The organism is Ktedonospora formicarum (genome assembly GCF_016587355.1).
Classification (GTDB): domain Bacteria; phylum Chloroflexota; class Ktedonobacteria; order Ktedonobacterales; family Ktedonobacteraceae; genus Ktedonobacter; species Ktedonobacter formicarum.
In genome coordinates, this window is record NZ_BNJF01000011.1 from 1 (window position 1) to 57,671 (window position 57,671).

The 57,671-nt window shown below is 53.2% G+C and carries 54 protein-coding genes and 3 pseudogenes; 23 read left to right on the forward strand and 34 right to left on the reverse strand.

The genetic code is table 11. The features are described from left to right. The 7 genes and pseudogenes from K3T82_RS45555 to K3T82_RS45580 all read right to left on the reverse strand — a co-directional run. Positions 1 to 464: hypothetical protein (locus tag K3T82_RS45555; protein WP_220200096.1), on the reverse strand; the 464-nt coding region annotated here is incomplete at its 3' end. Beyond that, positions 461 to 814 (reverse strand): hypothetical protein, encoded by a 354-nt coding sequence (locus K3T82_RS45560; RefSeq protein WP_220200097.1) that lies wholly within the window; start codon positions 812 to 814, stop codon positions 461 to 463. The genes K3T82_RS45560 and K3T82_RS45555, both read right to left, overlap by 4 nt. Before the next feature lie 27 nt (positions 815 to 841). Next, entirely contained in the window at positions 842 to 1,027 is a 186-nt protein-coding gene (locus K3T82_RS48795) for a hypothetical protein (RefSeq protein ID WP_236031941.1), read from the reverse strand. A gap of 59 nt (positions 1,028 to 1,086) precedes the next feature. Next, positions 1,087 to 1,326 (reverse strand): annotated as a pseudogene (locus K3T82_RS50755) (protelomerase family protein); the annotation flags it as partial. Continuing rightward, a complete protein-coding gene (locus K3T82_RS45570) occupies positions 1,278 to 1,766 on the reverse strand; it encodes a protelomerase family protein (protein ID WP_220200098.1) in 489 nt (162 codons plus the stop codon). The gene K3T82_RS45570 and the pseudogene K3T82_RS50755, both read right to left, overlap by 49 nt. Positions 1,767 to 2,138: 372 nt before the next feature. Then, positions 2,139 to 3,038, reverse strand: coding sequence for an AAA family ATPase (locus tag K3T82_RS45575; protein WP_220200099.1), 900 nt, complete (start codon positions 3,036 to 3,038; stop codon positions 2,139 to 2,141). Further along, positions 3,031 to 4,500, reverse strand: a complete 1,470-nt coding sequence (locus K3T82_RS45580; RefSeq protein WP_220200100.1) for a Mu transposase C-terminal domain-containing protein — start codon at positions 4,498 to 4,500, stop codon at positions 3,031 to 3,033. Before K3T82_RS45580 ends, K3T82_RS45575 begins: the two co-directional genes overlap by 8 nt. A 668-nt stretch (positions 4,501 to 5,168) precedes the next feature. Between K3T82_RS45580 and K3T82_RS45585 the strand changes: the two genes are divergently transcribed. Beyond that, entirely contained in the window at positions 5,169 to 6,575 is a 1,407-nt protein-coding gene (locus K3T82_RS45585; RefSeq protein WP_220200101.1) for a hypothetical protein, read from the forward strand. Positions 6,576 to 7,173: 598 nt separating this feature from the next. Here the strand turns inward: K3T82_RS45585 and K3T82_RS45590 are convergent. Together K3T82_RS45590 and K3T82_RS45595 are read right to left on the reverse strand one after the other, a co-directional pair. After that, complete coding sequence (locus K3T82_RS45590; protein WP_220200102.1) at positions 7,174 to 7,353, reverse strand: hypothetical protein; 180 nt, start codon at positions 7,351 to 7,353, stop codon at positions 7,174 to 7,176. 414 nt (positions 7,354 to 7,767) lie between these two features. Next, complete coding sequence (locus K3T82_RS45595; RefSeq protein ID WP_236031942.1) at positions 7,768 to 8,469, reverse strand: pentapeptide repeat-containing protein; 702 nt, start codon at positions 8,467 to 8,469, stop codon at positions 7,768 to 7,770. A gap of 775 nt (positions 8,470 to 9,244) precedes the next feature. Between K3T82_RS45595 and K3T82_RS45600 the strand changes: the two genes are divergently transcribed. Then, entirely contained in the window at positions 9,245 to 10,363 is a 1,119-nt protein-coding gene (locus tag K3T82_RS45600) for an integrase core domain-containing protein (RefSeq protein ID WP_220200104.1), read from the forward strand. A 330-nt stretch (positions 10,364 to 10,693) separates the two neighbouring features. Here the strand turns inward: K3T82_RS45600 and K3T82_RS45605 are convergent, their stop codons facing one another. Continuing rightward, entirely contained in the window at positions 10,694 to 10,942 is a 249-nt protein-coding gene (locus K3T82_RS45605) for a hypothetical protein (protein WP_220200105.1), read from the reverse strand. A gap of 3 nt (positions 10,943 to 10,945) precedes the next feature. On the opposite strand from K3T82_RS45605, the gene K3T82_RS45610 reads away from it, so the two are divergent. The 3 genes from K3T82_RS45610 (at position 10,946) to K3T82_RS45620 (ending at position 13,292) form a co-directional block, all read left to right on the forward strand. Continuing rightward, positions 10,946 to 11,164 (forward strand): hypothetical protein, encoded by a 219-nt coding sequence (locus tag K3T82_RS45610; protein WP_220200106.1) that lies wholly within the window; start codon positions 10,946 to 10,948, stop codon positions 11,162 to 11,164. A 221-nt stretch (positions 11,165 to 11,385) separates the two neighbouring features. Next, positions 11,386 to 11,760, forward strand: a complete 375-nt coding sequence (locus tag K3T82_RS45615) for a nuclear transport factor 2 family protein (RefSeq protein ID WP_220200107.1) — start codon at positions 11,386 to 11,388, stop codon at positions 11,758 to 11,760. A 503-nt stretch (positions 11,761 to 12,263) separates the two neighbouring features. Beyond that, positions 12,264 to 13,292, forward strand: coding sequence for an RNA polymerase subunit sigma-70 (locus K3T82_RS45620; protein ID WP_220200108.1), 1,029 nt, complete (start codon positions 12,264 to 12,266; stop codon positions 13,290 to 13,292). Positions 13,293 to 13,382: 90 nt separating this feature from the next. On the opposite strand, the gene K3T82_RS45625 is transcribed toward K3T82_RS45620, so the two are convergent. Continuing rightward, a complete protein-coding gene (locus K3T82_RS45625; protein ID WP_220200109.1) occupies positions 13,383 to 13,925 on the reverse strand; it encodes a dihydrofolate reductase family protein in 543 nt (180 codons plus the stop codon). Between the two features lie 746 nt (positions 13,926 to 14,671). Here K3T82_RS45625 and K3T82_RS45630 point away from each other — a divergent pair. Both K3T82_RS45630 and K3T82_RS45635 read left to right on the forward strand, forming a co-directional pair. After that, entirely contained in the window at positions 14,672 to 15,802 is a 1,131-nt protein-coding gene (locus tag K3T82_RS45630) for an IS701 family transposase (RefSeq protein WP_220200110.1), read from the forward strand. A gap of 23 nt (positions 15,803 to 15,825) precedes the next feature. Beyond that, a complete protein-coding gene (locus K3T82_RS45635; protein WP_220200111.1) occupies positions 15,826 to 16,287 on the forward strand; it encodes a transposase in 462 nt (153 codons plus the stop codon). Between the two features lie 54 nt (positions 16,288 to 16,341). Here the strand turns inward: K3T82_RS45635 and K3T82_RS45640 are convergent, their stop codons facing one another. Then, on the reverse strand, positions 16,342 to 17,511 hold the full coding sequence (locus K3T82_RS45640) for a hypothetical protein (protein WP_220200112.1): 1,170 nt from the start codon (positions 17,509 to 17,511) through the stop codon (positions 16,342 to 16,344). 199 nt (positions 17,512 to 17,710) lie between these two features. Between K3T82_RS45640 and K3T82_RS45645 the strand changes: the two genes are divergently transcribed. After that, positions 17,711 to 18,061, forward strand: coding sequence for a hypothetical protein (locus K3T82_RS45645; RefSeq protein ID WP_220200113.1), 351 nt, complete (start codon positions 17,711 to 17,713; stop codon positions 18,059 to 18,061). 101 nt (positions 18,062 to 18,162) lie between these two features. Here K3T82_RS45645 and K3T82_RS45650 read toward each other — a convergent pair whose 3' ends face one another. The 4 genes from K3T82_RS45650 to K3T82_RS45665 all read right to left on the reverse strand — a co-directional run bounded on the left by K3T82_RS45650 (position 18,163) and on the right by K3T82_RS45665 (position 21,476). Then, positions 18,163 to 19,125, reverse strand: a complete 963-nt coding sequence (locus K3T82_RS45650) for a leucine-rich repeat domain-containing protein (protein WP_220200114.1) — start codon at positions 19,123 to 19,125, stop codon at positions 18,163 to 18,165. Positions 19,126 to 19,213: 88 nt separating this feature from the next. Further along, positions 19,214 to 20,149, reverse strand: a complete 936-nt coding sequence (locus K3T82_RS45655) for a hypothetical protein (protein ID WP_220200115.1) — start codon at positions 20,147 to 20,149, stop codon at positions 19,214 to 19,216. Positions 20,150 to 20,475: 326 nt separating this feature from the next. Then, positions 20,476 to 20,907, reverse strand: a complete 432-nt coding sequence (locus K3T82_RS45660; RefSeq protein ID WP_220200116.1) for a YxiJ-like family protein — start codon at positions 20,905 to 20,907, stop codon at positions 20,476 to 20,478. 119 nt (positions 20,908 to 21,026) lie between these two features. Further along, positions 21,027 to 21,476 (reverse strand): DIP1984 family protein, encoded by a 450-nt coding sequence (locus K3T82_RS45665; RefSeq protein WP_220200117.1) that lies wholly within the window; start codon positions 21,474 to 21,476, stop codon positions 21,027 to 21,029. A gap of 386 nt (positions 21,477 to 21,862) precedes the next feature. Between K3T82_RS45665 and K3T82_RS45670 the strand changes: the two genes are divergently transcribed. Together K3T82_RS45670 and K3T82_RS45675 are read left to right on the forward strand one after the other, a co-directional pair. Continuing rightward, positions 21,863 to 22,150: a hypothetical protein gene (locus K3T82_RS45670; protein WP_220200118.1), complete on the forward strand. Its 288-nt coding sequence runs from the start codon at positions 21,863 to 21,865 to the stop codon at positions 22,148 to 22,150. A gap of 283 nt (positions 22,151 to 22,433) precedes the next feature. Next, positions 22,434 to 23,033, forward strand: coding sequence for a hypothetical protein (locus K3T82_RS45675; protein ID WP_220200119.1), 600 nt, complete (start codon positions 22,434 to 22,436; stop codon positions 23,031 to 23,033). Positions 23,034 to 23,320: 287 nt separating this feature from the next. Here K3T82_RS45675 and K3T82_RS45680 read toward each other — a convergent pair whose 3' ends face one another. Then, the gene (locus tag K3T82_RS45680) at positions 23,321 to 23,704 is read right to left on the reverse strand and encodes a hypothetical protein (RefSeq protein ID WP_220200120.1); all 384 of its coding nucleotides are present in this window, start codon (positions 23,702 to 23,704) and stop codon (positions 23,321 to 23,323) included. 162 nt (positions 23,705 to 23,866) lie between these two features. On the opposite strand from K3T82_RS45680, the gene K3T82_RS45685 reads away from it, so the two are divergent. The 3 genes from K3T82_RS45685 (at position 23,867) to K3T82_RS45695 (ending at position 25,097) form a co-directional block, all read left to right on the forward strand. Next, positions 23,867 to 24,235 (forward strand): hypothetical protein, encoded by a 369-nt coding sequence (locus tag K3T82_RS45685; RefSeq protein ID WP_220200121.1) that lies wholly within the window; start codon positions 23,867 to 23,869, stop codon positions 24,233 to 24,235. 32 nt (positions 24,236 to 24,267) lie between these two features. Beyond that, entirely contained in the window at positions 24,268 to 24,576 is a 309-nt protein-coding gene (locus K3T82_RS45690) for a transposase (protein ID WP_236031943.1), read from the forward strand. 122 nt (positions 24,577 to 24,698) lie between these two features. After that, positions 24,699 to 25,097 carry a hypothetical protein gene (locus tag K3T82_RS45695; protein WP_220200123.1) on the forward strand — a complete coding sequence of 133 codons (399 nt, stop codon included), beginning with the start codon at positions 24,699 to 24,701 and terminating at the stop codon, positions 25,095 to 25,097. Here K3T82_RS45695 and K3T82_RS45700 read toward each other — a convergent pair. From K3T82_RS45700 to K3T82_RS45715, 4 genes and pseudogenes are all read right to left on the reverse strand, one after another. After that, a complete protein-coding gene (locus K3T82_RS45700; RefSeq protein ID WP_220200124.1) occupies positions 25,094 to 25,330 on the reverse strand; it encodes a hypothetical protein in 237 nt (78 codons plus the stop codon). The two genes, K3T82_RS45695 and K3T82_RS45700, sit on opposite strands and share 4 nt — an antisense overlap. Before the next feature lie 1,007 nt (positions 25,331 to 26,337). Then, positions 26,338 to 27,519, reverse strand: coding sequence for an alkaline phosphatase family protein (locus K3T82_RS45705; RefSeq protein ID WP_338001106.1), 1,182 nt, complete (start codon positions 27,517 to 27,519; stop codon positions 26,338 to 26,340). Positions 27,520 to 27,740: 221 nt separating this feature from the next. Beyond that, positions 27,741 to 27,953, reverse strand: a pseudogene (locus K3T82_RS50760) (alkaline phosphatase family protein); the annotation flags it as partial. 347 nt (positions 27,954 to 28,300) lie between these two features. Then, positions 28,301 to 28,438, reverse strand: coding sequence for a hypothetical protein (locus tag K3T82_RS45715; protein WP_220200126.1), 138 nt, complete (start codon positions 28,436 to 28,438; stop codon positions 28,301 to 28,303). Positions 28,439 to 29,308: 870 nt separating this feature from the next. On the opposite strand from K3T82_RS45715, the gene K3T82_RS45720 reads away from it, so the two are divergent. Then, positions 29,309 to 31,033, forward strand: coding sequence for a DUF6585 family protein (locus tag K3T82_RS45720; RefSeq protein ID WP_220200127.1), 1,725 nt, complete (start codon positions 29,309 to 29,311; stop codon positions 31,031 to 31,033). Between the two features lie 76 nt (positions 31,034 to 31,109). Here the strand turns inward: K3T82_RS45720 and K3T82_RS45725 are convergent, their stop codons facing one another. The 4 genes from K3T82_RS45725 to K3T82_RS45740 all read right to left on the reverse strand — a co-directional run bounded on the left by K3T82_RS45725 (position 31,110) and on the right by K3T82_RS45740 (position 33,944). Next, a complete protein-coding gene (locus tag K3T82_RS45725; RefSeq protein WP_220200128.1) occupies positions 31,110 to 31,463 on the reverse strand; it encodes a hypothetical protein in 354 nt (117 codons plus the stop codon). Between the two features lie 126 nt (positions 31,464 to 31,589). After that, positions 31,590 to 32,213 carry a hypothetical protein gene (locus K3T82_RS45730; RefSeq protein ID WP_220200129.1) on the reverse strand — a complete coding sequence of 208 codons (624 nt, stop codon included), beginning with the start codon at positions 32,211 to 32,213 and terminating at the stop codon, positions 31,590 to 31,592. A gap of 449 nt (positions 32,214 to 32,662) precedes the next feature. Continuing rightward, positions 32,663 to 32,830 (reverse strand): hypothetical protein, encoded by a 168-nt coding sequence (locus tag K3T82_RS45735; RefSeq protein ID WP_220200130.1) that lies wholly within the window; start codon positions 32,828 to 32,830, stop codon positions 32,663 to 32,665. Between the two features lie 670 nt (positions 32,831 to 33,500). Continuing rightward, positions 33,501 to 33,944, reverse strand: a complete 444-nt coding sequence (locus tag K3T82_RS45740; RefSeq protein WP_220200131.1) for a pentapeptide repeat-containing protein — start codon at positions 33,942 to 33,944, stop codon at positions 33,501 to 33,503. 1,290 nt (positions 33,945 to 35,234) lie between these two features. Between K3T82_RS45740 and K3T82_RS45745 the strand changes: the two genes are divergently transcribed. Further along, complete coding sequence (locus K3T82_RS45745; RefSeq protein ID WP_220200132.1) at positions 35,235 to 37,046, forward strand: integrase core domain-containing protein; 1,812 nt, start codon at positions 35,235 to 35,237, stop codon at positions 37,044 to 37,046. A 1,084-nt stretch (positions 37,047 to 38,130) separates the two neighbouring features. Here the strand turns inward: K3T82_RS45745 and K3T82_RS45750 are convergent. Beyond that, a complete protein-coding gene (locus K3T82_RS45750) occupies positions 38,131 to 38,499 on the reverse strand; it encodes a hypothetical protein (protein ID WP_220200133.1) in 369 nt (122 codons plus the stop codon). 319 nt (positions 38,500 to 38,818) lie between these two features. On the opposite strand from K3T82_RS45750, the gene K3T82_RS45755 reads away from it, so the two are divergent. Continuing rightward, positions 38,819 to 39,937: an integrase core domain-containing protein gene (locus tag K3T82_RS45755; RefSeq protein ID WP_220200134.1), complete on the forward strand. Its 1,119-nt coding sequence runs from the start codon at positions 38,819 to 38,821 to the stop codon at positions 39,935 to 39,937. 189 nt (positions 39,938 to 40,126) lie between these two features. On the opposite strand, the gene K3T82_RS45760 is transcribed toward K3T82_RS45755, so the two are convergent. From K3T82_RS45760 to K3T82_RS45775, 4 genes are all read right to left on the reverse strand, one after another. Beyond that, the gene (locus K3T82_RS45760; RefSeq protein WP_220200291.1) at positions 40,127 to 40,819 is read right to left on the reverse strand and encodes an IS6 family transposase; all 693 of its coding nucleotides are present in this window, start codon (positions 40,817 to 40,819) and stop codon (positions 40,127 to 40,129) included. A gap of 369 nt (positions 40,820 to 41,188) precedes the next feature. After that, complete coding sequence (locus K3T82_RS45765) at positions 41,189 to 42,172, reverse strand: quinone oxidoreductase family protein (protein WP_220200135.1); 984 nt, start codon at positions 42,170 to 42,172, stop codon at positions 41,189 to 41,191. Positions 42,173 to 42,242: 70 nt separating this feature from the next. Then, entirely contained in the window at positions 42,243 to 42,491 is a 249-nt protein-coding gene (locus K3T82_RS45770; RefSeq protein ID WP_220200136.1) for a muconolactone Delta-isomerase family protein, read from the reverse strand. Positions 42,492 to 42,586: 95 nt separating this feature from the next. Then, positions 42,587 to 43,435, reverse strand: a complete 849-nt coding sequence (locus tag K3T82_RS45775) for an MBL fold metallo-hydrolase (protein WP_220200137.1) — start codon at positions 43,433 to 43,435, stop codon at positions 42,587 to 42,589. Between the two features lie 250 nt (positions 43,436 to 43,685). Between K3T82_RS45775 and K3T82_RS50765 the strand changes: the two genes are divergently transcribed. Further along, the gene (locus K3T82_RS50765) at positions 43,686 to 43,841 is read left to right on the forward strand and encodes a LysR family transcriptional regulator (protein WP_220200138.1); all 156 of its coding nucleotides are present in this window, start codon (positions 43,686 to 43,688) and stop codon (positions 43,839 to 43,841) included. Here K3T82_RS50765 and K3T82_RS48800 read toward each other — a convergent pair. The 3 genes from K3T82_RS48800 to K3T82_RS45795 all read right to left on the reverse strand — a co-directional run bounded on the left by K3T82_RS48800 (position 43,770) and on the right by K3T82_RS45795 (position 47,016). Next, positions 43,770 to 44,054, reverse strand: coding sequence for a hypothetical protein (locus tag K3T82_RS48800; protein WP_236031944.1), 285 nt, complete (start codon positions 44,052 to 44,054; stop codon positions 43,770 to 43,772). The genes K3T82_RS50765 and K3T82_RS48800 overlap by 72 nt on opposite strands. A 620-nt stretch (positions 44,055 to 44,674) precedes the next feature. Next, complete coding sequence (locus tag K3T82_RS45790) at positions 44,675 to 45,334, reverse strand: hypothetical protein (protein ID WP_220200140.1); 660 nt, start codon at positions 45,332 to 45,334, stop codon at positions 44,675 to 44,677. Then, the gene (locus tag K3T82_RS45795; RefSeq protein WP_220200141.1) at positions 45,331 to 47,016 is read right to left on the reverse strand and encodes a GMC oxidoreductase; all 1,686 of its coding nucleotides are present in this window, start codon (positions 47,014 to 47,016) and stop codon (positions 45,331 to 45,333) included. Before K3T82_RS45795 ends, K3T82_RS45790 begins: the two co-directional genes overlap by 4 nt. Positions 47,017 to 47,497: 481 nt before the next feature. Here K3T82_RS45795 and K3T82_RS45800 point away from each other — a divergent pair, with 481 nt between their 5' ends. Both K3T82_RS45800 and K3T82_RS45805 read left to right on the forward strand, forming a co-directional pair. Then, entirely contained in the window at positions 47,498 to 48,409 is a 912-nt protein-coding gene (locus K3T82_RS45800; RefSeq protein ID WP_220200142.1) for a LysR family transcriptional regulator, read from the forward strand. A gap of 280 nt (positions 48,410 to 48,689) precedes the next feature. Then, positions 48,690 to 50,432 (forward strand): ISL3 family transposase, encoded by a 1,743-nt coding sequence (locus K3T82_RS45805; protein ID WP_220200143.1) that lies wholly within the window; start codon positions 48,690 to 48,692, stop codon positions 50,430 to 50,432. 418 nt (positions 50,433 to 50,850) lie between these two features. Here the strand turns inward: K3T82_RS45805 and pdxR are convergent, their stop codons facing one another. Continuing rightward, complete coding sequence (gene pdxR / locus K3T82_RS45810; protein ID WP_220200144.1) at positions 50,851 to 52,356, reverse strand: MocR-like pyridoxine biosynthesis transcription factor PdxR; 1,506 nt, start codon at positions 52,354 to 52,356, stop codon at positions 50,851 to 50,853. 170 nt (positions 52,357 to 52,526) lie between these two features. Between pdxR and K3T82_RS45815 the strand changes: the two genes are divergently transcribed. The 4 genes and pseudogenes from K3T82_RS45815 to K3T82_RS45835 all read left to right on the forward strand — a co-directional run bounded on the left by K3T82_RS45815 (position 52,527) and on the right by K3T82_RS45835 (position 56,296). Next, on the forward strand, positions 52,527 to 53,489 hold the full coding sequence (locus K3T82_RS45815; protein WP_220200145.1) for an aldo/keto reductase: 963 nt from the start codon (positions 52,527 to 52,529) through the stop codon (positions 53,487 to 53,489). 232 nt (positions 53,490 to 53,721) lie between these two features. Further along, a complete protein-coding gene (locus K3T82_RS45820; protein ID WP_220200146.1) occupies positions 53,722 to 54,666 on the forward strand; it encodes an NADP-dependent oxidoreductase in 945 nt (314 codons plus the stop codon). Beyond that, entirely contained in the window at positions 54,663 to 55,187 is a 525-nt protein-coding gene (locus tag K3T82_RS45825; RefSeq protein ID WP_236031945.1) for a hypothetical protein, read from the forward strand. Before K3T82_RS45820 ends, K3T82_RS45825 begins: the two co-directional genes overlap by 4 nt. After that, a pseudogene (locus K3T82_RS45835) lies at positions 55,126 to 56,296 on the forward strand (IS3 family transposase). The gene K3T82_RS45825 and the pseudogene K3T82_RS45835 overlap by 62 nt, the downstream one beginning before the upstream one ends. Positions 56,297 to 57,671 lie beyond the last annotated feature (1,375 nt).

Below are 57,671 nucleotides of genomic sequence, written 5' to 3' on the forward strand. Positions count from 1 at the left end.
ACCTTTTCCATCTTCCGATTATATCGAGATTCAATGCCCAGTTGCTGATGGTGAGCCTCAATCTGTTCCTCATGCTCCTGAAGATACGCATTGATGACTTCGTGGCGGATCGCTTTGAGCTGATACACCAGCCCAGCATTGATATACCAGCGATCACGGGGCTGTGCCCGCTCATTATGGCGCATGATGGAGAGCACCACACGACGAACTCGCTCCTGCGCGGCTTCTGGCGTACGGACATGCTCCAATTGCGAGAAGCGCAAACTCTGAAAATCGGTTTGCTGATAGGTTTTCGCCCGTTTCTGCGCCCCTTCTTTATAGCTCTCCTGTTTCTTCTGACTCTTCTTGAGGTCTTCCTCAAAAAGCTTGAGAGGCTCCTGATGACCTTCCTCTACAGCCTTCTCAAAGAGCGCATCGACCTGGGAGAGCGACACGCCCCAGCGCTGCTGCAGGTGGCTACTCACCGCCACATCCTGCTTTTCGCCCTCATACACGCTATCAGAGCCCGAAGCGTCTCTAAAGGAGTCGTCGCCTGCAATGGTTCGGAGAGCGGTTTCAGAAGCGCGTCCATCTGCTGATACCAGCTCGACTCATCCAGAAGTTTCTCAACGAGTTCATGCTGGTGAGCCAAGCCACGATCCTCCATCTGATCATCAAACCGGGTCTTCTGATGGGGAAGGCAATTGAGGATCGAACGCTTCTTGGCTTCACTGGGTGCTGCTCTCCCAAGAATTCTTTTCCCGCCTCGAACTTCGTCGTGCAGAGGGCCGTTGCGTTGGTTCTTCCATCTTCTCCCACTCCTTTCGAAATTCATCCAGCACCTCAACACCCGCTTTGGTGCCTAACCAGATTCCGCGGCGACCATCCAGGTTCCCATGGCATCCCCAATCACATAATCCATATAATGCAGGGTACTATCCAGGTTCGCTCGCTTCTTCTCATCCCGCTCGCGAAAATACCAATAGTGGCCCAGGATATGCGCCATATACTGGATGTCAAAGACCGTTGGCGGGCAATGATAGAGCACACACAAACGCCCATAAATGGAGCGCGACAGGTGCGTATACAGATTCTGCTCAGGATCCTCTTGGGGATCAGGGCGCTCAGATGCTGATCCGCCATTTGCCGCATCACAGGACCATAGCGCTGACTGACTGCATCATTACTCATCTGTGAACAATCCAGCACCTGGCGCAAGCGCGTTACGGCAGAGAGCACCAGGTCCGCTGGGGCGAGCGTGGGGATCTCATAGGCCTCGAGATCGTACTCCTTGGTCTTTAACTGCCCTTTAAACCAGAGCGTATACCCCGTCTTCGGCGAGAAGATCCTGTTTTGAGCACTTCCGTGATCCGCCTCCCCGTATTGATCGTCACGCCCAGCGCCAGGTTATACCACTCCTCACGGCGCAGCAGGTCCTCAGAAAGATGCACGATCGCATCGGGATTGTCAATCCGTTGCTGCTCACGCAACCGACGGGCAAAGCGCTCCTCACTATCGCTATTGATCCGCTGCCATTCCGCCAACGAGAAGTTCAGATACTTGAGCGCAAGGTGCTCGTCCTGCTTCGTCTTCGGATTCTTCCAGCGATTGGCAGTGGTCAACAGGAGATGCTCCCGAATCGCATTGCGCGCATGCCGCAACGGTTCCTGCAACGAGCTTTCCTCGACCATCGTCGGACGTGCCCGCCAGTCCGCGATCTCAGCCCGACAGAGTTGGGCAATCGTCTCTTCGTCGGCCACCCCTAAGGGCCGCAACTGCTCCAGCAAGCCGCCTGCCCAAAGAGCCGCTCATGTTGCCACCGTGTCAATTCACCCATCGCGCGCTATTCACTCCTCTCATCTCGTCATCCTTATTACCTATTGTACACCATCCTTTGGTACACGTCAAGTTCGTACCTCCAATCCTCTCGTAGAGAAAGCGAGCGTCTCCTCCTCATCCTTCCATATTCGCGTCTCAGCAGCTTACACAGGGGAAAGGCACGTTTTGTGAGCATGCTGTCGGCTGATGACAGCATGCTTGGGAAGCCATGACACCAATGGTCGGCTTCTGACCAGCCAGGTACGCTCTCAACCATACCACCTATCGTGGGATCGCTCGCCGGTCCAGGACGTGATGGTGGGGATCTTCTGGCGCGCGGGTCAGATTCCCTTTCCAAATACCAGGTGCTCGCGCGCGGCTTCCACGACCTCCTTGTTCACCACCTCAACCTCCGGATTCAGCACAAGAATCCGCTTCATCTGCGTGAGCAGCCGTTCCATCTGCCGAAAATTCCCCCCTGTCATACGGATGATCTGCGCCAGCGCCTCCTTTTCTATCCTTCTCTCCTCACCACCAAAAATACGCACTTGTTGTTCTATCAGCCCCTGCTGTTCTTCTTTCCCCAACGTCCGATATTGATGGACAAAACCCACCCGTGAATACAACTGCGGATACCGCGCCAGTCGCTTCTCCAATCCTGGCATCCCCATCAACACCAACCCCATCGCACTCCGATCGTACACATCTCGTAACACTTCCACAGCCTGCGGCTTCAATCGGTCTGCCTCATCTACCACTAACAGGTCCACCTGCCCTGGACGCACCATCCCTTCCACCGTCTCCACCTCCTGCGGCACCGCGCGTGCTGCCTCTCCAATCACCCGCAAACTCCAACGCAGAAGCACAATGTCTTTTTCTATTTGCCTTGCCGTCACTGTCGCTGTCGGCGTATAAAATGCCACTCTCGGCCTGGGATTGTCTGGTGACAACCGTGGCTGCACCACCCCATGCCAGGATAGTAATGGTTCAATCTCCCCCCAGTGCGCATATTCCTTTGCCGACTCCGTTTTGCCCACTCCTGCTGCTCCATAGCACAGGCCAATATACTGCCCGACTCGGCACTCCTCACAAAACTCCACAAAACGACGATACTCTTTTGTCTGCACAAACCGCTTCCAGAGCAGAGGGGCGCCCTCCTCTACCCAGTCCTCCTCACCTGGTCGCAAACCTCGTTCTGCCCTCGCACCTGCCACATCCTGTGCCTGGATCACCTTACTCATTGCGATACCTCTTCAGGCGTTTGGGTGAGAGAGCTGCCTCCTGCCCTCTCTGCAAACCTAACACATCGCTCTCTTCTCCCTCGTTTTCCTGTTCCTTCTCTGGCTCCTGTGAAACAGCCCCATCCGTCCTCACCATCATCTTGGTATACCGCTTCACCAATGCTTCCCGCTCCACAATTTCCACTCGCAACTGTCTTCTCCGCCTCTGGCGGGCTGCCACAATCTCCTTCAAACTCACCGTTTGCCCAGACAATTCTGGACAGACCGCCCGGCAGACAAAACGATCCTCAAAAAACACCCGGAGTTCTGCAAGATCGAGTGGATCGTACCGAATCATGACCTCCTCCCCTACATAGGCCGAAAGCGTCGGATCGAGATACGCATAGCCTTCAAAGGCAATCCCACTCTGCTGTACTCGCCGCTTCCTAGCGACCTGCACTAATAACAAGTCCAACTGCTCCAACGATTCCGGCATTCTCGGCAAAAAGCCTTCTTCTTCCCAACGCTCCTGCGGCCCTTTGCGTTGTCCTTTTTGCACTCGACTATGATAGTCAGAGAGCAACCAATCCCGAAAGCACTGCTCAAAGTCCGAGAGCGTCATCACCCCTAATCTTTCTTTCTCTCTTCCTGGCTCAAGCGTCCTTGGCCAGGCTTCCTTCGGCGCATACCCAGGCAGTTGTTCCAACAACAGTTGCTCCACACTCCGAAAAAAACGCTCAATTTTGCCTCGTCCACGCGGGCGACCCACCTGCGAAAATACCAACTGCATCTTGAGATCCGCTCCCACCTGCTCCAGGTGCACGCTCGTGAAATCGCTCCCATGATCGGTATAAAACACATCAGGTATGCCACACACTTGCCATCGCGCATCTTCTTTTCGCCACATCGCCTGCCGCAGCGTCAACGCCGTCTGGATCGCGCTGGGAGATGACCAACTCAAACGATAGCCCGCAATGGCCCGGCTCTTATCGTCCTCTATCACCGTCAACCACGGTCGCCTACTCTTGCCCTGCTCATCTTTTACCCAGATCGGTAACAGACAATGATCCGCTTGCCACATCTCATTCGACCTGGCGGCTTCCCTCCGATATAAGAGCTCATATTCCTCCCGATACGCCTCCCCTCCCTCCTGCGCTAATGTCACTAGCGCCTGCGGGAGCGCCTTGACAATCTCATACACCTGCCGATAGCTCGGTTCCACCCATCCTTGCCCTAAGACAAGAGCACTCACCTGCCGCTGAATGGTGGCCACCGACCGACGCGGTTTACAGAGCGCCAATCCCTCGATCACTTTGATCATCTCTTCCGAAAGGTTGCGTCGCGTCCCTCGATCCGCGCGCGGTTGCCTCGCCAATCCACACAGCCCATCTTCACGATACTGGCGTATCCACCGTTGCAAGGTCGAAAGCGGCACCCCGATGCTCGCGACTGCTCCGTTTGCGGCACCCCCTCTTCCACACACGCTCTTACCACTTCATACCGTCGATAGGCTTCCGCTCGCTGATCTTCGGGTATTTCCGAAAGCGTGGAAACTCGTCTCTCCATCTCATCAATACCTCCTCTGTCGCATCTCCTCCTCCTTCCCTCCCCTCACACCGCCAGAGTATACTCCACACACCGCCCTCTTGACCATCAATTTTCCATAAAAAAATGAGGCTCTCTGCCATCTTCAGAGACCCTCTTGGACCTGGCAACACTCACATCCTGCCAGTCTTTTCTCGCTCGCTTCTGCCAGCTGGTCAGATTACCTCATGTTTCTCGACAACTTTCCCTCAAGAACTGCATCGCAACACAATGCCATCCTCTTATACTCGCTCTTTGAAGCTCTTTTTTCCACGCTTCATAAGGGGCCCTCTCCCCACGCTCCACATGCCACTTCTCCAGAGCAACTGGCATCTCCCGCAAAACTCTCCCTACGCTGTCGTTCCCCCATTCCCCCCTCCCTTTTCAGTCCCGTTTTCCCCTTTCCCTGACCCGCTTTTTTCTCCGCTCTCTGAGGGCTTCGCTCCTTTGCGCCCATCTCCTCCCTACAAACGCTCTTTTCTCCCTTTCTGCTTCCTCTACCACTCACTTAGCTCCGCAATTTCCCCTTCACCTAGCTTATCAATTTACACATCAGGAGGGCCCTCTATGCCACGACCACGACGCGAACAAGGGGACCATCGACTTAAGAACGCCGCCCATCGCCTCTACTGGCGACCAGGCGATCCCCACGTCCTTGATCAACTGCGCCAGGACGTTGACGCCATCGAGCAGCAGATTGAGGAACAGCGTCGCGGTCTCGTCGATCTGATCCAGCACGCCCAGGATCGCTTCCGCGCCTTCCTTCTCTCACCCCAACAGGACCGGTTTGAACACGCTGATGCACGTGCCTCCGAGATCCTGGAACAACGCTTCGGCAATCGGAAACACCTTCAGCATCTGCAGTGGCTCTTCGCCCTCTGGCGACGGCGGCGGCTTCGCGGCAAGATGCGCGCCCTCGAAGCGTCACTCTCGCTGACCATGCGCCTCCTCGACGATCTTGAACAGCAGCCTGACGAAGCGGCCTTTCTCGCCGCGCTCACAGACACGACAGACACGCGCCCTTCAGAGGAACGCCTCCAGGGCCTCGACGCACCGGTGACCGCGCTGCTGGGTTCAACAGACGCCTCACAACGTGCCCTGGCTTCCTTTGAAGCGCAGTTGCCTGAACTCCATACGCACCTGAGCAATGCCGCAGGCTGGTTTGAGGTCTTCTTTGTCCCCAAACGGACTTTCACGCCCCCCATGCACGCCTTCCTCAAGGCCCTGGCTCGCCAAGACGAGCAGCAGCAGCCCATTCCTGCGTCTGTGGCCCAGGCCCTCCCTGCCGAGGTCGTCTCCCTGCTCTTGCAAGGTGTCGCACCCACCAACCTCCCACGCCAGTATCATGACATGATCTTCCAGACCGTCAAGCTGGGCCCCTATGTGCGCTATCGCTGGCGCGAGGACGCCCACACCTGCACCATCAGCCTCGGCCTCCTCCACGACTATCCCCCTTTCCCTTCACCCCACAGGGCTTCTAACAGGTGCACGAGCATGAGAGAGAGGAAACGAGGATGGGCAGTGACGCGCACCTTGAAACAGATCTTCTCTCGAGCACGCCAGCTCCAGCCGATGGCATCGACGCGCCAGACTGACCCTCTCACACTCACCTTCCTCCGCCTCTGCCCGCCATGTTTTCATCCGTTCTCTCACAGGCGACACCAGTTCTTGTCCCTGCCATGCACCCTGTGCTCTCCTGCGGGCAGCTCTCTCGCCAGCGAGGCTTCACCCGCAAGAGACGCTTCACGCCTTCCCCAGCAGAGACGCTCACTCTCATCACGAACGCTCTCAGATCATCTCCACTTTCAGCCCCGTTTGATATGCCACAATCGGTCCACTTCTTCCCGATCCAGCCACATCACATCATGTTCGGCCTCAGAGATCCACTTGGCTCGTCCACTCTCCATCCATTCATGCAGCGTCTGCCGGGCGATCCCAATCTCCTTGGCGGCGTTCCCCACACTCACAAGCTGATCCGCTGGCAGGTATTCGTGGTAAAACTGCAACAGCGCCGCATGCAAAAGCTGCCCCAGATCCGTGTGCTGACACTGCCTCGGGTAGGACCACGCGTTCCCTCCAGCAGCCGACCCATACACCACCGCGCACACGGCATACACCTCTCGGCGCATGCCTCCCCGGACCACGACCTCCTCCGACCAGGTCCAACGCTGCTTGCGTTCCGGTTCCTTCGCCGCCGGATACCCTTCCACATACTCGGCAATCCAGCGCAACTGGCACCCAAGCGTGCTGGCACGCAGCGCCTCCATCTGCTCCTCTTGCGAGCGGTGCTTCGCTGCATCGCCTTGTGCAGGTTCTTCTTTCCCAGGAGGGTGAAGAGACTGCACCACCAGGTGAGCACGCTCATGCACCGCGTGCAGCGTACGATCAATCACGGCTTGATGCTTCGGAGTCATACCATCCTCTCCTTCACTCTTCAGCGATCCATCATAGAGGAACGCAAGCCTCCTGCCAGAGCGAGGCCACCCTCCTCACACCATCCCTCGTCCTCCTTCACAGGAGGCAGCACTGGTCCTCACGCTCACACCCCGCTTCCCAGGCCGTCTCTGACATGTCATTTCTCGTCTGAGACACACCTCAGACAGAACGAGCTTCCATCCTTCCAGCCACGACACGTGCCACGACCAAGGCTCGTAACGCCCGCTTCACGACATGCCTGCAGAGCTAGCATTACACCACCCGCGACGTTCCCTACAAGCACCTCCGCGCCAGGCGAAACAGCCGCAGCTCTCACGCTCTCCTCTTACGTACCAGGCCCACCACTTTTTCCTATTTTTTCGCACACGCAGGTGGCAACACGCCTTCTCACTGCCATACAGAACGTCCTATCACCTGGGCAGAACCGAACACGAGGCATTCCAGAATTCACACTCCAGCCACCAAACATAGCCACATGATGCTTTGCAAATACGTGCAGTATCCATTGCAAAAAACCTTGCTTCGGGAGCGCCGTCACACCCGGACAAAAAAGTCAGGTGGGAGAGGCAATGATGTGGTGGGCAATGCTTCTGGTGAGACGAGCAAGAAGTTTCTCGCCAGGAGCAAGGGGATGGTGGAAAGCCTGTCGGTGGAAGGAAGCGCAGAGCAACGGTCGGCGGGCGTTGGCAGAAGGAGGGATGCCTCTCAAAGAACATCCCTCGGACCTCCCTTAGAGTCCTATGGCTCCTGTCGTGTCGGCACCTTCGAAGTTGACACCTTCGAGGTTGGCTCCGGTGAGATTGGCTCCGGTGAAGTTGGCACCTTCGAAGTTGGCTCTGGTGAGATCGGCATCTTTGAGGCTGGCTTTTTGGAGGTTGGCACCTTTGAGGCTGGCACCTTTGAGGTCGGCTCCTCCGAGGTTAGCTTGTGTGAGGTTGGCTTTTTGGAGGTTGGCTCCTTTGAGCTTGGCCCACCAGAGGTTGGCACCTTTGAAGTCAACTCCACTGAGGTCAAGTCCATGGAGGACGGCGAAACTGAGGTCGGCTCCTGTGAGATCGGCTAGTCCGAGGTCAACTTCTTCGCTGGCGAGGTCAACTTCACTGAGATTGACTCCTGTGAGGTTGGCTTTTTGGAGGTTGGCTTTTTGGAGGGCGGTATTAGTGAGGTCGGTTTGTGTGAGGTCGGCTCCTGTGAGGTTGGCTCCGGAGAAGTTGGTGAGTTGATAGTCACTGGAGAGGTGGGCATCTGTGAGCTTGGCTCCTGTGAGGTCGGCTCCTGTGAGATCGGCTCCTGTGAGGTCGGCGAAACTGAGGTCGGCTTTTTGGAGGTTGGCTCCTGTGAGGTCAGGGTGAATCGATGGATTCTGCTTTCTCCAGGCATGCCATGCTTCCACTCCCTGTTTGAGAATATCAAGTTGTTCCTGATTCGCCATGCTGTGCACGCTCCTTTTTTCTTTGGTTCTTGCAAGATAAAAACGCGCCTCCATCCATAGAGGCGCTACCGTCTTTTCAGTATACCACAAGCAGGAAGGCGCAAAGCGACGTGTTGTCCATCCACGCTCACGGCGAGAGCTGTTCACAGAGGTTGGGGTATGTACCACCTAGCTTTTTATCCGGGTGTGACTGCGTTCCCGAAGCAAGGTTTTTTGCAATGGATACTGCACGTATTTGCAAAGCATCATGTGGCTATGTTTGCAGGGTACCATGTATATTTCATCAACCCGAAGACAGCATTCTCAAGAGCAGACAGATTCAACAGTTCACATATGATTTTTTCACTCTTCTTCCACTTCGTTTGACGCACTTCTTCGTTGAGGATCTCTTTCTCCAACGTGTTCTGATGCTTCCGAGCTGACCCTATCAGCCTAGTTCTCCTTTGGCTGCTTCAGACACACTCGCCGTGACTGTCGCGCTTTTGCCAATACACCACTATTCACTTCATAGGCTGCTGGGAGCTCCTTGATTAAGGGGCTTTCTTTTTTCCATATGCCACAAGCATGAGGCTGCAGCCGACATTGGTGACGATCAGCGTCAGTGGAAAACGTAGCTGTGCTGGCTACTTGGGACATCTGTTCGGGAAATCAGCCTGTTATGGACAATGAAATGAGCTTTCTTGCCAAGCACGTGAGATGCATGTACAATCAACACTGCTCATTCTGTGTATGAACTCCAACCATATGCCATTTTTACAAAGAAGAGGTTCTATTTGTGTGGTGGGTATTTTCCTCGGTCAAGCGATGCATGTCTTTCAACTTCCAAACATTTCTCGAACGCGTTCTCTGTTGGGTCAAACCATCGGCAACCTCCCTTGTGCCCGGTACGCTTGCCGATCTGACCAAAGGGAAATTGGAACTGCTGGCGGAAAATGCGCTCTTACGGCAGCAACTGATCATTCTCCGTCGACAAGTCAAGCGACCGACCTACCGCAAGATGGACCGGCTTCTCCTGGTGCTTCTTGCCAGGATGGCCCGAACCTGGAAACAGGCACTCTTCCTGGTCCAGCCAGAGACGCTCTTGCGCTGGCATCGTGAACTCTTCCGTCTGTTCTGGAAGCGCAAAACGAAGGCATGCGCGAGAAAGTCAAAGCTCTCACCTGAGACGATCTGCTTGATCAAGGAAATGGCAGTGAAGAATCGACTTTGGGGAGCGGAGCGTATTCGGGGAGAACTGCTCAAGTTGGATATTCGCGTGAGCAAACGAACCATCCAGAAATATATGAGGCCCATTCGCCGGAGACGACCGAATGGGCAGAGTTGGAAAACGTTCTTGCGCAATCACGCGGCAGGCGTGTGGGCCTGTGATTTCTTACAGGTGACTGATCTCTTCTTCCGCCCACTTTTTGCTTTTTTCATCATCGAACTCCAGTCGCGCCAGGTGATCCATGTGAACGTGACGCGATCGCCGACCGATCTCTGGGTCGCGCAACAACTGCGCGAAGCGACTCCGTATGGGCAAACACCCAAGTATCTGATCAGGGATAATGATCGTAAATTCGGGCCGAATTTTGCTCGCGTGACCGCAACGAGTGGGATCAAGGTGCTTCGCACACCATACCGAACGCCGCGTGCCAATGCTGTGTGTGAACGCTTTCTGGGAAGTGTGAGGCGAGAATGCTTGGATCATTCCCTGATCTTCCATGAGAAGCAACTCCATCAGCTCCTCAATGCCTATACGGTCTACTTCAACCAGGCTCGACCCCATCAAGGACTGGGGCAACGCATTCCGGTGCCATCGGTTCCGTCTGCTTCTCTTCTGAAGCCTCCAAACCGGGTGATCGCCATTCCCATGTTGGGTGGGTTACACCATGACTACCGGAGGGCCGCCTAAATAGCCAAAAGCCAGAGAAAAGAGAAGATGTACGAATGTGTTTCTGTGCAGTCTGACCCTTTGCCTCATTGAGCAAAGAGAACAAGTCCTCTTGCCTCATTGCAGAGGTCTGGCGTGCTAACGATGGAGTGTATCCACTTGAGATAAACCCTTTCCGTGCTTTTTCTGCCTCTCGTTTCTTGGCATGGGTCAGAGATTTTGGAACGGATATGCTAAATAGCCAGCACAGGTAAGGCTTCGTTCTGCATGTCTATCCCTCCAAAATCTCAATTGTTATTTTAACACAACCATTGGAGAAGGAGATGACGCGCTTCCCTGATACACAAAATCTCATCGAACTTCCGCTCTCGCCAACCGATTATCGATGCCGCGGGCTGGTGTGAGGTCTTCTTTGTCCCCACACGACGCGTCACGCCCGAACTCCATGCCTTTCTCACAGCCCTCGCTCGCCTGCGTGAGCGAGGGCTGCCCATCCCTGATTCCCTGGCCCTGGCTCTTCCTGCCGAGGTCGTCTCCCTGCTCCTGCAGGGCGTCTCTCCTACCAAACTCCCGCGCCAGTATCACAAGATCATCTTCCATATTGTGCAGCTAGACCCTTACGTCCGCTATCGCTGGCGTGAAGACACGCACACGTATACTATCAGCCTCGGCTTCCTCAACGACTCTTCACCCTTCCCCTTTACCCCTCAGGGCTTCTCACGCATGCCTGAGCATGCGAGAACTGGCGCGCTAGAGACGAGCAGTGGCACGCTTGTCTTCAAGGTGCGTGCTACTGTTGATACCACAGGAGCATTAGGCTGACCAATCGCAGCTCACGAGTGAACAATCACTCCTGATAACGATGCCCCACGCTCGCACCCAGACGATCCTCTACTCCGATATGCGTCAAACGGGACATCTTATGGAAAAAGTATGCTATGAGCATAGATTTCCTCTTTACTTCTTTGCTTTGAGTATCTACCCTTGAGGGAGGGGGCAGGCAGACAGACAAATGTTGTTAGCCCGAATGAAAGGAGAGAGAAGTGAACCACTCCCTTGAAGAAATTGTGCATGCTGAGAAGCAGCTTCAACAGGCAATGGTGAACAATGATGTGCAAGCCCTTGAACAATTACTGCATGATGATCTGGTGTTTATTGATGCCGAGGGAAATGTACAGGGAAAACGCGATGATCTCGAAAGTCATGCATCTGGTGCTGTTGTTCAGACCGCAGTAGAGTTTGTCGAAGAACCAGTTATGCAATTTTATGGAGAAAGCGCAATTGTTGCAGTAAAAGCTCATGTAAAGGTGCGAGTACAGGGAAAACCTCTTGAGGCTTTCTGCCGCTACCTGCGTGTCTGGCTGTTTCAGGATGAGCGCTGGCAAATTATCTCAGGAGCTGTACATATCATCGCTTGATGACGACTCATATCATCTGCTTTCCTCATAACGACGTGCTTCTGCTGGAAAAGTCCCTCTTTGCTCAGCCGCATACACAGGCTTTTCTGGCAGATGAACGACAACACGGTTTTGACCGATAAACCGTCTGACTCGTCATTGACCCATATCCTGCCCTGTGGGGACAAACTGGCTAGCAAACCACAGCTTAGCAGCTCAGACTACCCTCAGATACGAGAAAAGCGGCCTGCACTCAGGCCGCTTTTCCTTGCCTCTCTTCCATCTCTTTGGCACGCTTTTCTTTCGCATTCTCTCTCGATACCTCTCCAGCCACCTCAGCAACAACACGCTAGCCAAATCTTTGTCTGAATTCTGACACATCCTGCTCTTTCGCCAGGATATTTGGGAAATGCGCCAATAAAGGGCGCTCAATGGTCGCATTTCTGATAAACCTCTAGTATAATTACTAGTAAATAGTAGGACCGGATGAGTCGGTGACAAGATGATAGGAAGAAGGAACTATAATGGAGATTGCAGACCATGCCACTCTGGTACTCGCTGCTCAAGCAGGCGATCAGAAGGCATTCGAGATTCTGGTGAATGCCTATCGAAGTGAATTGCTCGTGCACTGTTATCGGATGGTGGGCTCGCTCTCTGACGCCGAAGATCTGGTGCAAGAGGCCCTGGTACAAGCATGGGAGAAACGCGCGACCCTCACCAGCCCACAATCCTATCATTCCTGGTTATACCGCATCGCCACCAATCTCTGCCTCAATCGGCTCACTCGTGCTCCTCGAAGGTCCTTGCCATCGGAAAGCTATCCACAGAGCGATCCCAGCAGGCCCACACCTCCACGACTACGGGAGCCGATCTGGCTAGAACCTTTTCCCGATGAACTGCTCGCTGAGTCAGGGGCTGAGCCCGAATCCCGGGCACTCAGCCGTGAACGAATTACTCTGGCCTTTCTGATAGCGCTTCAACATTTAACGCCGACGCAACGGGCTATTTTGCTCTTGCGAGAGGTACTAGAATGGCCGACAGCCGAGGTCGCCGAATGGCTTCACCTCTCAGTTCCCGCTGTCAACTCCGCCTTGCAGCGTGCTCGTCACGCTTTGCGCCAGCGCGACGCAGGGAGTGAGGCGGAGATGGTTCTGCCTCATTTCCATTTACAAGATCTTCTTGATCGCTATGTGGCCGCCTGGGAAGAAGCGGACATCCCCGGCCTCGTCGCGTTACTGCGAGAGGATGCCTGGTTCAGTATGCCACCACTTCCCTTCTGGGTCCAGGGGCGATTGGATATCGCCACAGTGTACCAGACGTATCTGTTTACTCCTGCTAGAGAATGGCGTCTACTTCCAACTCGTGCCAATGGTAGCCCAGCATTCGGAATCTATTATCAGGAGGCTGGAATAGGTGACTACCTGCTTTTTGGCCTGGTAGTTCTGGGCGTGGAGCGCGGTCAGATTGTAAGCCTGGTCGCATTCCTGGAGCTGTCCACGCTCTCATTCTTTGCTCTGCCGCCTACCCTGTCACACTTACGGGGAAACGCATAAACAGAGCTCATGACATCCCCTGCTTCCCACAGCATTGATGTTCTGAGGTTGGCTCTACTCATCATGAAGATGAGTAGAGCCAACCTCCTATTAATATTGTGGCGCGTAGGTGAGCTTGACTAGACCTTTCGAGAAGTTCTTTGTCGCAATAAATTTCAAATCGGCGGTCTCGCCCTCATGGAAGAGCCGTTTTCCTTGCCCTAAAACAAGTGGAAAGACAACCAAGTCGAAGGTGTTGAGCAATTGGTGCTGGAGCAACGTCTCTGTGAGAAGACCAGACCCATAGATGAGAAGATCTTGCCCTTCTTGCTGCTTGAGTTTAGTCACTTCAGCAACCACATCACCTTGCACGATGGTTGTGTTGTTCCAATCGGCTTTTTCCAACTTCGACGAGAAGACATACTTTGGCATGGCGTTGATCCTGTTGGCCCACGGATCGGTGCGCCTCGGCCAAATCTTTACGAAGTCCTCGTATGTAGTGCGACCCATCAATAACGCTCCGCATGCCAGCGCCTGGTCTAATCCGTCCTGCGTATATGCCTCGTCATCGCGGAATTTAGCAAAGCTTGAGATCGCTGATCCAGCGCATACGCCATCCAACGAAACGAGAGTATATTCGATAATGTTACGCATAAAGTGGTGTCCTTTTCTCTCCAATTTAGATGTGCGAGAGGGGGAATCTCTCTTTCACATATAAGACACCCAATTGATCCCAAACTCATCGCAAATGAGCTGCAAATTTAGGAAGCGGACAGTAACTGACAGGTGTGAGTACCAATTCATAGGCTCCTTTCTTGCATCTTTAAGGTCGATGCACAAACATTTGCTGAACTTTCTGCTGAAAAGATCAAGAGTCAACATCAGAAGCAGCTCTTTCACAAGAGGATACTTCCTATAAGAATGGGAGCATATCGCCAGCCCCATTCTCACACGACCAGGTAACGCCCCAGTTCTCCTCTCACGAGCAGATGGCCGCGACACCACCCATACAACAAAACAACACCCCATCTTCTTCATCACCTTCCCAAGACACTTAATCATCACTCTTCCCCAACGGAAGGCTCGCTTATGCGAAAACCGCTTCTCTCTGATCTCCACTAGATCGTAAGCACACTTCTCATCCAGGCGGTGAGGACCAGATGGATATTGGCACGGAAAGCGCTCCTTTGGGCACAGACAAAAACTCTCCTGGTGAGAGGGCTCGCATACTTCTTCTGATACCATTCCGAAACACAACCTTAGTACTACAGCCCCACTTAGAGAGCGGATGTGATAGACTGCTGCCAGGAGGAATAGCAGATGATCACGGAAGCACAGGACCAGGAAGGCCCGATCCCTGAAGAAGTGGTACTCCAGTACACCCTCGAGGAGTTGGCCAGGTGCAGATTCGCATCGGGGCATATTTCCGCCGGGCCGAAGCCCGCAACAGGGCTGGCCGTTTCGTGCGAGCATTACTGTCTCCAGTCGAGCGCAAAAATGGGTGGCAGTTGGCCGAGGAACTGGGAGAGCGTAGTCCCCATGGAGTGCAGAGGCTCTTAGCCGAGGCCGACTGGGATGAGGAAGCCGTGCGCGATGAGTTGCGCCGCTACGTTGTGGATCACTTGGGGGAAGCCGACGGCGTGCTGGTGGTCGATGAGACTGGCTTTCTGAAAAAAGGGAAGAAATCAGCGGGGGTAGCCAATCAATACAGTGGGGCAGCTCACGGACTGGCCAATAGCCAGGTGGGGGTCTTTGTGTTGTATGCGAGCGCCTGTGGAGCCGCCTTTCTCGATCGAGAGCTCTACATCCCTGAGGAATGGCTCGCAAACTCCGTGCGCTCTCGGGAGGCGGGCATCCCTGAGGAACACACGCTCACCTCGAAAGGGGAACTGGCGCGTCGCATGCTGGCGCGCGCCTTTGCCGCAGGAGTGCCCGCGCAGTGGGTAGTGGGCGACACACTCTATGGCTACGATGAACTGCGCAATTGGCTGGAGGAACAGCACAAACATTACGTGTTGGCGATCCCGGAAACGCATCTGGTCTGGGTAAATGGGCGGCAACAGCCCGTTGGATATCTGGCAGCGCTCTTGCCACCTGAAGCCTGGACGGTGCTGTCCGCAGGGGAAGGAAGCCAGGGAGCACGGCTCTACGAATGGTCCTGGTTCCGGTTGCCTGAAGGAGGCGAGCCTCTCGATGGAGCAGACGAGAAGAACCGCGAGAGCTGCCAGGCACGGTTTCTGCTGCTACGGCGTTCGCTCTCCGATCCCAGCCACCGGGCGTACTACCGCGTGGCTGGCCCGGCCACACTCACGCTGCCGGAAGCGGTGCGCATCGCAGGCCGACGCTGGACCATCGAAGAAGGAATTGAAGAGGCCAAAGGCGAAGTTGGTCTGGATCAGTATGAAGTTCGCACCTACCGCGCCTGGCATCGGTTCATGACGTTGGCCCTCTTGGCGCATGCTGTGCTGGCCGTGGTACGGCATCGGACGCGCGAAAAAAAAGCTCCAGCGAGCAGCTTGGCCTCCCACTGAGTCTGGCAGAAGTGCGCCATCTGTTGCGCGGGCTCGATCTGGCCAAGGAACAGCGCGCCAGGATCGTGTGGTGGTCACGCTTCCGACGCACCCATCAAGCCCGCGCACGCGTGTGCCACCAGCAACGTCGCGCCCGTCAAGCTCCTCCTGTCGCGCCTCCCAACACACTGCCTCATCCGATCTCTTTGCCGAGTTTGCCCCAACTCACCGATGCCCTCTGGGAACAACTGTGTCCGCTGTTCGAGCCCGCGCAGTCCAAACGCGGCCGCCGAACGAAAGCGTGGCGCCTGCGAGTCGAAGCCGTCTTATGGATCACCCACACAGGTTCCTCTTGGCGCCACCTCCCCGAACGCTTTGGGCCGTGGGAGACCGTGGTTTATCATTATCGGCGCTGGTGTAAAGAAGGGCTCTGGGAGCGAGTTCTCCAGATCCTCCTCCCTCCGAACGAAGATTGTGCAGCTCGCCTCTCTCTTCCCGCTCCCTGACGAGCTAAGTGGGGCTGTAGTACTTAGTATCTACGCGTGTCCTTTTCGCTGTATTCAGGTACATTGAATATCATAGACTCCTAATTGACAGGTGGGGCAGAGAAAGAAGAAGAGGACTCCTGAACCATCGTTCTCACTATCAACGTCTCCTATCTCAACTTGTCCCAGATACAGCATGCACTGTTTACAGGAGGGGCATTGAGGGTAGTCTGGCTCTTGTACCCATTGTGGGAGGCCGCCGAGTTGCGAATTGCTCCCTATCCAGTACCGACCATATCGCCCTGTCGCGTGCCCTCGGTTTCCTAATACAACATGCTCTCGGGCCTGGAGGGTACATTCTTCCATACCTTCCCAGTAATGAGGGTTCAGGGGATATGGTGGGTGAGGGGTATGCTTACTCCAACCTCCATCTGTAAGGTTGCTGAAGATGTTTTCTTGCACAGAGCAGTTGATACAAAAGAGGAAACGAAGTCTGGGAATGTGCGTCGTCAGAAAAGAAAGTTTGTCCTCACTCTGGTCAATATCCAAGCCAGTCACCATTGGCCTTCCACACCAGCAGCAGGTTTGATCTATCTTCTGAAAGACCTTCATTGAGCCTGCCTGCTCCTCCTCAACAAGACCATGAGAGAGCAGTTCATAGCCGTCATGGAAGTAGAGATCGCGTACGGCTCCCTCTGTGGTGAATTCCCAGCCTGCATACCGCGTGAAGCTTTCTATAGGTCTATCCGTAGATTGATACCATATTGGAGGGGTCAGCCGCCACGCACGAAACGTTTCGACAGCAACCTCATCACGTATCCATGCCAGGGCTGTTAACCATTTTCTTTTCATGTCTTTGTTTTTCGTCTCAAGAAGGCTGAGAAGCAGATCGCGAGTATCAGCTTGAGCATCCTGAAAGACAAGTCCAGAATCAAAGAACAGATTCTGTTCGAGGATCTGTGGGTACACCTCTTCTAAGGCACCAGGAACATACTTGGCAAGCGCCTCGAGAATGGTATGGCACAGATACCGTTGCATAGAGGGTTTGTGCTCAACGAGCGTTATGGCTTGCCTTGCTATGGCTTGCCCTTGTTCTTTGCATAAGCCAGGATAGTTTGCTTCATCAGAAACAACTATACTGGCTTGTCGAAAAAGGGACTCGTCCTCATCAATAATGATCACATGGTGTGGCCCATCTTTGGTTCGTACACGGTGTAGGATAGATATAGCTTCGAGTATATTCAACGGCGAAGAATCCCTTTTTGCGATCACTATCAACAAACCTCTTGATTTGCCCTTCCAGAAATAGACACCTCATGCATATACACGAGTATATTCCATACAGATTGTTCTTTGCATTCCTTGATACATCCACACACACTGGGGTGCCCTTCATGATCTACTGGCACCCTTGAGCATTCTCTCCTGCACCTTCGTATGACTCATGCTTCCCGAAGTTTTCAAGAGGCCCAAACGACGCGTCACGCCCCAACTCCATGCCTTCCTCACAGCCCTGGCAAGCCTGCGTGAACGGGGACAGCCCATCCCTGATGCTCTGGCCCTGGCGCTTCCTGCCGAGGTCGTCTCCCTCCTACTGCAGGACATCTCACCCACCAACCTCCCGCGCCAGTCTCACAGCGTCATCTTCCATACCGTCAAGCTGGGACCCTATGTGCGCTCTCGCTGGAGCGAAGACGCTCACACCTCCACCATCAGCCTCAGCCTCCTCAACGACTCTCCTCCCTTCCCTTCACCCCTCAGGGCTTCTAACGCCTGTGCAAGCATACGAGAATGAACACGCTAACGTGCTTATCTTGCAGAGATCGCTACCATCGTTATGCATCTACTTCTACATCACCTCTCCTCCACTTGTTCGTGTTTCATGGTAGTGTTCTTTTAATTTCGTAAATAGGCCACAATGCCTGGTAATCCCTGCTGACAAACCTTTGCAGGAGGGATAGTAAGCGGGTTGCCATTTACATACAATTTGGTCAAACGAGGAAGCTTCGCTATGCCTGCCGGAAGTGTCACCAGTTTGTTACTTTGCACATCAAGCTCCTGCAGGGCGATGAGATCGCCTATTTCGGCTGGTAACGAAGTCAGATCATTCTTAGACAGAAGAAGACATTCGAGCGCTTTCAGCTTCCCTATTTCCGGCGGAATCTCTCTCAGATGATTGCCATCCACATCAAGTGCTCGCAATGCACCCAAGTTCCCAATTTCCGGCGGCAAGCTAGTCAACTGGTTGCCTTGCACATAGCATTCTTGTAAACGACGAAGCGTTCCTATTTCTGATGGGAAGGTCAGAAGGTCGTTGTGATCCAAACATAGCATTTCCAAAGCCACGAGATGACCTATCTCGCCCGGTAACTCCGTTACGTGATTCCCATAGAGATGCAACAATTGCAACTTTGTCAGCTGCCCCACTTCGCGAGGCAACTTCGTCAACCGATTGCATTGCAGAGAGAGATACTCTAATGCAGGAAGCCTCCCCACTTCGGGAGCCAATGTCGTAAGCAAGTTCCCATCCAAGACAAGACGCTTTAGCGCAGGAAGCCCACCCACTTCATGAGGGAACACCCTCAACTCGTTCTCGCTGAGATCAAGCTCTTGGAGAGCCGTCAACCTCCGTATGTCTGATGGGATCTCACGTAACGTATTCTCTCGCAGATGAAGCGTTCGCAGGGCAGTCAGCTCCCATACTTCTGATGGGACCTGTTTCAAACTCGCACCAGAGAGGTCTAACCGAATCACACGCCCTTGCTCGTTATACTCTCCACCCCCAATTGCCCCTCTGTGCTCCAAGAAACGAGACAACCGCTGCACCACCTTCTTATCATTCATCCTTTGTGGCGACATACGCTCCATTTTTCCTTCTTCACAAATGCACTAATCTGAAGGTCTCCAATGAGCATATTCATGCCAGTGCCTCCTTCTTGACCCTCCATCAGAAGGGAGGAAACGTCTCATCGTCGGTGGGAAGACCCTTCACGACTGGCATATGATATTCCTCAGGCAGCATGAGGGTATCACGCACACATCCTCTCCAGCTTGGATCAAGCCCACGCTCATCAGGCTCATTCCACAGGTCTCCATACTCAAAACGAAGGCCTTTGGAGCGCACCTGGATCCCCTCCGTCCTCCAGATCGCAAGGTCATCATATCGATGCCGAAAATAATAATTGACATCATAGGGCAAACCCACCAGGACCACTGGTGGAGACGCATGCACATCGATGACCTGCCCATCAGCCTCCACAAGCGCCTGGCGCGCTTGCTCAGACACAGCCCCCACCGTCATCCAGTAGATATGGGGATCTGGTTCTGTCCCCTCGCTTGGCTCACGTGGCAACAGAGAATCACGCTCCTCCACCGCAACCACCTCATCCTGCTCCACCACAATGCGACCATGTTCCCCCTGCTCCCCTTCATATTGCACTGATCCACTCAGATAGTATCCCCAGGGACGCAAAAAATGCTCTATCAGAAAGCGCAGCCACCCAACCGCACCGTAAAATTTCTCTTCACCATCCCACCCGATAGCCGTCCCGTGGAACTTCGGAACCCATTGACACCGAGACGAAGGAAAGTTGATCGCTTCCATCCTCCAGAGTCCTTCCTCCTCTGCCCTCCACCGTTCGCTGTCCTCCGCTGTCCTCAGTTGCGCGTCCAGGTCCTCATCGATCATCCCCGTAAAATACATCCCGCCTTCCCCCAAAGGTAACCCCACCAGCGCTCGCAACGGATCAGGGATACCACGGAGCAGTTCTTCGTTCCGTGGCACATGCCGCATCTCCGTAAAACGGCGCAGATACGCACTCTGCTCTGGCTGTAACGCCTTGTCAAGACCAAAAAAGCCTCGAAAGGTGCGGTCGTATCCCATGCAAACCTCCTTCTGTGTGCTTCTCCCCTCTCGTTCTTTCGTGCCACCACTTAAACGGTACACCATGGGAGAAGAAGGCGCTCACACCTCCACCATCGCCCTCGACCTCCTCAACGACTCTCTGCCCTTTTCCTTTACCCCAGGGCTTCTAACGTGACGGTAAGCATGCAAGAATGAGCATTGGCGCGCACGCCTCGGCGTTTCTGGAAAACGCCACTAGTGCCGACCAACATCGCCGATCACCAGATCCAAGCATCCCTCTGGGCGATCCACTCGGATTTAAGATGAAAGAGAAGCTCTTCTGCATCTCACGAAGAGTATGCATGCTAGAGCCTCTCTTTTGCTATTTGCTTACCGGAAGCTCGTTCGTAGAGATCAACAAGCTCTCTTTCTATTTCCTGCATTCTTTTTTCAAGAGCGTACATTTGAAAAAAGAATGCATAGTGAGGCAAAGCGTCTCGTAAGAAACGATACTGAGGAAACATGTCAAAGAAATCACCTCGCCGTAACCATTGAAGCTGGTAAGGAGGAATATGCGCAATCTTCCCCTTCACTATATAACTAGCAGTCCCCTCTATACCCGCACAATAGGTATTAAAATCGGGAGAAAGCTGATCCTCTTCTTCTGTTAAAGAGAGAAAGCAGGTTTGTAAAGCAGGATCTTTTCTCATGTTCCTCATATCTCGATATGGAAAGCCAGATGGCATCTTATGTAAGCACTCTTGCAGTTCTTTTCTTAAGGCATTTTCCGTTTCCATTGCTCAAATGCTCTCCTTCCATTCAATCTCATTGTGCACATCGTTCTTCTCCACGCCAACATGTAGGTGACTCTTAGCACATCTATAACAACCTTTTTCTCGGCTGTCTACAGAATCCATCACATCTCCACGAGATCCGTCTGCTCGTTCGTGGCCTGAATGGGTGTATCGAGTTCGCGGCGCTGGCGAACCAGGATATCGTCTTCCTGGCGCAACTGTCCAATAGGGGCCGTCGTTACCAGACGCACTTCGCTCGGGCTGTACCGTTCCATAGTGGTGGAGGCCGCGTCGAGCACGCTTTGCCGCAATGAGAGCAGGTCACGCCGGGCGATGGCAGTCGTGAACGATATGCCATCGGACAAGAGAGGGTGTAGGGCCTGGCGATTGATCTGTACCATCAGTGTCGAGAGTTGGGGAAGAACCTGCTCTCCCTTCTGACAGAGAACGGTGCGGTCTTCGGGTGGCGCATCGCCTTCTTGCACTTTTGGACAGTTCACCAGACGTTTACGAAGGAGTTCCATGCGCTTTTGCAGGTCCGCGCGCAGGACGAGGGCTTTAGCCAGTTTCATCAAGGGGCAGCCTTCTTGGGGAGATGTGAGGCAGGACATCAGCTATGTATGACTTTCATGCCTGCTTAGTCTACCATTGTTCTCTCCATTTGTTGCACAAATGGATTGTGTATGAACGTCATGTCGTTCGATGCACACCCTCGCCTAACCGGCCCTGCTTTTTGCCGACTGGCGACCGTGATGAAACCGAGAAGTATGCTTGTGTTTCTGCTCGCCATTACGGCTTGTTTGCTGCATTCTGGATCTCCATATGCTACACTCTGTCCTGGAGTCGTTTCATTGTTTTTATTGGGCTCCTTTCTCAGGAAACGGAGAAAACCGTGATTTCTGAGAGAGGGACAAGCGCGAGGAGCACGAAGTCGCAAACGTGCTCGGAGTCGCACCCATTGATTCATCAATCCGCGATCCAGGAAGCGAAAGGGACAGACCCAGCTAAGCCGGAATCTCGATCCCACGAAGAGACAATACAGGTTCTCTTGCAACTGCATAAGCCACTCTTAATGGTCCTTGTCGTTGCATTAGCCTTTGTCCTTTCTTTCTCCAAGATTGAGGCACCGTTGTTTGAGCAGGTTGTTTGGATGGTTGGAGGCTATTGCGGCATTGAGGCAGGCGTCAGAGCGCTGGCAAAGCGTGTCCCTCGCCAGCAAGAATCACCACCAACGCAGATTGAATAGATCGAGAGAGGTTAGCTGCCCTGGCTGGCCTCTCTTTTTTCAATGGACAACCACAGGCCGGGGAACAGTCCCCTCATGCACGGCCCACAGGCGCAAAGATCTCTCACCTATAAACGCAGTCCAGAACTGCATCTTCATGCAATACAACAATGATGCAACACAGCCACGTTCCCTGAGGAACGTCCCAAAATCGCTTGTGGAAAGAGGAAACATGCTGCTAGAAGAAGGGAGCGAAGAAGGCCATCTCGCATGAATGGCTTGCACATTGCTCAGGGAAGATCAGATGCAAGAAGAGATTCACATCGCATTCACCTTCGGTGAAACGCTTGCCGCTAACCCACACCTCGCTGACTACTTTCATCGATTGCATTTCTCTCCATCAGGTTCTGTGGAAATGGCCGATGGAGCCGGACTCTCAATCCTTTCAATCGTGAGAGGGAAATACGCACTTCATCCCATTGATCAACACACAATCCAAGTCACCTTCTACGATCTGCGTGAGATGCATCCCTACAACAACAACAACCAGGTCCGCGAACTCGAGCCAAGCAGTGTCAAGGTGACTCGCGAGGAGGGGACGTTCGCATTTCGGCGCGTGTGGTGGGAGCGGCGAGATGAGGATGAAAGCCAATGGCCGTGTATGCTCTACTGGGCCAGATACGTTTTCGACCTCGATCCATTAGATCGACTCGCGAGCAATAGGCAAGGGAGCGCGTATCATCGTATCATGGTCGAACCTGACACCCGCTACTATTATTGCCAGGACGATCTGGATGCTGAGACGCTCACGCTCGCTGACCTCAACGACCTGGGAATTCCCCTGCAACCCGATGCCTCAGTTCGCGAAGCACAGAAAAACAAAATAGTTTGGGGTTACCGGTAGCTCATGCTATGCCTTCTTCACTCATCGGGAAACGGTTCCCCTCCACATGCTGTCTCGAACGGTGACCTGCTCCACACTCTGTCTTACAAGCAGACCATCATGGGCAAAACACCGTTGATAGCCTGCCATTCCTAAGATACCGAACTGCGCGAGAAGCAACGCGAGAGAGATCTTCTGTATGGGAAAATAGCCGCCAGAGGTCTGTCCTCTCACTACGAGACAACAGATGCCTCAAGAAACTCTCTAGCAATTGCACACAGACTCAGATGAAGCCTGGCAAAAGACGGTTAGGCAGAGTGGGCATTTTCACCCACTAGTTGTGCTTCAAAACTTCGGCTGTAAAATGAAAGCACCTCTTCTTCCCGGTCGATAACACGGTATCTTAGGTATTCCCACTGATCATTGCGTAAAGAGCGAATGACGAGTGGGAGTGTCAGATAACCAGCGCCCGCTTGTAATTGAAGCTCCTGAACATCGTCGAAAACGAGACGAAGTTGGCGACGATCATCACTTACTCCAGTACCGAGCCAGATTTCTACAGACAAGCTATATTTGCTGCTGTATGTATCAATCCATATCTCTTGTTGTCGGAGGTCAAGACGCTCAAACAGATCAAAGTAGCTGGGGTGAAGAGACAAGTAGTGGTCAAGTGCTTTATCGCTGTGTTCCATCTGTGATTTCCCTTTGCTGCGTTCTGCCTTGTATCCTACGTCTTTCGTTCTTATCTGGCAAGCGTTTCGTCATCACTGATACTCTTTGGAAATGATTGATAGCTACTCAGGCTCTAAGAGGCAAGAGAGAAACTGGTCCAACGGTATGAGGCAGTGCAGAAATTGGTGAAAGAAGGCGTCAGTCATCGAGAAATTGCACGACGACTGCACATGCATCGTGAGTCCGTCATCCGCTATGCCAGAGCTGATCACTTTCCCGAAAAACCGCAGCAGTCGCCTCGATCAGGAATTCTTGCCCCTTACGAGACCTATCTCGGCGCGCGCTACCAGGAGGGCTGTCACAACAAGATGAAACTCTGGAAGGAGATTCAAGCCAAAGGGTTTACCGGATCTAGAATGGCTGTGGTACGGTATATCCTGGGTTTACGCCAGCTCGAACAGCAAGGAACTGAGCTGGAACAAACAGCTCAAACCATTGCGCTTACCCTCGCCTGCTTGTCGGTTTGCTTCTCCATCACTCAAAGGATCTGACTTCAGAAGAACAGCAGGCTCTCACTCAAGCGTTGCAAGCACACGAACAGATCAAGCGTGGAGCGACGTTATTTCAGCAGTTTCTTCACATGGTTCGCACCCGACATGGAGAGGAGTTGGACAAGTGGCTTTATTCGGCTTTGCACGCTGGCATTCCAGAGTTGCGCTCCTTTGTCGTGAAATTGCGCCAAGATCAGAAGGCTGTCCAAGCTGGGTTGGTCCTCTCTTACAGCAATGGTGTTGTGGAAGGCCATGTCCACCGCTTAAAATATCTAAAAAGGCAGATGTATGGCCGGGCCAACTTTGATTTGCTTCGTCTGCGGGTGCTTCATGGCCCCTGATCATCAAAAGTGCGTCAGACCCGGTCTTAGGGGTTCAATCCAGTGGTAACCTGTTACCACCCACTCAGCTCTGTCCTCCTTCCCTTCTCTCCACTCCTGGCAACTGGTTGCCAGCAAGCCTCATGACACAACCTCTCTCGCTCAAGACGGCCCTGACGAGGACACTTCTCTCTTCTCATTGGACAGCCGTTTCCACCATCTCTCTTGGTAACCGTTACCACCCCATATTCCCTCACTCTTCTCTTCATGCGAACCGCACTCACCAGAAGCAAACCCACAAGAGTGGTGACCTGTTACCACTCTCTCATGACATTTGTACGCATGACAGGATGAGTCACCAGCGAGAGATCGAGCATCCATCAAAGGACAGTTGCTACGAGATCTCCAGACGTGCCAGCATGAAAGAACAGCCCTTGAGCGCTTGCATCTTTCGAGCGCAGGGCTTCAAAGGGCAAGAGCACGTAACGCCGCGTGCTCTTGCCCTTTGTGTCTCCTCACCCATCAACATTGCGCCAACCTAGACCTCCCCCACGATCACCTCCGCTTTCACTTCGACTGGAAAGGGCGTCTCATCCTCCAGCACATAGATCAGCCCCAGTCTTCGATGCACATACTTCCACATCACGTTCCCTTGGGTCCGATCGATGAGCCTCACCTGCTCCCCTATCCCATACCGTCCCTCATCTGTCAGTGGGCCGTAGACCTGCGAATACTGCCGGTAGATCCACATCCTTCGTTCTACATCCTTCCGCATCGCGTCCATGCTCTCCTTCCTACGCTGCTACTCGCTTTGCTTCTCTGACGCTTCCTTGCGCCTTTTTCTCCTCTCACACTATCACATCGCAACATGCCCTTGTCAACCGCCAGCCCAGAGCCAAGGGAGACGCTCTTGTGATGCGCTCACCGAGAAGCGCTTCGCTGCGAGGCACCTGCTCCTCCCCAGCATCTCTCGCATCTTCCTCGCTATGCGTTCGCATCCGTTCAGTAAAGAATGGTTCGCAGTATCGCCAGGTCAACCAACAACGGGTTTCCCGTCCATGCGAGCCTCCAGCCAGCCATGCTTTTGCCTTCCTTTTTCTCGACGCCAGTGCCACAGCTGGCTCACCTTGATAACCCCTGATTCCACAGTGCCCCTGCAACCCTGAGGCGATTCTGCCAGCCACAGAACCTGGATAACATCAATATCCGGGCTCACTTGGTGTTCTCTTGCATTCGGTACCGAATTCGGTACTGTGGCTTCAACGGAGGCGCCTGTCGTGTGGAGTTTGCCCCTGATACTACCTGAGGTGAGAATGGGTGAGTAAGCTGGTTGTGTTTGCAAAAGCGTGCTCTAGCGATGAGAGAAGGGAGGTCCAGTATGCCAAAGTGTGACGAGTGCCACAAAGGTCATGTACACAGTTTTTGCTTGGTATGTGGTCTCTACCTCTGCGGTGACTGCATCTCTAGAAACTGCATTCCACACCATAAGTACCGTCTGGTTGCCATTCCCGACCCTCTACAAAGTGGTCAATTCGGAGAGCTTTACAATCCCCTCCATACTGCCAACTTTGTCATCGCCGACGGGAAGACCTGGCTGTGGTGCGAGCGCCCAATGACAATGATATTCTTGTCTGGGCTTGTCCAAACTGTCTACAATCCAAGGCACTCACTACGGTAAACCCCATTCGTTATCGATAGCTCACAGGAAGACGAGAGGAGACCCCGCCAGCCAGGGAAGGCATGGTAGGGTCTCAGCCCTCTCGGAAGCGTGAAGATGCTGATCTAGGGAACCAAGCTTCGCTGATTCGCCTCCCATTGCGCCATACGTAATCGAATGTACTCGTTATACTCATCCTCTGTCTGCAGAGCAGGCATGACGTGATGCGTATTCCCCAGCCTATCTGGGATTGGCAGTTGTGCAATATACTCCGCGTGGACCTGCTGAAGGTGAGAGAGGCCCGTCGCACCGGGGTGACAGTCGGGCGCTGACGGCACAACGACGGTTTGGAGCGGGTTGTCAGTGCGCGCGTTGCTCGGATCACGGGTCAACACATGCCCGACACTTGAAGCGGCAGCGTCGCGTTCAGTCAGAGGTGGCAGATGCCATTGATCCTCGATGGTCCTGAGAATCGAGGTGTGATCAAAGGGGGGATTACCATTGTCAAATTGCCGACAGACGGTTCTGGGCTCGATAAGCGGCGATACGAGAACCGCCGGAACGCGAACGCCAAAGCGCGTAAAATCGAATGGCTGATGCTTAGTCGACAGATCCGTGTAACCGTCGTTTGGGGGTTTTAACTGAGGATGAGGCCATGGCCAGACATGGTCATAGCAACCCCCATGCTCATCATAGGTGATAATAAAAAGCGTCTGCTTCCACACCTCCGGATCGCTGCGTAGGGCATCATAAACAGCTTTAATGAGCAGTTCGCCTCTATCAACATTATAGTTTGGGTGCTGGCAATTCCCGTGAATACCGAAATCTGGCTCAATAAACGTATATTCCGGGAGATCATTGCTACGGACATCCTGTTCCAGATTCGCCGCCAGCTTACGAGAATCAGTCGAGTGTTGCACACCGAGGGGCTTATTCTTCTTTCCCTCTCCTTGGGATTTCATGGTATCTGCAAACATTGTCACAGCCTGGCATGTTCCTCCACCATGATACATTCTCCAATGTTTGCCACAGGCTTCAAGCATGCCAAAGATACTTGCAACCCCCGGCTTCTTTGGCTTCGATGGCACCTCAATGTAGCATCCCGTATGTTTAGAATCCTTCTCGTCGAACATTTGCCCCTGACAGCTACCAGCGCTAGCGAACGCCCTATTGGGCAAAGTCATCGTCGGCACCGAACTAAACCAATAATCGCAGACCGCATACTCGCGAGCCAGCGTCGAGAGGACCGGGAGCTGTTTGAGTGTAAAGATCTCCATGATGTTGGCTGCAACTGTGCCTGGTAACAAGGGTTGATGGTCAGTGTAGTGTTCGAGGTGGTGTTTGAAATCCTCAAAGAAATGCTTATTGCGCAGGCCTTGTCCCGCGTCTTTGTCATCGTTAGCAGTGAGAGGTGGATTATGCCCGGCGAGTCAGTATAGCCCTCACTTGGATTGGCTCCTGGCAAGCAATAGAGTGGTGGCTTGTCCGTTTTGGATACGAAGACAGAGGAGGCGGGATTTTTGACATCATTATTCTCATTCCCCGTAAGCCCTCCAAATTTCTGTGGATAACCCGTTCCTACATAATGCATCGGTGTATCATTCGCATAGAGAAAACCAAGCATGTGGTCGAACGACCGATTCTCAAGCATGAGAACCACAATGTGCTTGATGCTTTCCAGAGGACTGGGCATGGTGAACCCCCTTGGTTGTCGAGGAAGACAATACACACTGAAGGCCATCTGCCTCCAGCTTCCTTGTCGGCTTTCAACATGCTACCAGCACGCCTTGTTCTCTCAAGACGTTTCTCTGCCATCATAGGTCGTGGCCCTGCCCGGTCGGAGAAACAAGGGGCAACATCGCGGTTTTGTCCCTGGAAAGTGGGGATCTTTTTCCTCTCCCACGCAAGAGCCCTGAAAAGTGCTCACTCTTCGCGCAAATAACCAAAGGGGCCAGAGCTCTTCACCATTCGAACCTCCAGCCAGCCACGCTCTCGCCTTCCTTCTTCTCTACACCCGTACTGCAGCTGCCGAGAGAGGCTAAGCATCGTCTTCTGGCGCTCGTTCCTGCCCGATCCCCTGGCAGCGGCTCAACGCACCAACCAGCGTTTCCCCTCGTTCCCAGCAGGCCACCAGATCCAGGCAGGTGCTCCCTCATTGACCCTGAACGGTTCCTCTTGCAAGACACACCTCGCCTCTTCCGCCAGGTGCGCCACTTCCTCAAGCACCTGATTTACTCTCGTTACAGTACCTCAGAAATTGGTCCTTCTTCCATCACAGGACTCCTCCTCGAGCACTCACTCAGACATCTATTCACCGAGCTTTTCACGCGCATTCACGCCTGTTTCACCAAGCCATTCACCCCTCTTTCCCATTTCATACATACGAAATTCTTACTCCGAAAAAGAACCGTTCTCCTGCCCTGATCTCTCATTCTCCCCTCACCTCGCCAGCATTGCTCACTACTACGCCAGGGATAGAGAGCCAATCACTTCCCATTGAACACATTCCCTCAAGGACGCCTCTCACGAACAGAATGCCCATCCTTCTCCATCTCAGGCACGCTTTCCTCTTGAAAATCTATCCGATATGGTATATATTATTCAAAGGGATGGCAACGCCACAAACACAACGTCAATCAGAAGAGGATCTTGAAATAGTTGTAGCAGCTGCTGCTGCTTCGGCTGAGTACCATTTGCAAGCACAGAGAAAAGGAGCTTGAGGCAGGACACCAGCTTGTATCAGCGTCCAATATGACACAGCACGAGCACCAATAAACATGCCACATTCTCCGTAAGCCCCTTCACGCCCCTTCACTGGCTCATACACACCAAACCCTCCACATCCTTCACCATCGAGCAGAATTCCATCCACACGCAAATATTCCCACTCCCACACAGCGCCTGGCCCTTCCCTTTTCGCTTCTTCCCCTTACTTCAGCATATCCTTGTGATAACCTCTTTGGCTCTGGGCTCGCGTGTTTGGTAAATAGATGAGGATTGATGCGGATGAGGTAGGAAGCGTATACTATGGGAGCGCTTGCTTAGCGCTCGCTTATAGAACAGGGGAATAAAAGAATACACTTTGGAGGTGCAAGCATGGAGGCAGTGGATCCTCTAAGCCCAAGGGCGTACCAGGTCGCGGCGGAGAGCGGCCTGGGTGAGCCGCGTGCGGAGTTTCGCACTCAGAATCCGGCGGACTTGCCAACACTATGGCTGTATTTAGCGCTTGGTTTGCTTTTCGTGTCACTGAGTTGGTATGATTTCCAGCATGAAACCGTCTCATATGCATATGCGTTATCAGTGCCCCTGAATGATGGCATTGGTGTCTTCGCATTGTGTTTTGGCAGTGTTCTCACGCTCGGCAGTGTTCTGGGTATCGCCATCCGTTGCCAGCGCTGGCTGTGGGGTGAGGTTCGCCTGTATGTATGCGACGAGGGGATCGTTGGCGCGAACCGCAAGCACCTGAAGGACACGGTACGCCTGGATGAGATAACAGAGATTCGGCAGGCCGCAGTCGCTTCGAGGGCTGACAGGTCAGGGGATGGGGACGCTTTTCCCAGACTGGTGTCTATTTTCGCGACTAGGAACGGGAAGGAACACTCCCTGGCCGATACTGAAGGCGCTTTGCTGGTCCAACTGAAAACGGAGAGCGTGTGGCCGCAAGTGCTCGCGCGCTATCAGAGTGGAGAGTCTCTGCCGTTTGGCAGAGTGAGCCTCGCGCCAGATGGGATCTACATACACAAAGATGTACCTACAGGACGCTCCACAGGACATCACTGGCTGACAAAAATGCTCATTCGGCGCCTGGATCGTCAGGCGATCCTGAGCGGGGAAGGGATAGAGGCGGGCGAGCATTTTGTGCCCTGGGAAGCCGTCGAGATGCCCTGGATTGACATGAGCCACAACGTGTTCATCATCAGCCGCAAAGAGGGCCAGCGCCCATGGGCTGTCTTGCCCTGGCATCATATGACCAATGCCGCGCTGTGTCTTAAGCTGTGTGAGCAGGTGTTGGGTATGGCTGAACAAGAACCTGTAGTGGGCCAGCAGGAGACGTCACAACCTGGCACACTCGTGAGCAGCTATGGGTTACGCGCAAAAGGCCGCGAAAAAGGATTGTTCTGGTTCGCGGTCGCGCTGTACATTTGCCTGCTAGGGTTTGGAGGAACGTTTCTGATAGGTTCTAATGGGTCTTTGTATCTGCCTTTTCTTGGCATAACCTTTGTCATCATCGCTTTTCTGTCCTTGCCGGTTATCTTGTTTGGTGTGTTACGCGATCATAAGGCAGCTGTAACGCCCCTTCGTCGCAAGGTACGCGTGGATGTGTACGAGCAAGGATTTCGTTATCGTGAGGGGCGCGAAGAGCAGATGGTTTTCTGGACGGAGATTGAAAGCGTGCAGCGGCAGGCGACATCTACAGGGCAGAAGAAGTTTCCCATATATACAATTCGCCTGGTAAATGGAAGGAGCATGACGCTGAGCCCAATCATTGGAGATATTGACACGCTTGGCGAGCATATTGCTGAGGAGGTCACCAAGAGGCTCTACTCGCGCGCACTGGCCGACTTACAGGTGGGGAAACTACTGGTTTTTGCCGGGCTCGCAGTGAGCAGGGACGGTCTCAGTACGCGTGATTCCCAGATCGGTTGGCAGTGGATAGAAAGGGTCACACTAGATCTGGAAACGTTGCGCATTCAAGCCAAAGGAACTTCTCAGGCCTGGGCGCGCTTCCCCACCTCACAGATTCCGAATTCGGGCCTCTTGCTCAAACTCGTACAACACATCAAAGAAGAGCAGGGCCTTGCGATAGGCCTGGAGGCGTGAGCGGGGACGACCCATCCCTAAGACCCTGGCCCAGGCCCTTCCTGCCGAGGTCGTCGCCCTGCTCCTGCAAGAGACCTCACTTCCCGACCTTCCACGCCAGTATCACGAGGTGATCTTCCATATCGTACAGTTGGGACCCTCCGTCCGCTCTCGCTGGCGCGAAGACGCCCATACCTCCACCATCAGCCTCGGCCTCCTCAACGATTATCCACCCTTCCCCTTTACACCCCAGGGCTTCTAATCCCTGTGCGAGAACTGGCGCGCCCGACCACGAGCACACACATCCCTCACCTACACGCTCTTGGCGCAGATCTTCTCTAGAGCGCGCCAGCTCCTGCCGATGGCATCGACGCGCCAGACTGACCCTCTCACACTCACCTTCCTCCGCCTCTGCCCGCCATGTTTTCACCTGTTCTCTCACAGAGCTCACCGGTTCTTGCCTCTGCCATGCACCGTGTGCTCTCCTGCGGGCAGCTCTCTCGCCAGCGAGGCTTCACCCGCAGGAGAGCTTCCCCAGCAAAGACGCTCACTCTCATCACGAACGCTCTCAGATCACTCATCTCCACTTCAAACCCCGTTTGACATGCCACAACCGGTCCACTTCTTCCCGATCCAGCCACATCACATCGTGTTCGGCCTCAGAGATCCACTTGGCTCGTCCACGCTCCATCCATTCATGCAGCGTCTGCCGGGCGATCCCAATCTCCTTGGCTGCCTTCCCCACACTCACCAGCTGATCCGCTGGCAGGTATTCGTGGTAAAACTGCAACAGGGCAGCGTGGAGCAGTTGCCCCAGGTCCGTGTGCTGACACTGCCTCGGGTAGGACCACGCGTTCCCTCCAGCAGCCGACCCATACACCACCGCGCACACGGCATACACCTCTCGGCGCATGCCTCCCCGGATCACGACCTCCTCCTCCGACCAGGCCCAACGCTGCTTGCGTTCCGGTTCCTTCGCCGCCGGATACCCTTCCACATACTCGGCAATCCAGCGCAGCTGGCACCCAAGCGTGCTGGCATGCAGCGCCTCCATCTGCTCCTCTTGCGAGCGGTGCTTCGCTGCATCGCCTTGGGCAGGTTCTTCTTTCCCAGGAGGGTGAAGAGACCGCACCATCAGGTGGGCACGCTCATTCACCGCGTGCAGCGTCCGATCAATCACGGCTTGATGTTTCGGAGTCATACCTTCCTCTCCTTCACGCTTCAGCGATCCATCAGACAGGGCTGGAACCCTCCTCCCAGAGCCATTCCCTCCCTCCTTCACTGTTCTCAGGAGACATCAAGGGGTCTCACGCTCATACCCCGCTTCCCAGGCCGTCCCTGACACGTCATTTCTTGACAGAGACACACCTAGCGTTCACCTTCGACGAGCCACCATGTGCGATCCGTGGTGTCTGCTTCGCCCACATCCTTCATTCTGGCGGAAGCTCCAATCCCGCGTGCAGCGTCCAATCACTCACAACTTGATGCGCGAGGAGTCCTATGTGCCCCTTCACGCGCTCTCTGGGCGCTCCATCATAGAGGGCTGGAGACCTCGTTGTGACCCTCCTCACCCCATCCCTCGTCCTCCTGCACAGGAGGCAGCACTCGTCCTCACGCTCACACCCCACTTCCCAAGCTGTCTCAGACAGGTCATTTCTCGTCTGAGACACACGCTTGGGCGGACTCCTTCCAGGCACAACACGGACCACCACCACAGTTCGTAACGCCTGCTCCACGACATGCCTGCAGTGCCAGCATGGCACCACCCGCGGCGTTCCCTCCAAGCACCTCCGCGCCAGGCAAGATGCATCCACACATGGAGCCTTGCCTCCTGATCCTCTCTCGCGTGACCATGGTAGGGCATCCCGTGAACGTTTGGCCTCTTGCAAGCCCTGTCTCCCAAGCGCCATTTCTCCTGGCGTTTCCTGACAAACTTCGCCCTGGCGTCCGGTCTGCACAGGGCGTCTCATCAGGCGTTTCTCAGGCGCACAGGGCGTTTCTCCAGGCGTTTCTCAATGCACACAAAATGCCTGCTCAAATGCACAGAACATGCCCGAAACCAAGTGCCCACAGAGAACCACACGATGCAGAAACGTCATACACCATCTGAGCGCAAGAGCTCGCACAAAAAAAGAAAGAGTCAGGCTATGCTCTGTCAGTGCAAGAGAACCTGCCTCTTCCCAGCAAAAATGCTACGCCAGGCAAGCACACGCTCTTTGCTACTGACGAATGCGATCGGGTGCGCCAAGGTTTTTTGCAAACAGTGATGACATAGGCATGGCGGGAAATGATAAATAGCGTGAATGTTAGGAATCGGGTGTTGGCTGCCTGAACACATGGCTTCAGAAGCGGATCACGATGCCCAGCAACGGTAAATTCACGATGGGGATGCTCTCTGGCCTGTTGGTAGAAGGAAGCGCAGAGCAACGGTCGGCTGGCGTCGGCAGGAGGAGGGGTGCCCTCTCGAAGATCATCCTTCAACGCTCTCTTAAAGTCCTTTGGCTCCTGTCATGTCGGCTCCTGTGAGATCGGCTCCTTTGAAGCAGGCTCCTGTGAGGTTAGCTCCTGCGAGGTTGGCAAATGAGAGGTTGGCTCCTGTGAGATCGGCTTCTCTGAGGTTGGCTCCTTCGAGCGTGGCATAATAGAGCTTGGCGTGTGAGAGGTCTTCACCTCTGAGGTCAGCTTTTTCGATGTTGGCTCTGAAGAGCTTGGCTCCTTCGAGCGTGGCGTGTGAGAGGTCTGCACCTTCAAGGTCGGCTCCTGTGAGCATGGCTTTATTGAGGTCGGCTCCAGTAAGGTCGGCCCCAGGGAGGTCGGCTTCGGGGAGGGCGACTTCTTGGAGATCAAGGAGAATCGATGGATTCTGCTCTCTCCAGGCATTCCAAACCGGCACTCCCTGTTTGAGAAGATCAACAAGTTCCTGCTTGGCCATGCTGTGTTGCTCCTTGTTTCTTTGGTTCTTTGCAAGACAAAAAATGTGCCTCCGTCCTTTGAGGCATGACCGTCTTCTACTATACCACAAGGAAACGACTCAAAGCGAAGCATGGTTCACCTGCTCTCGCGGTCGCAGGCTGAGATCCATCACCAGAGTTTGTCGCCAGCTAAGTCCTTCACGGATTTGGGAGAGAGAACTGTTGAGATACCACATCACACTGAGGGTGCGCCACATCTTTTTGCACACGGGTGCACAGCTTGGTGGTGCTAACCTCTCTTTATACTTCTAGATAGGTACTTTTGCGCAGGAAGAACCATGCCTGCGTGCCCTTTCCTATGACGTGTATACGAAGTGAAGACGCCTTCCCAGATGAGGGGGAAGACGTCTTCACTGTTTGCGCTGAAAGGCGAGCGCGTAATTTCCTCTCATCAACCCCATGTTGGTATGCTCATTGTGTGCAAAAAGTTGTGCCGCACCCTCACACTGATAGGCTGTTTACGGTCGCGGTCTGTTGTCTGGAATCTGTCCCTTGCAAAAAAACTTGCCGCACCCAATGCGATCAGGATGCTTCAATTTGACAGGGAAAATTGCCTCAAGGTTTTTTCGCTCGAAGAACGCTTGTTTTCGCGACGTTTTTTCTCATTCGAGGCCAAGATATAGTCAATCGGCTGTTCCGCGAGAGCAAAGACCTGTTTCAAGGGGTTGCGCTACGTTAGCTGCCCCTCGTAGCAGAGTAGCGGGCAATACGGACATCCACGCTGTAAAAATGTTCGATACACATGAAAAACAAGTCTAGTCCTGCTTCAGCGGGGCTTTTCTTTTGCACCACAAAAAGGCGAGGTTGGCAGCCTCGCCTCTGAGTTGTAAACACGACTTTTGTCACGACTCTCGTTGCAACTCATCGAGAGGGCATGGTTCGACTTACATGCTGCCTCTCTACCCTCGTCCTACCACACCCAACAAGCGCATGCGTTCGGGATTACCCCTTGCGGCCCATCGCGCTATTGTACTGAGCTAGTATTAAGAACACTCCTGCTCTTCAATAGATGGACTAAAATTTGCATAAGCGTTCGATAACAGTAAAAGACGCAAAAGATATAGTTAAAAGTGACACCTCTTCTTGCCACTTAGCAGCTATTGTCAGGAAGTTGGCCGTAACGGCTAAGTTATGAAGTTATGTGTCAAATGACACACTCGCCCATCCACTCATTTCTATCCTCTTCTTTCACCTCTCGGGTACACTACGAGTACTATCTTCTCTCTTCAAGAAAGCGGAAGACGATCAGCATGCGGCTGCTTGCTGCGATACTCATTGATGCCGAAAATATCGCTCCTACAATGATAGGAGAACTCCCTGCGCTCTTCGCGCTTGAACAGCGTCACGGGGTCTCTCTCGTTGCCAAGCTAATCATTGGGAGAGCGCAGGCCCTCACTCCCTGGCACAGTTTCGTCAAGCGGCAACAGTTTCTCACCAAAACCCACTCTGGTGGGCGCAACGCGGCAGACCATCTTTTGCAGCGCGAAGCGATCACCATGGCTCATCAAGGGGTCCGCCGTATCTATTTGCTGACCAATGACAAAGGGTTTTCGAGCACCATCAGCCACCTTCAGTCGCTTGGATGTGAGGTGTTCGGGTTTGGCACCCTCCAGGAATCCAAACGCTTGCAAACGCATTGCGATCGCTTCATTTTTCTTCCCGTGACGTCCACTACTCATACGTGGAGCCAGCTCCACATCACAGGAGGTCCTATGTCTTCTATCGATCCTTGGTCAACGACGAGCACCCCTGAGGCTGAAAACACGCAGACAGCCCTGACCATTGTGCTGGCTACTTGGGACATCTGTTCGGGAAATCAGCCTGTTATGGACAATGAAATGAGCTTTCTTGCCAAGCACGTGAGATGCGTGTACAATCAACACTGCTCATTCTGTGTATGCACTCCAACCATATGCCATTTTTACAAAGAAGAGGTTCTATTTGTGTGGTGGGTATTTTCCTCGGTCAAGCGATGCATGTCTTTCAACTTCCAAACATTTCTCGAACGCGTTCTCTGTTGGGTCAAACCATCGGCAACCTCCCTTGTGCCCGGTACGCTTGCCGATCTGACCAAAGGGAAATTGGAACTGCTGGCGGAAAATGCGCTCTTACGGCAGCAACTGATCATTCTCCGTCGACAAGTCAAGCGACCGACCTACCGCAAGACGGACCGGCTTCTCCTGGTGCTTCTTGCCAGGATGGCCCGAACCTGGAAACAGGCACTCTTCCTGGTCCAGCCAGAGACGCTCTTGCGCTGGCATCGTGAACTCTTCCGTCTGTTCTGGAAGCGCAAAACGAAGGCATGCGCGAGAAAGTCAAAGCTCTCACCTGAGACGATCTGCTTGATCAAGGAAATGGCAGTGAAGAATCGACTTTGGGGAGCGGAGCGTATTCGGGGAGAACTGCTCAAGTTGGATATTCGCGTGAGCAAACGAACCATCCAGAAATATATGAGGCCCATTCGCCGGAGACGACCGAATGGGCAGAGTTGGAAAACGTTCTTGCGCAATCACGCGGCAGGCGTGTGGGCCTGTGATTTCTTACAGGTGACTGATCTCTTCTTCCGCCCACTTTTTGCTTTTTTCATCATCGAACTCCAGTCGCGCCAGGTGATCCATGTGAACGTGACGCGATCGCCGACCGATCTCTGGGTCGCGCAACAACTGCGCGAAGCGACTCCGTATGGGCAAACACCCAAGTATCTGATCAGGGATAATGATCGTAAATTCGGGCCGAATTTTGCTCGCGTGACTGCAACGAGTGGGATCAAGGTGCTTCGCACACCATACCGAACGCCGCGTGCCAATGCTGTGTGTGAACGCTTTCTGGGAAGTGTGAGGCGAGAATGCTTGGATCATTCCCTGATCTTCCATGAGAAGCAACTCCATCAGCGCCTCAATGCCTATACGGTCTACTTCAACCAGGCTCGACCCCATCAAGGACTGGGGCAACGCATTCCGGTGCCATCGGTTCCGTCTGCTTCTCTTCTGAAGCCTCCAAACCGGGTGATCGCCATTCCCATGTTGGGTGGGTTACACCATGACTACCGGAGGGCCGCCTAAATAGCCAAAAGCCAGAGAAAAGAGAAGATGTACGAATGTGTTTCTGTGCAGTCTGACCCTTTGCCTCATTGAGCAAAGAGAACAAGTCCTCTTGCCTCATTGCAGAGGTCTGGCGTGCTAACGATGGAGTGTATCCACTTGAGATAAACCCTTTCCGTGCTTTTTCTGCCTCTCGTTTCTTGGCATGGGTCAGAGATTTTGGAACGGATATGCTAAATATCCAGCACAGTTCATTCTGCATGTCTATCCCTCCAAAATCTCAATTGTTATTTTAACACAACCATTGGAGAAGGAGATGAAGCGCTTCCCTGATACACAAAATCTCATCGAACTTCCGCTCTCGCCAACCGATTATCGATGCTACTGGTTGGGGTAAGGTCTTCTTTGTCTCCAAACGACGCGTTCTCCCGAACTCCATGCCTTCCTCAAGGTCCTGGCAAGCCAGCGTGAACGGGAGCTATCCATCCCTGATGCCCTGACCCAGGCCCCTGCCGTGGTCGAGCCCCTGCTCCTCCAAGGAATCTCACCCACCACTCTCCACAACTCGCAACTTCACAACTGCACAACTGGCGCCCACTTGACTTTCCCCCCAATATCAGGTACAATTGTTATATCGTTTGTAACGGGCCACATCTTGTGGTCTTTCTTTTTGCCTTCTTCCATCATTCCCTTTCTTCATACACCTCTCTGGCACCATGATATCTCTCAGCCAACCCCACCATTGCCTCTCTTCCTCTCCCTCAACGCCACAAAAAAAGCCAGCTTCACCGCTGCCAACCACTCTCTCCCCACAACGACACATCGACATACGTGGTTCCCTGTAACCACACTTCCACGGCTCACTCATCTCATCACAGCAACTTGTACACATGACCACATAATCCACCTGGCAAGCACACAAATCCTCGATCATCTCATCATCACCGCCAGCACCATGCCACTGCCAACTCGCGTCGCCACCAACACACCTCTTGACGCAGATCTTCCCAAGGTCGCTCCAGCTCCTGCCGAAACATCACACGCGCCTGGCAATCCCCTCGAACGCGAAAAAAGATTCTTGATATTGGTACAACATAGAAGCATGTTAAGAAATGACCCAGTTGACGCTTTCCGCCTCGATTTGGAGAAACTTTACGTCTTCTGTCCCCTGATTTGATGTTGTAAAGAGAATGAATTCTATGATTTCTTTCCCAGGTTTCGCTGATGGAAGAAGACGAGCATCGTGAATTTCATCTTGTTCACAATCAAGAGAACCCGTACTGACACTATAGTGAGAAACGCCTGTAAACACAAAGGTGAGAGGCATAGGATCGCTCTTGATTGGGAATGGCCATTGCCCATCATCGCAAATATCCACCTCTAATGTTAGCTTGCCTTGCTCAGGGAAATACTGGAGGCTGTTTATTGGGCTATCATGTAAACTATAGTGCTCTTGAAATGCACTCAATCTCATCAACATCATCTTTCTGCACATCAAAGCGAGAATGTATCACTCGCTCTCACGAAGCTCTGTTGGAGAAGCTTTTCTGGCTCTCGTACCTGCTAGCTTACCAGATTGGTCTACTGCGAGCTACTTTTTACACCCTCTCAGCCTAACACATGGTCGAGGACCTGTGCTGGCTACTTGGGACATCTGTTCGGGAAATCAGCCTGTTATGGACAATGAAATGAGCTTTCTTGCCAAGCACGTGAGATGCATGTACAATCAACACTGCTCATTCTGTGTATGCACTCCAACCATATGCCATTTTTACAAAGAAGAGGTTCTATTTGTGTGGTGGGTATTTTCCTCGGTCAAGCGATGCATGTCTTTCAACTTCCAAACATTTCTCGAACGCGTTCTCTGTTGGGTCAAACCATCGGCAACCTCCCTTGTGCCCGGTACGCTTGCCGATCTGACCAAAGGGAAATTGGAACTGCTGGCGGAAAATGCGCTCTTACGGCAGCAACTGATCATTCTCCGTCGACAAGTCAAGCGACCGACCTACCGCAAGACGGACCGGCTTCTCCTGGTGCTTCTTGCCAGGATGGCCCGAACCTGGAAACAGGCACTCTTCCTGGTCCAGCCAGAGACGCTCTTGCGCTGGCATCGTGAACTCTTCCGTCTGTTCTGGAAGCGCAAAACGAAGGCATGCGCGAGAAAGTCAAAGCTCTCACCTGAGACGATCTGCTTGATCAAGGAAATGGCAGTGAAGAATCGACTTTGGGGAGCGGAGCGTATTCGGGGAGAACTGCTCAAGTTGGATATTCGCGTGAGCAAACGAACCATCCAGAAATATATGAGGCCCATTCGCCGGAGACGACCGAATGGGCAGAGTTGGAAAACGTTCTTGCGCAATCACGCGGCAGGCGTGTGGGCCTGTGATTTCTTACAGGTGACTGATCTCTTCTTCCGCCCACTTTTTGCTTTTTTCATCATCGAACTCCAGTCGCGCCAGGTGATCCATGTGAACGTGACGCGATCGCCGACCGATCTCTGGGTCGCGCAACAACTGCGCGAAGCGACTCCGTATGGGCAAACACCCAAGTATCTGATCAGGGATAATGATCGTAAATTCGGGCCGAATTTTGCTCGCGTGACTGCAACGAGTGGGATCAAGGTGCTTCGCACACCATACCGAACGCCGCGTGCCAATGCTGTGTGTGAACGCTTTCTGGGAAGTGTGAGGCGAGAATGCTTGGATCATTCCCTGATCTTCCATGAGAAGCAACTCCATCAGCGCCTCAATGCCTATACGGTCTACTTCAACCAGGCTCGACCCCATCAAGGACTGGGGCAACGCATTCCGGTGCCATCGGTTCCGTCTGCTTCTCTTCTGAAGCCTCCAAACCGGGTGATCGCCATTCCCATGTTGGGTGGGTTACACCATGACTACCGGAGGGCCGCCTAAATAGCCAAAAGCCAGAGAAAAGAGAAGATGTACGAATGTGTTTCTGTGCAGTCTGACCCTTTGCCTCATTGAGCAAAGAGAACAAGTCCTCTTGCCTCATTGCAGAGGTCTGGCGTGCTAACGATGGAGTGTATCCACTTGAGATAAACCCTTTCCGTGCTTTTTCTGCCTCTCGTTTCTTGGCATGGGTCAGAGATTTTGGAACGGATATGCTAAATATCCAGCACAGTGGTAATCCCTGGCTGTGAGGCGATGCCGTTTGGGACGAAAGTGATCCAAGATCAGCCCAAATGCGGAGAGAAAGCGTTGGGCTTGGCCTGGGGATTTGAAGCGCCGCATGCTTCGCTCGCGTTGCCGCGTTGGTTGATGCGAACGCTCTGCTCGGTTGTTCAATCTCTTATGTTGGCGGTGCTCCACACTCGATAAGATTTCCTTCTTGGCGGCGGCGTAGCTGGCCAATTTGTCCATAATAATCACTCGTGGGACATATTGCAGCCCTTTCAGGAGCCTGCGGAAGAACTTTTCGGCCGCGTGTTTGTTGCGTCGACTCTGCACGAGGATATCCAGGATGTTTCCATCCTGATCGACAGCTCTCCATAAGTAATGCGTCTTGTCATTCATCTTGAGGTGCACCTCATCCAGGTGCCACTTGTCTCCCGTTCTTGGACGACGACGTTTCAGTTCATTGGCAGACATCTGGCCAAATTTCAGACACCACTGCCGGATGGTTTCGTAGGTCAACATGACCCCGCGTTCTGCCATCATCTCTTCAACATCGCGAAAACTCAAGGAGAAGCGAAAATACAACCAGATGCAGTGGCCAATAATCTCAGCCGGAAAGCGATATCCTTTGTAGAGGGATGTTGGTGTCTGTGTTTTCATGACAGTGAGTCTACCAGAAATTGTAGCCGCTCGACAAGTTGACAATACCTGTCGAGCGGCTACAATTTCTGGATCATCCGCTGGCGTCGGCTCTGTCGCGATCATGAGGGCCTTCCCTGCAGCAGCGAGGTTTTGATCATGATTGCCATGAGCGCTCGCATGTTGCGCCTGCTCAAGCCTTCTTTTTTCTCCTATTGAGAATCAAACACTAACTCAGGATACAAAGGTAGGGGTCGATCATAAGCCACGTAGGAGACATATCTGATCAAGAAAACTACATAACAGATAAGCAACTCTTACCTGTTATGTAGTTTATATGTCATATGCTGTTAAACAAAAGGGAAGGTATGACAGCATTTCCCTTCTATACTATGGCTGTACCTTGAGCAGCAACTTGCCTGTGGTTATGTTATTCTCCATACGACGATGCGCAATGGCAGCCTGCTCCCAAGGCAGAATAGTCACATCTATGCGGATGTGACCCTCCATCAGCAGATCAATAGCGCGACGTATCGTGGCGGCGGTATGCTCTGGATGTGCTTCCTTCAATGTGGTGATGCTGTAGCCCACAACAGCCTTATTTCCAGCCATCAATGCAACTGGCTCTATTGGCACGTCAGGATTGCCGCTGGCGGCACCATACACGACCAGACGTCCGAATGGAGCCAGCAGACTCAGGCTCTGACTGCGCATCGGCTCGCCAGCATGATCAAGCACCACGTCAACGCCTCGCCCATCTGTGACCGTCCGTACCGATTCGACAAAACCATCACGCAGAAAGACGTGGTCATAACCCGAAGATCGAGCAGAGGGGATCTTCTGCTCACTGCCAACGGTTCCCAATACGAGTCCCGAACCCATGTACTGAGCGAGTTGTCCGGCTACGCTACCCACACCACCTGCCGCCGAGTGAATAAGGATCGTTTCTCCCGCTTGCAAGCGGGCTGAGTAGGTAAGCATATCATAAGCAGTTGTCACTACCGCAGGGAACGCAGCAGCCGTAGCCAGATCGAGCGTCCCATGTGTGCCCTCCAGTGGAAATGTCAGATCAGCTTGGGCGAGGGCTATTTCCGCATAGCCACCTCTCAAGATGAGAGCGGTAACAGGCTGGCCTTCGTGCAACCCTTCAACACCTTCGCCAATCTCGTGGATATAGCCAGAGACCTCCGCTCCCGGCACATATGGCAGTACTACGTTTTGATAACGATTACGGCGAGCCATCAAGTCAGCATAATTCACCCCTATATAGGCAACGCGGATACTGACTTGCCCCGGCCCCGGATGAGGATCGGGCAGTTCGCGAAGAGTCAGAACTTCTGGTTCTCCAAACGATGGAATAACTATTGCACGCATAGAGAGACTCCTTTCATTCACATGCCTGTGTCTGCATTAATGACCCCATGAGCGAAACACCTCCAATTTTTTAGAGAAGTGGTACAAGTTGTGCTTTCATGTAGGGATAGACCGGGAAGCCCTTCAACTCCTGCTCAATCTGCTCTTGAGACTCCCCTTTCATAACCAGCCAGACGTGCGAGTAGTCTGCACTGAAAAAGAGTCCCTCAATGATTCCTTCGTCCGTCAGCTTTTTCACGTGTGCCTGTTCTTGAGGAATGAGAGGGCTCATCGCGGCGATGTCTTGCTGATCATATTGGATGATGATCATCATTCTCATAGCTGTTCTCCTTTGACGATGGACGACACTGCTCCATGAGGCAAACAGGTGTCGTCCATCGTGGTTTTACTGCTGATACTTGCCCTGAGCACGTGTTACTCGGCCAACGTATGCCACTGATACTTGCCCTGAGCAACTGTGACTCGGCCAAAGACGTCAGTGGCGAAATGCGAAGCAATGCCAATCGTGGCAGGTTTTGCCAGTTCTTCAAGAATGTGTAGCCGTGTTTTCACCGCCTGCTCGTGGTCACGATCAAAGACGTTCCTCCACTCAGGATGCTCAACCTGCACATTATTATGAAAGACGTCTCCCAACAGAATCACGCGCTGCTCGCCAGCCTCGATCAGGAGTGAAGCGTGTCCAGACACGTGCCCTGGTGTCGCCAGAACGGTGATTTCGGGAACCAACAACGTATTCTCTTCAATCAGTTCAACACGTGGCTCCAGCAATCTGACGGCCTCTTCAACGCCATACCGCTCAGCCTGGGTCGCCATGCGCTGCCATTCGGATCGTCGGAGCAGAAAGCGAGCATTGGGGTAGAGGACGCCTTGTTCCCCATTAGCTTGCTGGATAATCCCGTTCACATGGTCAGGATGCAGATGCGTAATGAAAACGAGGTCGATATCCGCAGGGGTCAGTCCCGCTTTTTGCAGGCTCGCAAGGAGTTCGCCACCATGAAGCTCCATGTTCCCTTCATCGACATATTGACCGGGACCAAAGCCTGCATCAGCTACGATAGTATGACCAGATGTCTGGATAACATATGCACCGATACTAGCGACGATTTGTTTATCCTGATTGAGCAGGTGCTGGTAGGGTTCCCAGTCTGCAGGAGTCGTTTCCGGGAAAAGGAACGGGATGTTGAAGAGCGCATAGCCATCCGGCAGATTCGTGATACGGATGGAACCGAGAGTCATCTGGCGTTGTCGTGCTGTCGTGATCATGTCTATTCATCCTTTCAACGAGATCTCTTTCCTGAGAGGAACGAGATCGAGAAATCATTCATAAGCAGTAAAAAATTTGAGTGAGCGAGGGCATCCCGACAGGCTTTCGCCATCTGGATGGGGGTATGTCCATCCACCTCCTGCGGTGGATCGCTCCTTACAAGAGAAAGTATAGTCTCTCTTTGCTTGACAGGGAAGAAGAGAAAAGTTACCATGGTATCAACCGCTGGTTGATACTAAGGGAGATGCTATGGAAAATGACCTGTTACACTCGTTCATCCATGTGATAGATGCCGGGAGCTTTTCAAAGGCTGCCGAAAAATTATATATCTCCTCAACGGCGCTCATGAAACAAGGGACTCCAGAACGAAAGCCCGGTCGCCAGCAGGTACACCAGCAACCCTAGCAGACTGCGACGCGTCAGCCTCTTCACCTGGCGAGGCATCACGGCTGGGTGCAGCAGGTGGCGCTCATGCTCACGTATGGCTGTCCACCAGAACAGGTTGTAGGCGAGGTTGATCACGACAAAGACCCCGGCATAGACGGCACATGCCAGTGTCGCGGCAGGCGTGCCGAGATATTGTGTTACCAGGGAGGTAGGAAAGGGCACCACGGTCACGAACAATAGTAGCAAACCATTGGCGAACAGAAAAGGGGGTGTCAGCCCTATATATCAATTTGAAAAGGCCATGGTGGCTCGCCCACATGATCAAGATCGTGGCAAAACTTGTCATGAACGTGATGTACGACGGCCACTGCTAGAGTAGCGCGCGTCCCAACGCGGGCACAGTGATTGCTCCCGCTGGCAGGTGTGACACCTGCAAATTGAACACCAGCAACGTAATGGCGACGGCGTCTTTGCCGTCGCTGAAGGATTCGAGGCGACCGGTCTGTTTCTCAACGGCCCTTGCTCACTGTACACTGCTCATTCCTTCTCTCCTTCCAGACAAGCCAGGCAGCTCCTGCCTGGTGGTGGGCGCGTTTCCACCCCCGTATATGAGAACACTCACTTGTTATCCTGCAACTGCATAAGCCCGCAAGAGGCGGTAGAATGATTGGGGATCTGCCCCAGTTCGCGCTGCAAGCTCAGTAATAGTTTTAGGGCCATCCGCGACCATCTCAGCGAGCCTCTACTTGGCGGCCCTAGAAATGGCGCGAATGACCATCACGCGTGACAGCTCGTCCATTAAGAAGACAGGCGACGGTCTATCTCTTGTGGCTGAATTGGGAATCCCTGGATTAAATGTGTCGATGCGATTTCCAGGCCCGGTAGTATGCTTTCCACAGTCCCTGCACGAAAAAGAAGAAGAAGGTACACATCCCTTCAACACCCTTCCTTCTTGTGGAGCCTCTGGCACGGAATGAAGCCAGTTGGTGCAGGAAATCAACAAAGTGCAGAGAAATGATCCCTGATGCTATCGTCTGTCCCTGTTCTCCCTCGGTTGGGGTGTCTTCCTCCCCAGCAAGAACAGAGACAAACAGCGTAGTGGTGGCCTGCCAGACGTTCAAACCCATCTTCCCAGGGAGCACTTTAAAACCGATCAATGAGAGTCTACGACCAGACGGGTCATGAAAGAAGAGACGATACCACATTCTTGTGTTGGCGGAAGCGACCTCCGCAAGAAAGAGTTGGAAGATCCCTTTTTCGATGGGAAGTTTACCCCCTAGCGCCTCACACTCCACGTATCCCGAAATCGCCGCCTGATGAGTGATGCTACGTGTAAATTGTTCGATATGATCGATTTCTATAGTCAGATGTACAAGCAGCGCCATCTTCCGAGGCACGTCCTGCAATGCCGCCTGCCCGCCATCCAGTTCAGAGAAGTTGACAAAGCCTTTCATCGTTTCAGTGAAACTGAGAGAGGGATGTACCACTTCCTGGCTTGTGGACTGACTCATGCTCTGTTGCCTTTCCGTTTTTCAACGATTCCTTCGGCGATGCGTTCAGCGATGGCGGCGATCGTCAAACTGGGATTGGTACCGACTGATCCGGGAAGAATCGAGCCATCGGCAATGTACAATCCTGGATAGCCAAAGACTTCTCCCCGATCATTGACCACGCCTTCCCCCGCATGTCGTCCCATTGGACAGCCTCCCAGTGGGTGGACAGTCAGCATCCGACCGAAATACCAGAAGACGGGATTTTCTATATACCTTGCGCCCAGAGCATCAGAAATGGCTCGCATCTGTCCGCTCATCCTTTTATAAAAAGGGTTGGAGGTTTTTTTTTGCCAGTCTAATTCGAGCTTGTTTTTACGGAGTAGCAGGCGTCCATGCGCCTTTTCTCGTCCCATGCCCAGTAGTGGCAACAAACTGGAGGAGAACTCGCTCTCCCCAAAAAGGGAGACCAGATCATGGCTGAAGTTGGCCCGCCTGGTCCTGGGCAAGAAACTACGCCAAAAATATTTTGCCAGATAGCTGGCAGATCGTAATTCAGAGGGAACATCGAGCATTTGCAGAAGCCAGTTTAAAAATTCAGGATAGCCTGCATCTTCAATATAAAAGCCACGCTCCTCCCCACCATCTACCGCGTCTGCGATACGTATCAGGCTCGTAATCACTGGTCCATGACTTGCGTCAATCAACTGTGGCTTCCGCTTCCCATCCTTTTTCTCGCTGCACTGGAGCGCGATGGCGATATGGTCACCATTCCCACAAAAACGCGTGCCCAGCTGGGTGCTGAGACCTGGAAACGCCTGCTGGTTCCTGAGTAAGAGGGAGGTTGAGCCAAATGTGCCAGCTGCAAGAATGAGTCTGGTCGCTGTCACCGTCTTCACGACAGCATCCTCTTTCTCGCTCCCTGGAAGATATTGTTTATAATGAATAGTATAGCCCATATCGCCTGGCTCGAACGAGTACACCTCGCATAATATCCGAATAGCGGCACCAGAACGCTGCGCCACAGAGAGATAGGTATAATCCAGACTGTTCTTACTACCGTAGTTACACCCGATATCACATTCTCCGCAGAGACGACAGGTCAAACGTGTGCGATTGTGCAAATTGGGAGAGGCCTCACGAATTGGCTCACCAGGAAAGGGAGCCTCCTCCTCATTACGAAAGGACACAGCGAGGTTAGGCAGGTCCCATTCCAGTTTCAACCGATCCGCCACCTCTTTCAAGGCCCGCGTTTTCGTAGTCTGATTATAAGGAGATTGATCAAATGGATAGCGCTGCACTTTGAGCATCTGCTCAACACGATCATAATACGGCTCAAGATCCGCACGCGTCACAGGCCAGTATTCATATCCCTCTTGCTCCTCTGATTCCTGGACGAACCAGCGCTCGTCTTTGCGCACCATGACATTGGCATAGATCAGAGAACCACCTCCTAGCCCACTTGCAATCAGCGAAATCACATTGGGAAAGGAAAGCGGCTGATAAAGGCCATAGAGACGCTCATCGGGGTCCCAAAAGTTCTTCTTCATACTCGAGGGACTGCGCGGAAACGCTCCAGGCGGATACGCTTTGCCACGTTCAAGCAAACAGACACGCAAACCGGACTCTGCAAGTCGGCACGCAACCACCGATCCTCCAAATCCCGATCCGACAATGACGGCATCGAAGTGGGTTTCCTCCATGGTCATCGTCCTTTCTACCATGCTAGAGATCGATCAAGATCCTCCAGAGCTGTGAGGCCTATTGAGATGTTGGTTTCATGTCCACCTCCTGCGCTCTTTCCTGATCGATCTAACTGTACATTTGCACACGAAATGAGCGGCAGAACAGGCAGAAACTACAAAAGGCTTGCCTCTCCGCCGAGGCTTTGTAGAGAGTCCTCTCGTTCCGCGCCAATTCATGTTGATTGCTTGCTTACCCATTGAATGACCAAAATTCGGTCAGAATCCGCCCATTTCATGTGCAGATTTACACCCAACAGGCTTTCGCCATCTCTGTGAGGGTGGCCTCATCAAAACTCAACTGACCAGCATGGGGGGATGTCCATCCATCTCTTACAGTGGATGCTCTTTACAAGGTCAAGTATAGTCTCCGCTCGCTTGACAGGGAAGAAGAAAAAAGTTACCATAGTATCAACTGCTGGTTGATACAAAGGAAGATGCAATGGAAAATGACCTGTTACACTCGTTCATCCACGTGATAGACGCTGGGAGCCTTTCAAAGGCTGCCGAGAAATTATATCTCTCCTCAACGGCGCTCATGAAACAAATGAATGTCTTAGAAGCACAGATTGGGGTGCAACTGTTGATCCGCACCCATCATGGGATACGAGCCACCGATGCCGGCATGTCCTTGTATGCTGATGCCAAGTTTCTGCTGCAGTATTCAGAACAAGCCATTGCGCGAGCGCATCAAGCCGCCAGTACCAGTCCGTACCTGATCCGTATTGGAACGTCCATCCTCAACCCCTGTACCGTCCTCGTCGATCTCTGGAACACCATCAGTGAGACCTATCCCCAGTTCAAAATGAAGATGGTCCCCTTTCATGGGGCTGAACCCTGCCCCACGGCCTATGAAACGCTTGGCAAGGATTTTGATGTCATGGTTGGGGCCTATGATAGCGCCAATGGGGCTAACGCTTTTCAGGCGCTCAAGTTGGGGGAGCACCGCATCTCGGTCGCCGTCTCAAGGGAACATCCATTGGCCAGGAAGGACCTGCTTTCTGTTCCCGATTTCTCTGGAGAGCACTTGGTGATGATGCAACCAGGCATCAGCCCGCTCATGGATGGACTACGGGACTATGTACGAACGGAACACCCGGCCATCCACATTCAGGACCACCCCCCCCAGTATACGATGGAGTTGTTCAATCGCTGTGAAGAAAGAGGTGCCGTTCTGCTGACGTTAGACGGCTGGAAAGAGGTCCATCCCTTTCTGGTCACGATTCCTGTCGATTGGCCGTACACGATCCCCTATGGGGTGCTCTATCCGCTCAAGCCATCAAAGAGTGTGCAGCTTTTTGTGAGAGCGCTCCAGGAAGCAGTCGGTTCACCCCAGCTCCTCAACCACAGGTGAATGGCACTACTCCGCGTCTCCCCTGCAGTGCTCCCTGTTTGGAGACGAACGCAAGCCTTTCTTTTTCTCCCTCCAATTGACCAAATTCCGGGAAAGGAAGCCAGATGGAAAGCGGTTTGTTGAGCGATAATGGGAAGTGCCGACGAATTGCCTCACGTTAGATCGGTTCTCCGCCAGATTTGATGACGCCTGCTTGCTGACTGAACAAAAGTTCTCTGCTACACTTACCCCATCTAGATAATACTAAATGTATCAATGCATGTTATGATGAGGTGGCTAGATGGAAGGGACTCTTTTCCTCGGATTAGGGGCAGACTTTGCTCTCGAACGGGTTGTGGAGAGGCAGCATCATTTGCTCGTCACGGTCAGATCCATCGCCACTTTTTCCTGCTGCCCATTATGTTCCTCTCGCTCTGAGCATCTCCACAGCCATTACCAGAGAACGGTGACAGATATCCCTTGCTCAGGCCGCACGGTCACCCACAAACTCGTTGTCCGCCGCTTCTTTTGTCGCAATGAAGCGTGTCCTCGACGCATCTTTACAGAGCGCCTGCCCCAGTTGCTTCTTCCCCATGCTCAAATGACGAATCGTCTGCGAGAAGCCCTTTGTCTATTGAGTTTGGCTACCAGCGCCGAGGCCGCTTCACGCCTCGCTCCCCGCCTGGGGATGAAGAGTTCCCCCTCGACCCTGCTACGGTGTCAGAAAACGAACCCATTGCCCCAGCCATCTTCACATACCAAGATTGGCATTGACGACTTCGCCTTTCGACGTGGACAAACGTATGGGACAATCATTGTCGATCTCGAAACGCACAAAATTGTGGATCTGCTGCCAGACCGCTCGAAAGAAACCGCCAAAGCCTGGCTCTGCATCCATCCAGAAATTGAGGTGATCAGCCGAGATCGAGCAAGTAATTATTCTGATGCAGCAAGGGAAGCAGCTCCCCAAGCCTTACAGGTGGCCGATAGATTCCACTTAGTGAAGAACATTCGAGGAAAGATCAAAGACGTGTTAGACCGCAATCGGAGCTGTCTGCCCTTGGTGAAAAATCCTGCAACCTCTCCTACAATCCTTTCACAGGAGAATCCCCCAGAAGAGAGCAGCGGAACTGAGAGCGAGGCCCACCCGCAAGAGAAGGAAGTCCATGAAGCTCAAGAGCAAAGTTTCACCCCATCGGGCGAAGATCCTGCTTCTCCTGGTCTATTGACGATTTCAGAGCAGCGTCGTCAGCTCAACCGCGACAAACGGTATGCCCTGTACGAAAAGGTGAAGGATTTACGCAAGCAGGGCCTCAGCCACTACGCGATAGCTGATACGCTGGATATCAGCCGTCCGACAGTACGTAGATTTCTGGAGGCAGAACAGTTCCCCGAACGGGTAAACAGCCCAAAAACCAAGCAGAAGAGCGGCGTTGTCACTCCCTATCTCTCTTTCCTCAGCGAGCGCTGGCTGGCAGGCTGCCATAATGGACGCCTGCTCTTCCGTGAGGCGAAAGCTCGTGGCTATTCCGGCTCAAGAGCACAGCTTGAGCGTGTGACGACCGAGTGGCGCAAATACCTGCCGCCTTCCTTGACAGCCAAGCAAAAGAAGTCTCCTCCAGTGGCTACACCTCCTCCTAAAAATCAACAACTTTCGCCTCAGCAAGCTTCCTGGTTATTTGTGATCGACAAATTGCAACTCACTGCTGAGCAGCAATGGCAGATCGAGCAGTGCTGTAGGATCAATGAGGAGTTAGCGAAGGCTTATTTGCTCAGCCAGAACTTCACAGAGATGCTCCGGGAACGGAAAGCAGACGATCTCAAGGAGTGGCTACAACGCGCAAGAGAAAGCCAGATCCCCGAACTCGAAGGCTTCGCAAAAAGTCTGCAACAGGATTATTCCGCGATTTATGCTGCTTGTTCCCAACCTTGGAGCCAGGGGCAAGTGGAAGGGCATGTGAATCGCCTCAAATGCCTGAAAAGACAGCTCTATGGACGGGCAAAGTTTGATCTTCTGAGACACAAAGTGTTACAGGCTATTTAAACACATTAACGTCCTCGCCTAGAGTCTTCTCGTAGAACAAAACAGACCCGCGCGATATGGAGATCTTGTGATTCCTTCTGCAAAACAAGCAAGCGGCATAGCTATCATCACCAAACCTAGCGGAGAACCGATTCTTCCATGAGGCAATGCGTCGACAAAGACTAGTTGACTTTCTACAATCAAGCACTGTGACTCCGGGCTGCCCCAAACGCACGCCCTGGCGTGCGTCAATGTTGCCATCTTTGTCGGCAATCTTCTAATCCGCGTAATTGGCATGACTGGCAGAGTTGAGCCGGATCTTCTCCACCTCTTCGGGTGACGTCCCGGCTTCCACTCGCCCACGGGTTGCGCAACGAGATTTTTAGCTGATCAGTAAAGGAAAAAACAGGAGAAAGATCGAAGAAATATGTCTCCTCTTTCACCTCTGGTGCTTCTCTTTCTCTCTCAGTAGCCTCTTCAACGCATGTACTCCTTCCTGGATCTCGGCCTCGTTCATCGTTGTATAGCCCAGCAGCACTCCGGGCCGCAGCCTCGCTTGGAGCGTATAGGCCGAGAGCGCCGGGACATGCAAGCCTCCCTTTAAGGCCCGCTGCGCTATCTCCTGATCCGAGCACTCCGTTCCCAGCCAGCCAACCAGATGCATCCCCGCCTCGTGTGGAGCTACCTCTAGCTCACCCGCCAATTCCCGCCCTATTGCCGCTAGCAGCATCTGCTGGCGTTGCGCGTAGAGGGTCCGCATCCGTCGAATATGTCGTACAAAATGCCCTTGCGCGATAAAGTCAGCCACAATGGCCTGTTCCAATCCCGGCGAATGTCGATCTGCCAGCGCGCGGGCCGTGCGGAAGGCCGCGACCAACTCAGGCGGGACCACCAGGTAACCCAGGCGCAGAGCCGGGAAAAGGACCTTCGAGAACGTGCCAATATAGATCACCTGCCCATTCTCATCCAGTCCCTGGAGCGAGGCCAGTGGCCTTCCCTGGTACCGAAATTCCCCGTCATAATCGTCCTCAAGCACCCACATCCCGGTCTCATTGGCCCATTCGAGCAGTTGCAACCGTCGCTTCAAGCTCATCACCACGCCCAACGGATATTGATGCGAAGGGGTGACATAGGCCATACGTGCCTGTGGAGCGCGCTGCTGCCCCTGCGCGATCTCCAATCCCTCTCTATCCACCGGCACCGGGATCACCCGCACTCCCTGACTCATCAGCGCACCACGCGGCCCTGGATATCCTGGATCTTCGACCCAGGCCGCCTCACCCGGATCGAGGAGCACCCGTGCTGCCAGGTCAATCGCCTGTTGGGAACCGGAAACGATCAGAACCTGCTCCGCCGTACAGCGCACGGCGCGTGCTGTCCTCAAATAGGCTGCCAGCGTTTCCCGCAATGGATAGTAGCCAGCCGGGTCGCTATAGTCCAGCGTCTCCCACTTCGCCTGTCGATACTGTTGCCGTGCCAGTTGTTCCCAGATGTCAAAAGGGAACTGGTCCAGTGCAGGAATGCCTAACCTGAAGAGTTGTTGGGGGATGGCACCAGGGGTCACGCCCAGGGGGAGACTTGCTATCCGTTCTCCCCGTTGCGAAAGCCTCCTCTGACCCGCTTGCTGCTTTCCCCTCGCTTCATGTGCGGGAGGATTCGCCAGCAGTTCATCGGGCAGGGTGCGAGCCACGTAGGTTCCATCTCCAACTCGGCCCTCTACATAGCCCTCTGCCAGCAACTGCTCAAAGGCAATCAGGACCGTGGTCCGCGACAGCTTGAGTTCCTCGGCAAGCTGCCTGGTCGCTGGTAGCCGCACCCCCGGACGAAGCTGCCCGCTCAGAATTGCTTGCCGCACCCCTTCGTAGAGTTGCCGATAGAGTGGTTTCCCACCCTCTGTCTCAAGCGGTAGCACCAGAAAAGGGCTCTTCCCATAGCGTTTCACCATCGTTCTCTCCTTCAACCTTGCCACATTGGCTTTATCACTTTAGCACAAAATGGCGCTTGCCCTCAAGCCATTTTCTCCTTATGATACTGCTGTTCTGCTCCCTGCCCGGCATTCCAGCACCAGGGACAGAGCAGCGAACGACAACAGACAGACAACAAGGAGAAGAGACAATGAGACAGGTCCCTCTCGGTCAAACAGGTGTCCAGGTCAGCGCCCTCTGTTTTGGCTGCATGCACATTGGCACACGCATCCCTGAAGACACTTCGTATCAACTTCTGGATCAGTACTTTGAAGCCGGCGGTCGCTTTTTGGATACAGCCAACGCCTACGCGTTCTGGGTGGAGGGCTGCCACGGTGGTGAAAGCGAGGCCCTGCTGGGTCGGTGGATGAGCACGCGCCAGAATCGCTCCGAGATCTTTCTTGCAACGAAAGTTGGCGCGCGCCCCACTGTTCCTGGCGCGGATCTGGAGCGCGCAGAAGGTCTCTCACGGCAGGCGATAGAGCAAGCGGTGCACACCAGCTTGCGCCGCCTGGGAACAGACTACATTGATCTGTGTTATGCGCATATTGATTTCCGTTGGAACCCGCTGGAGGAGACGCTGGAAGCATTTGATGACCTCGTCAAGGCTGGAAAGATCCGGTATCTCGGTTGTAGCAATTTCACTACTTGGCGCATTGAGCAGGCCCGTCAGATGAGCAAGATTCATGGCTGGACCTCCTTCTGCTGTGCGCAACAGCGGTACACCTACCTGCGTCCTCGGCATGGTATCAATCATCAGTACTGGCCGCCTGCCAGCGAGGAGCTGCTTGACTACTGTCGGGAGCACAGCGATTTTTCCCTCCTGGCCTATTCTCCCCTGCTTGAGGGAGCCTATACCGGCAAGAAACCCTTGCCAGAACCGTATCAGGGGCCAGATACTGATGCCCGCCTACGCACCTTGCAAGCGGTAGCACAGGAGGTGGGGACCACCACGAACCAGCTGGTTTTAGCCTGGCTTCTGCAAAGTTCTCCCATCGTCTTGCCCCTCATTGGGGCCAGCAACCCGGACCAGTTGCGAGAGAACCTTGGTTCACTCCAGATCCACCTCGACCTGGAGCAGATGTCACGCTTAACGCTTGCTGCGGGCCGTTAGCCCTCATCAGCCTGGGAAACAGCTTCGCATCAAGCCAGGGAAGCGCATCATGAGCCAGCGCGCGTTCCGAGGGGAGATCTCTTACACAGACGACATCAGCAAACGCTCGGAGTTCTGGACCAGCTTTATTCACTGATGAAGCGGCGCGTTTCGTGGCTTGAGCAATCCAGATGGTTCCCAACCTACAGAAAAATAGTCACGTGAGACATTCAGAGAAAAGGGAAATCAGAGTATGTCAACGATGCATGCCATACGCGTTCATACCTACGGTGATGTTGACCAACTCCAACTCGAACAGATCCCACAACCCGAGCCACAGGAGGGCGAAGTGTTGGTGCGAGTTCACGCGGCAGGCGTCAACCCTCTCGATTGGAAAATTCGCTCCGGCTGGATGAAGAGTATCATGCCTGTGGCATTCCCCTATGTGCCCGGAAACGAGTTCGCAGGTGTGGTGGAACGTGTTGGCCCAAATGTTTCAACCCTGCGGCCCGGCCAAGCAGTGTTTGGGCAGAGTCCAGGGGGAACCTATGCTGAGTATTGTACTGCGCCCGTACGGACCCTGGCACCCAAACCGACAGCACTGAGCTTTGACGAAGCAGCAACGGTTCCCATCGGGGCCACGACTGCCTGGCAGGGTCTGTTCGTCGCAGGTGAGTTACAGGCCGGGCAACGAGTATTGATCCTGGGCGCATCAGGTGGCGTCGGAACTTTTGCGGTCCAGTTTGCCCACAGCAAAGGTGCCTACGTAATCGCTACCACCTCCGCCCGTAATGTAGCATTCGTGCGTTCACTTGGCGCAGATACTCTCATTGACTACATCCAGACGCGCATAGAGGATGAGGTTCATGATGTCGATTTGGTGTTCGACGCGGTTGGTGGCGAGGCATCCACCTGCGCATTCTCCACGTTGAAACGTGGTGGGAAACTCATCACGATTGCAGGGCAACCCGATGAGGCACAAGCACAGGCACGGAGCGTGAGCGCGTCGTTCTTCGCCGGTCATCCTTCTGCTGATCTTCTGGGCACCTTTGCCTGTTTGATCGATGCAGGTCAGCTCCGCACATCCATCGCTGCCACCTTCCCGCTAAGTGAAGCTCACAAGGCACATGAACTCAGCCAGAGTGGCCATGGACGTGGGCGCATCATTCTCCGTGTAACGGAGCACCAGGATAAATGACACTATCGAGTCCTTCCATCACCATTCAGATTACGCCGGAATCCAAACCCGCAACGCCTTCCTGGATGGGAGAGGTGGCAGCTTTTGCTCAAGTGCTCACCCATACGGGAATGCTGGAAGCAATCCAGGATCAGGTGCGTTTTGCCCGTGCCCGCTTTGGGCAGTACGATCCCATCGATTTTGTTGCGGTATTGATCGGCTATGCTCTTTCGGGTGAATCCACGCTGCTGGCCTTTTACGAACGGCTCGACCCGTTTGCCGAGCCATTTATGGCCCTGTTTGGTCGTCATCGGTTGCCTCATCGCTCGACCCTTTCTCGTTTTCTTGCTGCTCTCGACCAGCCCACAGTGGAGGTCCTGCGCACGCTCTTTCAAGAGGATCTGCTGGCCTGTATGGAATTGCCCCGAATTTGGAGGGTTGGAGAAGAGAAATTTGGTAGAATGACCACAGGAGGGATCTATGGGCAAACCACAACCAACCTACACCAAAGAATTCAAGCAGCAGGCTGTCGCACTTTTTGAAACCAGTGGAAAGAGTAAAACACACATTGCCAGAGATCTTGGTATCTCTGATAGTGCTTTAAGTAAGTGGTGCAAAGAATTTGGAGAGCGAGGTGCAGAGGCTTTTCCGGGAAAAGGTCATCTAACTGCTATAGAAGAAGAAATGAGAAGATTACAGCGTGAAAATGAGATTCTCCGGCAGGAAAGGGACATATTAAAAAAGGCCATGAGCATCTTCGCGCAGCCCCATCCGTAAAATTCCAGTTCATCCATGAGCATCGCCAGGTGTTTCCCATTCTTCGGATGTGTCAGATCCTCGACGTTTCGGAAAATGGGTACTACCATTGGTGCAAACGAGGAAAAAGTCAACGAAAACGGGATGATGAACAGCTCACGGAGCGTATTGAAGATGCGTATTATACCAATAGGGGTCATTATGGGAGCCCTCGTATTCATGCGGAATTGAAGGCGCAAGGGCTCCTTTGTAGCCGCAAACGAGTAGCACGTCTGATGCAGGCAAAGCAGCTGAGTGCTCGCAAGCGGAAGCGAAAACCACGCACCACGAACAGTCAGCATGGATTTCCGCTCGCACCCAATCTGCTGGAGCAGGATTTTACCGCTGAGGCACCTAATACCAAGTGGGTGTCAGATTTTACGTACATTGAGACGCGAGAAGGGTGGCTCTATCTTGCAGGAGTTTTAGATGTCTATTCACGCAGAATTGTTGGATGGTCCATGAGTGAACAACATGATACATCGTTCGTGAAAGCAGCACTCCAGATGGCACTCCTGCAACGCAAACCAGGAGCTGGCCTCGTCCATCATTCAGACCGTGGCAGCGAATATGCTAGCACCAGCTATCAAATGCTGCTGCGTGAGCACAATATCCAGGCGAGTATGAGTAAAAAAGGGGATTGTTATGATAACTCGATGATCGAAAGCTTTTGGGCCACACTGAAGAAAGAGTGTGCTGAGACAAGCATCTTTGCCAGCCGAAGCGAAGCAAGAAGAACGATTTTTGAGTACATCGAAGTGTATTATCATCGAAAACGAAGGCATTCTTCTTTAGACTATCTGGTCCAGTTGAGTATGAAGAACAAGAAACAGAGACAGATGATAATTATTCTTGACGAATCTCTACTTTCTATGATAAAATTCACGTATACATAATACGTGAAAATACACAGAAAAATACTCGTTTGATGCATCTCCATGGACTCACTTTTCCATTTGAGCCCCCCTCCAAAAACGGGTCAACTCCAGTCTCTGTCTCTACTACCACAGAAACACTGTTGGAGAGAGTACCTCTTTCTCAACTCCTTGTCAGATGGGTTACACCCCAGATGCTCTTCCCACACTGATCACTCTCTCCCTGCCCTGACTCTTACCCACATGGCCTACCGCTTTTCATACTTTTCTCGCAAACAGGGGCGTTGCCGCCTGTTTCACTGCCATGCAGAGCATCCCATCATCCAGGCAGAACTAAACCGACCACGTTTCTCATTTCTGCACAGTGATACAGGAGCATTGCCATATCCGCACCCTTTTCCCTACAGACGAAGCTCATAGCTAGAAGGGAGGAAACGTCTCATCGCCATTGAGAGGGCTTTTCTCTATTGGCATACGATATTCCTCAGGCAGCATGAGCGTCTCACGTACACATCCTCTCCACCTTGGATCGAGCCCACGTTCATCAGGCTCATTCCACAGGTCTCCATACTCGAAACAAAGTCCTTTGGACCTCACCTGAATACCCTCCGTCCTCCAGATCGTTCGCGTAATCAACGCATCAATCGCATTATCCAGAGGAGTACCTTCGCAACAACATTCCTTTCGTTACTTCTCTCGATACCTCGTTGTATGAGATAATCGTGTCGTTCTTCAGAAGAGAGGGTATACCAATCTTCTGGCAGATGGGAGAAGCTGCGGTTTATCCATCCAGAGGCAAAAAAAGACACAAAAGGTTCAATGAGGAAGATAATGCCCATGAACAGGCAAAGAACGGTTACTATATTCCACCCTAAATAGATCACCACTAATACTCCTACGCTCGTATACAGAAATCCCAAAAGCAGTGTTTTGACATGAAAGGACCGATCAGATCGCATGTGACACTTCCTTACGTAGAGAGAAAAAGAGAGAGACACCACCTGTGCATTTGTTTAGCATACTGTGGGATTGCCGAAACATCCACAGCCGAAACGTGATATAGCTGAGTTAGGAATGTGAGCCTGAGCGCTAAAAAGGATGCTCTGTGAGATCACCGAATTGTTCTAGATCCGACTCTGGATCTTTCCCCCTTAATGGAGATCACCTTCTCGCTCACAACACGTTCTCATCACCATCTGGGAAAGGCACGCAAACCTGGACGCTCACTCGTGACATAACCACTCTCTTCTCTAGCCCCAGAAAGAGCAAATAAGCAACCATAGGCAACGTTAAACACATCACAGCGCATTTTCGGAACGTAGCTGCGTACACTAAGTGGGTCAATCCGCAATTACC

Bases quoted from the DNA above. Each gene is read 5' to 3' on its own strand.
- K3T82_RS45560 (WP_220200097.1), bottom strand. From the start codon at position 814: ATGAATTTCGAAAGGAGTGGGAGAAGATGGAAGAACCAACGCAACGGC.
- K3T82_RS45575 (WP_220200099.1), bottom strand. From the start codon at position 3,038: ATGAGTAAGGTGATCCAGGCACAGGATGTGGCAGGTGCGAGGGCAGAA.
- K3T82_RS45585 (WP_220200101.1), top strand. From the start codon at position 5,169: ATGCCACGACCACGACGCGAACAAGGGGACCATCGACTTAAGAACGCC.
- K3T82_RS45595 (WP_236031942.1), bottom strand. From the start codon at position 8,469: ATGGCGAATCAGGAACAACTTGATATTCTCAAACAGGGAGTGGAAGCA.
- K3T82_RS45605 (WP_220200105.1), bottom strand. From the start codon at position 10,942: ATGGAAGATGATCTTGTGATACTGGCGCGGGAGTTTGGTAGGAGAGAC.
- K3T82_RS45620 (WP_220200108.1), top strand. From the start codon at position 12,264: ATGGAGATTGCAGACCATGCCACTCTGGTACTCGCTGCTCAAGCAGGC.
- K3T82_RS45625 (WP_220200109.1), bottom strand. From the start codon at position 13,925: ATGCGTAACATTATCGAATATACTCTCGTTTCGTTGGATGGCGTATGC.
- K3T82_RS45645 (WP_220200113.1), top strand. From the start codon at position 17,711: ATGCTTCCCGAAGTTTTCAAGAGGCCCAAACGACGCGTCACGCCCCAA.
- K3T82_RS45650 (WP_220200114.1), bottom strand. From the start codon at position 19,125: ATGTCGCCACAAAGGATGAATGATAAGAAGGTGGTGCAGCGGTTGTCT.
- K3T82_RS45655 (WP_220200115.1), bottom strand. From the start codon at position 20,149: ATGGGATACGACCGCACCTTTCGAGGCTTTTTTGGTCTTGACAAGGCG.
- K3T82_RS45660 (WP_220200116.1), bottom strand. From the start codon at position 20,907: ATGGAAACGGAAAATGCCTTAAGAAAAGAACTGCAAGAGTGCTTACAT.
- K3T82_RS45665 (WP_220200117.1), bottom strand. From the start codon at position 21,476: ATGAAACTGGCTAAAGCCCTCGTCCTGCGCGCGGACCTGCAAAAGCGC.
- K3T82_RS45675 (WP_220200119.1), top strand. From the start codon at position 22,434: ATGCAAGAAGAGATTCACATCGCATTCACCTTCGGTGAAACGCTTGCC.
- K3T82_RS45680 (WP_220200120.1), bottom strand. From the start codon at position 23,704: ATGGAACACAGCGATAAAGCACTTGACCACTACTTGTCTCTTCACCCC.
- K3T82_RS45695 (WP_220200123.1), top strand. From the start codon at position 24,699: ATGACACAACCTCTCTCGCTCAAGACGGCCCTGACGAGGACACTTCTC.
- K3T82_RS45700 (WP_220200124.1), bottom strand. From the start codon at position 25,330: ATGCGGAAGGATGTAGAACGAAGGATGTGGATCTACCGGCAGTATTCG.
- K3T82_RS45720 (WP_220200127.1), top strand. From the start codon at position 29,309: ATGGAGGCAGTGGATCCTCTAAGCCCAAGGGCGTACCAGGTCGCGGCG.
- K3T82_RS45730 (WP_220200129.1), bottom strand. From the start codon at position 32,213: ATGACTCCGAAACATCAAGCCGTGATTGATCGGACGCTGCACGCGGTG.
- K3T82_RS45735 (WP_220200130.1), bottom strand. From the start codon at position 32,830: ATGTGTGGATGCATCTTGCCTGGCGCGGAGGTGCTTGGAGGGAACGCC.
- K3T82_RS45740 (WP_220200131.1), bottom strand. From the start codon at position 33,944: ATGGCCAAGCAGGAACTTGTTGATCTTCTCAAACAGGGAGTGCCGGTT.
- K3T82_RS45745 (WP_220200132.1), top strand. From the start codon at position 35,235: ATGCGGCTGCTTGCTGCGATACTCATTGATGCCGAAAATATCGCTCCT.
- K3T82_RS45750 (WP_220200133.1), bottom strand. From the start codon at position 38,499: ATGAGATTGAGTGCATTTCAAGAGCACTATAGTTTACATGATAGCCCA.
- K3T82_RS45760 (WP_220200291.1), bottom strand. From the start codon at position 40,819: ATGAAAACACAGACACCAACATCCCTCTACAAAGGATATCGCTTTCCG.
- K3T82_RS45765 (WP_220200135.1), bottom strand. From the start codon at position 42,172: ATGCGTGCAATAGTTATTCCATCGTTTGGAGAACCAGAAGTTCTGACT.
- K3T82_RS45770 (WP_220200136.1), bottom strand. From the start codon at position 42,491: ATGAGAATGATGATCATCATCCAATATGATCAGCAAGACATCGCCGCG.
- K3T82_RS45775 (WP_220200137.1), bottom strand. From the start codon at position 43,435: ATGATCACGACAGCACGACAACGCCAGATGACTCTCGGTTCCATCCGT.
- K3T82_RS50765 (WP_220200138.1), top strand. From the start codon at position 43,686: ATGGAAAATGACCTGTTACACTCGTTCATCCATGTGATAGATGCCGGG.
- K3T82_RS45790 (WP_220200140.1), bottom strand. From the start codon at position 45,334: ATGAGTCAGTCCACAAGCCAGGAAGTGGTACATCCCTCTCTCAGTTTC.
- K3T82_RS45795 (WP_220200141.1), bottom strand. From the start codon at position 47,016: ATGGAGGAAACCCACTTCGATGCCGTCATTGTCGGATCGGGATTTGGA.
- K3T82_RS45800 (WP_220200142.1), top strand. From the start codon at position 47,498: ATGGAAAATGACCTGTTACACTCGTTCATCCACGTGATAGACGCTGGG.
- K3T82_RS45805 (WP_220200143.1), top strand. From the start codon at position 48,690: ATGGAAGGGACTCTTTTCCTCGGATTAGGGGCAGACTTTGCTCTCGAA.
- pdxR (WP_220200144.1), bottom strand. From the start codon at position 52,356: ATGGTGAAACGCTATGGGAAGAGCCCTTTTCTGGTGCTACCGCTTGAG.
- K3T82_RS45815 (WP_220200145.1), top strand. From the start codon at position 52,527: ATGAGACAGGTCCCTCTCGGTCAAACAGGTGTCCAGGTCAGCGCCCTC.
- K3T82_RS45820 (WP_220200146.1), top strand. From the start codon at position 53,722: ATGTCAACGATGCATGCCATACGCGTTCATACCTACGGTGATGTTGAC.
- K3T82_RS45825 (WP_236031945.1), top strand. From the start codon at position 54,663: ATGACACTATCGAGTCCTTCCATCACCATTCAGATTACGCCGGAATCC.